General features: G+C 68.6%; 53 protein-coding genes and 2 tRNA genes (1 of these 55 running past the window's edge). 36 read left to right on the top strand and 19 right to left on the bottom strand.

The window, feature by feature from the left end:
* Both NM203_RS19365 and NM203_RS19360 read right to left on the bottom strand, forming a co-directional pair.
* A protein-coding gene (locus NM203_RS19365; protein ID WP_255061847.1) for a cytochrome c-type biogenesis protein crosses the window boundary here: on the bottom strand, positions 1-621 show its 5' portion. 459 nt of this gene lie to the left of the window's left edge; the window shows 621 of its 1,080 coding nt (coding positions 1-621); it begins with the start codon at positions 619-621; its stop codon lies beyond the left edge, outside the window.
* Positions 622-635: 14 nt separating this feature from the next.
* Positions 636-1,748, bottom strand: coding sequence for a PQQ-dependent sugar dehydrogenase (locus NM203_RS19360; RefSeq protein ID WP_255061846.1), 1,113 nt, complete (start codon positions 1,746-1,748; stop codon positions 636-638).
* Between the two features lie 195 nt (positions 1,749-1,943).
* Between NM203_RS19360 and NM203_RS19355 the strand changes: the two genes are divergently transcribed.
* On the top strand, positions 1,944-2,774 hold the full coding sequence (locus NM203_RS19355; RefSeq protein ID WP_255061845.1) for a DoxX family protein: 831 nt from the start codon (positions 1,944-1,946) through the stop codon (positions 2,772-2,774).
* On the opposite strand, the gene NM203_RS19350 is transcribed toward NM203_RS19355, so the two are convergent.
* Entirely contained in the window at positions 2,771-3,148 is a 378-nt protein-coding gene (locus NM203_RS19350) for a PH domain-containing protein (protein WP_255062268.1), read from the bottom strand. The genes NM203_RS19355 and NM203_RS19350 overlap by 4 nt on opposite strands.
* 297 nt (positions 3,149-3,445) lie before the next feature.
* On the opposite strand from NM203_RS19350, the gene NM203_RS19345 reads away from it, so the two are divergent.
* The 3 genes from NM203_RS19345 to ilvC are packed head-to-tail and all read left to right on the top strand — an operon-like array spanning position 3,446 to position 6,867.
* A complete protein-coding gene (locus tag NM203_RS19345) occupies positions 3,446-5,314 on the top strand; it encodes an acetolactate synthase large subunit (RefSeq protein WP_255061844.1) in 1,869 nt (622 codons plus the stop codon).
* Positions 5,311-5,817: an acetolactate synthase small subunit gene (ilvN, locus tag NM203_RS19340; protein WP_255061841.1), complete on the top strand. Its 507-nt coding sequence runs from the start codon at positions 5,311-5,313 to the stop codon at positions 5,815-5,817. The genes NM203_RS19345 and ilvN overlap by 4 nt, the downstream gene beginning before the upstream one ends.
* Positions 5,818-5,865: 48 nt before the next feature.
* Positions 5,866-6,867: a ketol-acid reductoisomerase gene (gene ilvC / locus NM203_RS19335; RefSeq protein WP_255062267.1), complete on the top strand. Its 1,002-nt coding sequence runs from the start codon at positions 5,866-5,868 to the stop codon at positions 6,865-6,867.
* Between the two features lie 58 nt (positions 6,868-6,925).
* Here ilvC and NM203_RS19330 read toward each other — a convergent pair whose 3' ends face one another.
* Positions 6,926-8,356: a phytoene desaturase family protein gene (locus tag NM203_RS19330; protein ID WP_255061836.1), complete on the bottom strand. Its 1,431-nt coding sequence runs from the start codon at positions 8,354-8,356 to the stop codon at positions 6,926-6,928.
* A 30-nt stretch (positions 8,357-8,386) separates the two neighbouring features.
* Here NM203_RS19330 and serA point away from each other — a divergent pair, with 30 nt between their 5' ends.
* From serA to NM203_RS19315, 3 genes are read left to right on the top strand one after another with little or no spacing between them, the layout of a single operon-like run.
* Positions 8,387-9,973 (top strand): phosphoglycerate dehydrogenase, encoded by a 1,587-nt coding sequence (serA, locus tag NM203_RS19325; RefSeq protein ID WP_255061834.1) that lies wholly within the window; start codon positions 8,387-8,389, stop codon positions 9,971-9,973.
* On the top strand, positions 9,970-10,980 hold the full coding sequence (locus NM203_RS19320; protein WP_255061833.1) for a 3-isopropylmalate dehydrogenase: 1,011 nt from the start codon (positions 9,970-9,972) through the stop codon (positions 10,978-10,980). Before serA ends, NM203_RS19320 begins: the two co-directional genes overlap by 4 nt.
* A gap of 17 nt (positions 10,981-10,997) precedes the next feature.
* Positions 10,998-11,591: a hypothetical protein gene (locus NM203_RS19315; protein WP_255061825.1), complete on the top strand. Its 594-nt coding sequence runs from the start codon at positions 10,998-11,000 to the stop codon at positions 11,589-11,591.
* Here NM203_RS19315 and NM203_RS19310 read toward each other — a convergent pair.
* The 4 genes from NM203_RS19310 to NM203_RS19295 form a co-directional block, all read right to left on the bottom strand.
* A complete protein-coding gene (locus NM203_RS19310; protein WP_255061824.1) occupies positions 11,566-12,321 on the bottom strand; it encodes a DUF4333 domain-containing protein in 756 nt (251 codons plus the stop codon). The genes NM203_RS19315 and NM203_RS19310 overlap by 26 nt on opposite strands.
* A gap of 8 nt (positions 12,322-12,329) precedes the next feature.
* Positions 12,330-12,644 (bottom strand): DUF4333 domain-containing protein, encoded by a 315-nt coding sequence (locus NM203_RS19305; protein WP_255061823.1) that lies wholly within the window; start codon positions 12,642-12,644, stop codon positions 12,330-12,332.
* A gap of 303 nt (positions 12,645-12,947) precedes the next feature.
* Positions 12,948-14,405, bottom strand: coding sequence for an HNH endonuclease signature motif containing protein (locus tag NM203_RS19300; protein ID WP_255061822.1), 1,458 nt, complete (start codon positions 14,403-14,405; stop codon positions 12,948-12,950).
* A gap of 153 nt (positions 14,406-14,558) precedes the next feature.
* Positions 14,559-15,752 carry an MFS transporter gene (locus tag NM203_RS19295; protein WP_255061821.1) on the bottom strand — a complete coding sequence of 398 codons (1,194 nt, stop codon included), beginning with the start codon at positions 15,750-15,752 and terminating at the stop codon, positions 14,559-14,561.
* A 113-nt stretch (positions 15,753-15,865) separates the two neighbouring features.
* Here NM203_RS19295 and NM203_RS19290 point away from each other — a divergent pair, with 113 nt between their 5' ends.
* The 4 genes from NM203_RS19290 to NM203_RS19275 all read left to right on the top strand — a co-directional run bounded on the left by NM203_RS19290 (position 15,866) and on the right by NM203_RS19275 (position 18,477).
* A complete protein-coding gene (locus NM203_RS19290; protein WP_255061819.1) occupies positions 15,866-16,642 on the top strand; it encodes a fumarylacetoacetate hydrolase family protein in 777 nt (258 codons plus the stop codon).
* On the top strand, positions 16,642-18,126 hold the full coding sequence (gene gltX / locus NM203_RS19285) for a glutamate--tRNA ligase (protein WP_255061818.1): 1,485 nt from the start codon (positions 16,642-16,644) through the stop codon (positions 18,124-18,126). Before NM203_RS19290 ends, gltX begins: the two co-directional genes overlap by 1 nt.
* A gap of 139 nt (positions 18,127-18,265) precedes the next feature.
* Positions 18,266-18,340, top strand: a tRNA-Gln gene (locus NM203_RS19280).
* 61 nt (positions 18,341-18,401) lie between these two features.
* Positions 18,402-18,477: transfer RNA gene (locus NM203_RS19275), tRNA-Glu, on the top strand.
* A gap of 18 nt (positions 18,478-18,495) precedes the next feature.
* Here NM203_RS19275 and NM203_RS19270 read toward each other — a convergent pair.
* The 3 genes from NM203_RS19270 to NM203_RS19260 form a co-directional block, all read right to left on the bottom strand.
* Positions 18,496-21,159, bottom strand: a complete 2,664-nt coding sequence (locus NM203_RS19270; protein ID WP_255061817.1) for a helix-turn-helix transcriptional regulator — start codon at positions 21,157-21,159, stop codon at positions 18,496-18,498.
* A 55-nt stretch (positions 21,160-21,214) separates the two neighbouring features.
* The gene (locus NM203_RS19265; protein WP_255061814.1) at positions 21,215-21,730 is read right to left on the bottom strand and encodes a DUF4333 domain-containing protein; all 516 of its coding nucleotides are present in this window, start codon (positions 21,728-21,730) and stop codon (positions 21,215-21,217) included.
* Between the two features lie 61 nt (positions 21,731-21,791).
* The gene (locus NM203_RS19260) at positions 21,792-22,493 is read right to left on the bottom strand and encodes an IclR family transcriptional regulator (protein ID WP_255061806.1); all 702 of its coding nucleotides are present in this window, start codon (positions 22,491-22,493) and stop codon (positions 21,792-21,794) included.
* Between the two features lie 87 nt (positions 22,494-22,580).
* On the opposite strand from NM203_RS19260, the gene leuC reads away from it, so the two are divergent.
* The 3 genes from leuC to NM203_RS19245 all read left to right on the top strand — a co-directional run bounded on the left by leuC (position 22,581) and on the right by NM203_RS19245 (position 25,475).
* Positions 22,581-24,020, top strand: a complete 1,440-nt coding sequence (gene leuC, locus NM203_RS19255; protein WP_255061805.1) for a 3-isopropylmalate dehydratase large subunit — start codon at positions 22,581-22,583, stop codon at positions 24,018-24,020.
* A gap of 8 nt (positions 24,021-24,028) precedes the next feature.
* Positions 24,029-24,622, top strand: coding sequence for a 3-isopropylmalate dehydratase small subunit (leuD, locus tag NM203_RS19250; RefSeq protein WP_255061804.1), 594 nt, complete (start codon positions 24,029-24,031; stop codon positions 24,620-24,622).
* 202 nt (positions 24,623-24,824) lie between these two features.
* Positions 24,825-25,475 carry an HU family DNA-binding protein gene (locus tag NM203_RS19245; RefSeq protein WP_255061803.1) on the top strand — a complete coding sequence of 217 codons (651 nt, stop codon included), beginning with the start codon at positions 24,825-24,827 and terminating at the stop codon, positions 25,473-25,475.
* Between the two features lie 79 nt (positions 25,476-25,554).
* Here NM203_RS19245 and mutT1 read toward each other — a convergent pair whose 3' ends face one another.
* From mutT1 to cofC, 3 genes are read right to left on the bottom strand one after another with little or no spacing between them, the layout of a single operon-like run.
* Entirely contained in the window at positions 25,555-26,478 is a 924-nt protein-coding gene (mutT1, locus tag NM203_RS19240) for an 8-oxo-(d)GTP phosphatase MutT1 (protein ID WP_255061801.1), read from the bottom strand.
* A gap of 47 nt (positions 26,479-26,525) precedes the next feature.
* Complete coding sequence (locus NM203_RS19235) at positions 26,526-28,688, bottom strand: RNA degradosome polyphosphate kinase (protein WP_408633378.1); 2,163 nt, start codon at positions 28,686-28,688, stop codon at positions 26,526-26,528.
* 48 nt (positions 28,689-28,736) lie between these two features.
* A complete protein-coding gene (cofC, locus tag NM203_RS19230) occupies positions 28,737-29,417 on the bottom strand; it encodes a 2-phospho-L-lactate guanylyltransferase (RefSeq protein WP_255061799.1) in 681 nt (226 codons plus the stop codon).
* 44 nt (positions 29,418-29,461) lie between these two features.
* Here cofC and NM203_RS19225 point away from each other — a divergent pair, with 44 nt between their 5' ends.
* From NM203_RS19225 to NM203_RS19215, 3 genes are read left to right on the top strand one after another with little or no spacing between them, the layout of a single operon-like run.
* Complete coding sequence (locus NM203_RS19225; RefSeq protein WP_255061795.1) at positions 29,462-30,460, top strand: NAD(P)H-dependent glycerol-3-phosphate dehydrogenase; 999 nt, start codon at positions 29,462-29,464, stop codon at positions 30,458-30,460.
* 4 nt (positions 30,461-30,464) lie between these two features.
* A complete protein-coding gene (locus NM203_RS19220) occupies positions 30,465-31,580 on the top strand; it encodes a cystathionine gamma-lyase (protein WP_255061793.1) in 1,116 nt (371 codons plus the stop codon).
* A gap of 12 nt (positions 31,581-31,592) precedes the next feature.
* Complete coding sequence (locus NM203_RS19215; RefSeq protein ID WP_255061792.1) at positions 31,593-32,696, top strand: D-alanine--D-alanine ligase family protein; 1,104 nt, start codon at positions 31,593-31,595, stop codon at positions 32,694-32,696.
* On the opposite strand, the gene NM203_RS19210 is transcribed toward NM203_RS19215, so the two are convergent.
* Complete coding sequence (locus NM203_RS19210; protein ID WP_255061790.1) at positions 32,693-33,235, bottom strand: DUF3515 domain-containing protein; 543 nt, start codon at positions 33,233-33,235, stop codon at positions 32,693-32,695. The genes NM203_RS19215 and NM203_RS19210 overlap by 4 nt on opposite strands.
* Positions 33,236-33,324: 89 nt before the next feature.
* Here NM203_RS19210 and NM203_RS19205 point away from each other — a divergent pair, with 89 nt between their 5' ends.
* The gene (locus tag NM203_RS19205) at positions 33,325-34,281 is read left to right on the top strand and encodes a thiamine-phosphate kinase (protein WP_255061788.1); all 957 of its coding nucleotides are present in this window, start codon (positions 33,325-33,327) and stop codon (positions 34,279-34,281) included.
* Between the two features lie 26 nt (positions 34,282-34,307).
* Positions 34,308-34,991 (top strand): uracil-DNA glycosylase, encoded by a 684-nt coding sequence (locus tag NM203_RS19200; protein ID WP_255061786.1) that lies wholly within the window; start codon positions 34,308-34,310, stop codon positions 34,989-34,991.
* A gap of 15 nt (positions 34,992-35,006) precedes the next feature.
* On the opposite strand, the gene rpmB is transcribed toward NM203_RS19200, so the two are convergent.
* Positions 35,007-35,201 carry a 50S ribosomal protein L28 gene (rpmB, locus tag NM203_RS19195; protein ID WP_255061784.1) on the bottom strand — a complete coding sequence of 65 codons (195 nt, stop codon included), beginning with the start codon at positions 35,199-35,201 and terminating at the stop codon, positions 35,007-35,009.
* Positions 35,202-35,439: 238 nt separating this feature from the next.
* Here rpmB and NM203_RS19190 point away from each other — a divergent pair, with 238 nt between their 5' ends.
* Genes NM203_RS19190 through NM203_RS19180 form a run of 3 tightly spaced genes read left to right on the top strand, consistent with a single transcriptional unit; the run spans position 35,440 to position 40,009 of the window.
* Positions 35,440-37,062: a fatty acid kinase ATP-binding subunit FakA gene (locus NM203_RS19190; RefSeq protein ID WP_255062266.1), complete on the top strand. Its 1,623-nt coding sequence runs from the start codon at positions 35,440-35,442 to the stop codon at positions 37,060-37,062.
* Between the two features lie 2 nt (positions 37,063-37,064).
* Positions 37,065-39,308, top strand: a complete 2,244-nt coding sequence (recG, locus tag NM203_RS19185; RefSeq protein ID WP_255061777.1) for an ATP-dependent DNA helicase RecG — start codon at positions 37,065-37,067, stop codon at positions 39,306-39,308.
* Positions 39,305-40,009, top strand: coding sequence for an HNH endonuclease family protein (locus NM203_RS19180; RefSeq protein WP_255061775.1), 705 nt, complete (start codon positions 39,305-39,307; stop codon positions 40,007-40,009). Before recG ends, NM203_RS19180 begins: the two co-directional genes overlap by 4 nt.
* A gap of 49 nt (positions 40,010-40,058) precedes the next feature.
* Here the strand turns inward: NM203_RS19180 and NM203_RS19175 are convergent, their stop codons facing one another.
* From NM203_RS19175 to NM203_RS19165, 3 genes are all read right to left on the bottom strand, one after another.
* Positions 40,059-40,388 (bottom strand): DUF202 domain-containing protein, encoded by a 330-nt coding sequence (locus tag NM203_RS19175; RefSeq protein ID WP_255061773.1) that lies wholly within the window; start codon positions 40,386-40,388, stop codon positions 40,059-40,061.
* Positions 40,385-40,759: a YidH family protein gene (locus NM203_RS19170; protein ID WP_255061767.1), complete on the bottom strand. Its 375-nt coding sequence runs from the start codon at positions 40,757-40,759 to the stop codon at positions 40,385-40,387. The genes NM203_RS19175 and NM203_RS19170 overlap by 4 nt, the downstream gene beginning before the upstream one ends.
* Positions 40,760-40,824: 65 nt before the next feature.
* Entirely contained in the window at positions 40,825-41,664 is an 840-nt protein-coding gene (locus NM203_RS19165) for an aldo/keto reductase (protein WP_255061765.1), read from the bottom strand.
* A 107-nt stretch (positions 41,665-41,771) separates the two neighbouring features.
* Between NM203_RS19165 and NM203_RS19160 the strand changes: the two genes are divergently transcribed.
* The 14 genes from NM203_RS19160 to ftsY all read left to right on the top strand — a co-directional run bounded on the left by NM203_RS19160 (position 41,772) and on the right by ftsY (position 57,547).
* Positions 41,772-42,884 (top strand): alpha/beta hydrolase, encoded by a 1,113-nt coding sequence (locus NM203_RS19160; RefSeq protein ID WP_255061763.1) that lies wholly within the window; start codon positions 41,772-41,774, stop codon positions 42,882-42,884.
* A gap of 43 nt (positions 42,885-42,927) precedes the next feature.
* Entirely contained in the window at positions 42,928-43,731 is an 804-nt protein-coding gene (locus tag NM203_RS19155; protein WP_255061761.1) for a DsbA family protein, read from the top strand.
* The gene (locus tag NM203_RS19150; protein ID WP_255061759.1) at positions 43,728-44,333 is read left to right on the top strand and encodes a vitamin K epoxide reductase family protein; all 606 of its coding nucleotides are present in this window, start codon (positions 43,728-43,730) and stop codon (positions 44,331-44,333) included. Before NM203_RS19155 ends, NM203_RS19150 begins: the two co-directional genes overlap by 4 nt.
* Before the next feature lie 20 nt (positions 44,334-44,353).
* Complete coding sequence (locus NM203_RS19145; RefSeq protein ID WP_255061758.1) at positions 44,354-47,782, top strand: pyruvate carboxylase; 3,429 nt, start codon at positions 44,354-44,356, stop codon at positions 47,780-47,782.
* Positions 47,779-48,336 (top strand): 16S rRNA (guanine(966)-N(2))-methyltransferase RsmD, encoded by a 558-nt coding sequence (rsmD, locus tag NM203_RS19140; protein ID WP_255062265.1) that lies wholly within the window; start codon positions 47,779-47,781, stop codon positions 48,334-48,336. The genes NM203_RS19145 and rsmD overlap by 4 nt, the downstream gene beginning before the upstream one ends.
* 11 nt (positions 48,337-48,347) lie before the next feature.
* The gene (coaD, locus tag NM203_RS19135; protein WP_255061756.1) at positions 48,348-48,821 is read left to right on the top strand and encodes a pantetheine-phosphate adenylyltransferase; all 474 of its coding nucleotides are present in this window, start codon (positions 48,348-48,350) and stop codon (positions 48,819-48,821) included.
* Positions 48,822-48,902: 81 nt separating this feature from the next.
* A complete protein-coding gene (gene sepIVA, locus NM203_RS19130; protein ID WP_255061754.1) occupies positions 48,903-49,640 on the top strand; it encodes a cell division protein SepIVA in 738 nt (245 codons plus the stop codon).
* 92 nt (positions 49,641-49,732) lie between these two features.
* On the top strand, positions 49,733-50,299 hold the full coding sequence (locus tag NM203_RS19125) for a YceD family protein (protein ID WP_255061753.1): 567 nt from the start codon (positions 49,733-49,735) through the stop codon (positions 50,297-50,299).
* On the top strand, positions 50,296-51,003 hold the full coding sequence (rnc, locus tag NM203_RS19120; RefSeq protein ID WP_255061752.1) for a ribonuclease III: 708 nt from the start codon (positions 50,296-50,298) through the stop codon (positions 51,001-51,003). The genes NM203_RS19125 and rnc overlap by 4 nt, the downstream gene beginning before the upstream one ends.
* Before the next feature lie 6 nt (positions 51,004-51,009).
* Positions 51,010-51,876, top strand: coding sequence for a bifunctional DNA-formamidopyrimidine glycosylase/DNA-(apurinic or apyrimidinic site) lyase (mutM, locus tag NM203_RS19115; RefSeq protein WP_255061749.1), 867 nt, complete (start codon positions 51,010-51,012; stop codon positions 51,874-51,876).
* 16 nt (positions 51,877-51,892) lie between these two features.
* On the top strand, positions 51,893-52,303 hold the full coding sequence (locus NM203_RS19110; RefSeq protein ID WP_255061748.1) for an OsmC family protein: 411 nt from the start codon (positions 51,893-51,895) through the stop codon (positions 52,301-52,303).
* A complete protein-coding gene (locus NM203_RS19105; protein WP_255061747.1) occupies positions 52,296-52,571 on the top strand; it encodes an acylphosphatase in 276 nt (91 codons plus the stop codon). Before NM203_RS19110 ends, NM203_RS19105 begins: the two co-directional genes overlap by 8 nt.
* Before the next feature lie 38 nt (positions 52,572-52,609).
* On the top strand, positions 52,610-56,218 hold the full coding sequence (gene smc / locus NM203_RS19100; RefSeq protein ID WP_255061746.1) for a chromosome segregation protein SMC: 3,609 nt from the start codon (positions 52,610-52,612) through the stop codon (positions 56,216-56,218).
* 30 nt (positions 56,219-56,248) lie between these two features.
* Positions 56,249-57,547, top strand: a complete 1,299-nt coding sequence (ftsY, locus tag NM203_RS19095; RefSeq protein WP_255061743.1) for a signal recognition particle-docking protein FtsY — start codon at positions 56,249-56,251, stop codon at positions 57,545-57,547.
* Positions 57,548-57,671 lie beyond the last annotated feature (124 nt).

The following is a 57,671-nucleotide window of genomic DNA, read 5'->3' as shown; positions in this document are numbered from 1 at the left end:
CGCCGGTCCACCGACGAGTACGTAGCCGACGAACGCCAGCGCCGCGGGGCCCAGCATCGCGAAGAGCACGGTGCTGGTCAGCGGCACCGAGTTCATCATCGGGTGGTTGAGTTCGCTGTCGGTGTTCCACGCCCACCACTGTTGTTGCGGCCCAAGGTGATCGAACACCTCGTAGAAGCACGCGTTGACGAATCCCACGCACACCGCGCCGACGAGCGCGCCACGGCGTTCGAACACGCCCACGGATCGCACGATGTCGAATGCGAGCGTGATCGTCGCGGGGTACACCGCGACGATGTACAGCGGCAACCGGTCGTACGCGAGGTCGATCGTGAACACGTTGTGCGCGAACACGGTTCCCAGTTGCGGCGCCTCGATGATCAGCAGGTAGACGATCGATGCGATCCACAGCGTGAGCGTCGTCGGGTCACCGTCGCGGCGCAGTCGGCGAATCGCGAGCCACAGCGCCAGCACCGCACCGAGCACCATCAACGCTTCCACGACGGGCAGCGTCCAGTTGGCGAGCGCGAGGGGATTGCGCACGGTCACGAACGACCGGGCACCGTCGCAGGCGAAACCGAGTTCGCCGGACAGTCGGGCGAAGTCGGGCTGACAGGACACGACGGGTGCGTCGCCTACATCTTGTCGTCGTTGGCCCGCGGGAACCCACCGCTCGGGAACAGCGGGAACACGACGTCGTCGAGTTGGGCGGCGTCGCCGACGGTCTTGTTCACCGTCGCGCCCCACACGTTGCCGTCGGGGGAGAACTGCAGCGCCCACACGTGGCCGTGCTCGTCCTGCCGGAGCACCTCGGGATCGCCGGTGACCGCGCCGGTGTCCGGCGCCAGACGCACGGCCACGGTCTGCTTGGTGTTGACGAGGTTCACCAGGACGGTGCCCTCCTGCGCGGCGCAGCCCGCGATACCGGGTTTGTCGGGCCACGACCACACCGTCGACACCGTCGAGTCCTTGGTGATGCGCTGCAGGCGGTCACCCGTCGGGGTCCGATCGGTGACGTACAGCGATCCGTCGGCACCGTCGACGCACAGCCCGCCCGCCGAACCGATGCCGGACAGCGCCGTGGTCGGGGGTGCCTGGTTGACCGTCGTCGGCTGCTCGATCCGCAGCAGCTTGCCCGCCAGCGAGCCCGGGTCACCGGCCTGGGCGGGGTTGCCCGCGTCGCCGGTGAGCACCATGAGCGTCGTCGGGCTGGTGAACACCAGGGCGCCCATGTTCCCGGTCGGCCCCTTCGGAATGCCGGTCAGGATCGGCTTGGGCACGTCGCCGTCGGCGATGCGGATGACGCGGTTGTCGGTCGGCGTGCTGACGTAGGCGAACATCAGCCGGTCCTGGCTGTAGGTGGGCGACAGCACGATGTCCATCAGCCCGCCGTCACCGGCCGCGTCGACCGGGATGACGACCTTGACCTTGGGTTCCGCGCTCAGCGAGATCTCCTTCACCGCGCCGGTCTGGCGTTCGGCGACCAGGGCGGTCTTGCTGTCGGAGCCCATGATCAACCCGCTGGTGCTGTCGAGGCAGCCCTGCATGACGTTCGGCGCGGGGCACTCCTTCGGGAAGGGGCGGCCGGGCAGGGGTGGCGGCGGCTTGGGCTTGGAGCTGGGCTCCATCGCGATCTCGGGCGCTGTCGTGAACGGCTCGGACTGCGCTTCGTCGAAGCGCGCGCAGCCCGATCCGAGGAGTGCAACGCACAGCACCGCGGCTCCGAGCGTCGAGGGGCGCAGTCTCATGCAGGCCAGGTTACGGATCGATGGGTGGGGTCCGCCACGTACCGGGGAGTGTCACGGTGGGAAGGAGCGCAGCGACCGGGGAGTGTCACGGTGGGCAGGAGCATGGCGACCGGGGAGTGTCACGGTACGGATACGGGTCGAATGGGGCCGCGCCAATCCGCGATTCGCAGGTGAATAGCACTTACGCTGGCTTTCATGACCAGTACCTCTCACGACCCGCGCGCGTGGAAACGTCCTGAGGACGAGCTCGCCGCGCGGTCCTCGTCGGCGCACCTGGTCGACCCCGAGGACGACCTACCCTCGTCGACGTACGCGGGCGACTTCGAAACGACGGCGATCCCGCGCTACGACTCGACGTCCGGTGAGCACTCCGGTGGCTTCCCCCTGCTCGGCGATCCGGAGCCGCTGCCCTACGTGCAACCGGCCGGCCGGCATTCCGCATCCGCCGCCGAACCGACCGAGATCGAACCCGACGAGCTGGACGCGCGGTCGGGCGACGCGCGCCGCGGCACGCAGGACTTGGGGCTGATGCTGTTGCGCGTCGGGCTCGGCGCCCTGCTGATCGCCCACGGCCTGCACACCGCGTTCGGCTGGTGGGGCGGTTCGGGGCTCAGCGGCTTCCGGGAGTCGCTGGTCGACCTCGGCTTCCAGCACGCGACGATCCTGAGCTACGCCGGGATCGGAGTGCAGATCGGCGCGGGCGTGCTGCTGGTGCTCGGGCTGTTCACCCCGGTGGCCGCGGCAGCCGCCGTCGGATACCTGATCAACGCGCTGCTGGCCGCTGTCGCCGCGCAGCCGGATGCGGGCTACTTTCCGTTCTTCCTGCCCGACGGGCACGAGTACGAGGTCGTGCTGCTCGTGGTGGCGGTCGCGCTGGTTCTCAGCGGGCCCGGCCGCTACGGCTTCGACGCGGGCCGCGGGTGGGCGCGCCGGCCGTTCATCGGATCGATCGCCGCCCTGGTTCTCGGCATCGCCGCCGGTGTGGCCGTGTGGGTGTTCCTCAACGGCGCCAACCCGCTCGCCTAATCGCCGTCCGGTTGCGTTTCGGTGTCCGGCTTGACGGCATAGGGATTGGGCACGACGCCGGCCGTCACCGCCGTCAGCGTGGGCAGCGTCGCGAACGTCACGGCGGGCAACCGCACCTCGGCGCCGTCCTTGAGGACTGCCAGCGCCCACGAGCTGCGGTCGAACTTCAGGCCGTCGACGTCCTCCCAGGCGGCCGATGTACTGCCGATGAGCGTGCGCGCGGTGAAGCCGTCGCGGTCGGCGGTCGTGCGGTAACGGACGATCGCCACCGATGCCAGCACGGGCAGGACCAGCAGCGGAGCGAACCAGCCGGGGGCGGCGAACACCACCGCGAGCAGGCCGAGGAACAGGAACCCGGCTGCGAAATGCGCCATTGGGGAGATCTTGATGACGACGGGTCTCAGGGGCTCAGTCGCGGGCGTGCTCACTCGGCCATCTTCGCATCGCCTAACGGAATTTGACCTTTGACCTGTGCTGAGGCTACCGTCGACAGCTATGCAGACCGCTCGAATTCTCGTAGTACTCGGTTGGCGCGTTGGTGCGTAACCAGGCCTGAGCCTACGAGCATCGACGCGCAACCCTCGTGCAGCAGACGCTGACGGGGGTTTTTTGTTGCCTTGGATCACCACTACATCGAGACCGACCGAACGAACACAGACAGGACAGAGATCGTGAGCGCACCCACCACGCGACCACCCCAGCCGGCGCAGCGTGCCAACGGAACGTCCGCAGGCGCCGCTAGCGCGAAGGCGCCGAGCGTGCAGCCCAGAACCGTTGCGCCGCATCAGCTCACCGGCGCACAGGCGGTCATCCGCGCGCTCGAGGAACTCGACGTCGACGTGATCTTCGGCATCCCCGGCGGTGCCGTGCTGCCCGTCTACGATCCGCTGTTCGATTCGGTGAAGCTGCGCCACGTGCTCGTCAGGCACGAGCAGGGCGCCGGGCACGCCGCCAGTGGGTACGCCCACGCGACCGGCAAGGTCGGCGTGATGATGGCGACGTCGGGCCCCGGCGCCACCAACCTGGTGACGCCGCTCGCCGACGCCCAGATGGACTCCATCCCCGTCGTCGCCATCACCGGCCAGGTCGGTCGCGCCCTCATCGGCACCGATGCCTTCCAGGAGGCCGACATCTCCGGCATCACGATGCCGATCACCAAGCACAACTTCCTGGTTCGCAACGGTGACGAGATCGCCCAGGTGATGGCCGAGGCGTTCCACATCGCGCGCAGCGGGCGACCGGGTGCCGTGCTCGTCGACATCCCGAAGGACGTCCTGCAGGCCCAGTGCACCTTCAGCTGGCCGCCGCAGATCGACCTGCCCGGCTACAAGCCGAACACCAAGCCGCACAGCAGGCAGGTGCGGGAGGCGGCCAAACTCATTGCCGCGGCGCGCAAGCCGGTGCTCTACGTCGGCGGCGGCATCATCCGCGGTGAGGCCAGCGCCGAGTTGCTCGACCTCGCCGAGCTGACGGGCATCCCCGTCGTCACCACGCTGATGGCCCGCGGCGCCTTCCCGGACAGCCACCCGCAGAACCTCGGCATGCCCGGCATGCACGGCACCGTCGCCGCGGTGGCCGCACTGCAGAAGAGCGACCTGCTGATCGCACTCGGCACCCGCTTCGACGACCGCGTGACGGGCCAGCTGTCGTCGTTCGCCCCCGAGGCCAAGGTGATTCACGCCGACATCGACCCCGCGGAGATCGGCAAGAACCGCAACGCCGACGTGCCGATCGTGGGTGACGTGAAGAACGTCATCACCGATCTGCTGGAGGCGCTGCGCAAGGACGGCACCACCGCCGCGAACCTGGATCTGGACGAGTGGTGGAAGTACCTCAGCAACGTGAGGGAGACCTACCCGCTGAGTTACGGCCCGCAGAGCGACGGCAGCCTGAGCCCGGAGTTCGTCATCGAGAAGCTGGGCCAGATCGCCGGTCCGGACGCGGTGTACGTGGCCGGCGTCGGGCAGCACCAGATGTGGGCGGCGCAGTTCATCAAGTACGAGAACCCCAAGACGTGGCTGAACTCCGGCGGCCTGGGCACCATGGGATACGCGGTCCCCGCCGCGATGGGGGCGAAGTTCGGCAGGCCCGAGGCCGAGGTGTGGGCGATCGACGGTGACGGCTGCTTCCAGATGACCAACCAGGAACTCGCCACCTGTGCGGTCGAGGGTGCGCCGATCAAGGTCGCGCTGATCAACAACGGCAACCTGGGGATGGTTCGGCAGTGGCAGACGCTCTTCTACGGGGAGCGCTACAGCCAGACGGACCTGTCCACCCACAGTCACCGCATCCCCGATTTCCTGAAGTTGGCCGAGGCGCTCGGCTGCGTCGGATTGCGTTGTGAGCGTGCAGAAGACGTCGAGGACGTCATCAATCAGGCGCGCGCGATCAACGACCGTCCGGTGGTGATCGACTTCATCGTGGGCGCGGACGCGCAGGTGTGGCCGATGGTGGCGGCAGGCATGAGCAACGACGAGATCCAGGCGGCCCGCGGAATCCGGCCGCTGTTCGACGACCAGGGCAACGAGGGACACGCATGACCACCACGACTCACACCCTGTCGGTGCTCGTCGAGGACAAGCCCGGTGTCCTGGCCCGCGTGGCGTCCCTGTTCTCGCGGCGCGGCTTCAACATCCAGTCGCTGGCCGTCGGCGCCACCGAGCAGAAGCACCTCTCCCGCATGACGATCGTCGTCGCCGTCGAGGACTTCCCGCTCGAGCAGATCACCAAGCAGCTCAACAAGCTGATCAACGTCATCAAGATCGTCGAGCAGGACGAGGACAACTCGGTCTCCCGTGAGCTCGCGCTGATCAAGGTGCGGGCCGACGCGGCGACGCGCGGCCAGATCATCGAAGCCGTCAACCTGTTCCGCGCCAAGGTCGTTGACGTGTCGGCGGAGTCGCTGGTCGTGGAGGCCACCGGTACGCCCGGCAAGCTGACGGCACTGTTGAATCTGTTGGAGCCGTACGGCATTCGCGAGATCGCCCAGTCCGGCATGGTGACGCTGGCCCGCGGTCCCCGCGGCATCGTCAGCTCGAAGTGACCCTGCAGACCCAGAAGAGAGAGAAGGAAGAAGCAAGTGGCAGTTGAGATGTACTACGACGACGATGCAGACCTGTCGATCATCCAGGGCCGCAAGGTCGGCGTCATCGGGTACGGCAGCCAGGGACACGCGCACTCGCTGAGCCTGCGCGACTCCGGCGTCGAGGTGAAGGTCGGTCTGCGCGAGGGCTCGAAGAGCCGCGACAAGGTCGAGGAGCAGGGCCTGGGCGTCGACACCCCGGCCGAGGTCGCCAAGTGGGCCGACGTCATCATGCTGCTGGCGCCCGACACCGCGCAGGCGGAGATCTTCAAGAACGAGATCGAGCCCCACCTGGAGGACGGCAACGCGCTGTTCTTCGGCCACGGCCTGAACATCCACTTCGGCCTGATCAAGCCGCCCGCCAACGTCACCATCGGCATGGTCGCTCCGAAGGGCCCCGGCCACCTGGTGCGTCGTCAGTTCGTCGACGGCAAGGGCGTGCCGTGCCTGATCGCGGTCGACCAGGACCCCAAGGGTGAGGGCGAGGCGCTCGCGCTGTCGTACGCCAAGGGCATCGGCGGCACCCGCGCGGGCGTCATCAAGACCGACTTCAAGGAGGAGACCGAGACCGATCTCTTCGGTGAGCAGGCCGTGCTGTGCGGCGGCACCGAGGAACTGGTCAAGGCCGGCTTCGACATCATGGTCGAGGCGGGATACGCCCCCGAGATGGCCTACTTCGAGGTGTTGCACGAGCTCAAGCTGATCGTCGACCTGATGTACGAGGGTGGCATCGCCCGGATGAACTACTCGGTGTCCGACACCGCTGAGTTCGGCGGCTACATCTCCGGTCCCCGCGTCATCGACGAGGGCACCAAGGAGCGGATGCGCGGCATCCTCAAGGACATTCAGGACGGCACCTTCGTCAAGCGTCTCGTCGCCAACGTCGAGGGCGGCAACAAGGAGCTCGAGGGCCTGCGCAAGCAGAACGCCGAGCACCCCATCGAGGTCACCGGCAAGAAGCTGCGCGACCTGATGAGCTGGGTCGACCGCCCGATCACCGAGACCGCGTAGCACTAGAGTTCGGCGTGCTCGGTTGCGATCAGCGCAACCGAGCACGCCGAATTCGCGTCTAGGGGGCGAGGTTCGGCAACGTCTTGATGCCGAACTCCCGTTTGAGCACCGTGCGCGCGGCGTAGAAGCCGGCCATGCCGTGCACGCCGCCACCGGGCGGGGTGGCCGACGAGCACAGGTACGCCTTGGGGATCGGCGTGGTCCACGGGTTGAGGCGCAGTGCGGGCCCCGTGAGAGCGCTGAACATGTTGTTGCCGCCCACGCCGATGTCGCCGCCGACCAGGTTGGCGTTGTGGTCGGCGAGTCGCGAGGCGGGCACGCTGCGCACCGCCACCACGACGTCGCGGAAACCGGGGGCGAAACGCTCGAACACCTCGGTGACGGCCTCGGCCATGTCGACGGTCGATCCGGAGGGGACGTGCGCGTAGGTCCACAGCGGGCGACGGCCGGCGTCGTCGATGCGGCCGGGATCGGCGATGTGGGGGAGCGCGGCCAGCACCATCGGCCACTGGGCGTGCCTGCCCGCCGCGATCTCGGCCTCCGCCAGAGCCATCTGCGCGCGCGTGCCACCGAGGTGCAGAGTCGGGGCCTGCGCGAGACGTGAGTCACGCCAGGGGATCTCGCCTGACAGCACGAAATCGACCTTGGCGACGCCGGGGCCGAACCGGTAGTCGCGCAGCGTCTTCGCGTACCTCGCCGGCACCGCGTCGCCGTAGATGCGCAGCAGCGCGGGCGGCGCGACGTCGTAGAGCACGACGCCCTCGGGTGGGCGGGTGACCTCCTCGCCGACGACGAGTTCGCCGCCGTGGGCTCGCAGATCGGCGATCAGGGCGTCGGGGATCGCCTGCGAGCCGCCGACCGGGATCGGCCATCCCACCGCATGGCCGAGCGTCGCCAGCATCAGTCCGGCGCCCGATGCGACCAGCGACGGCATGCGTGAGATCGTATGTGCGGCAACGCCGGTGAACAGTGCGCGGGCGTCGTCTCCGGAGAGCGAACGCCACAGCGGCGTGCCCTGCTCCAGCAGGCGGGGCGCGACCCGCAGCGCCGCGGGGATCGACGGCGGTATCGAGCGCTTGTCGCCGAGCAGCAGCCCGACGACGCCGTCGACGTCTGCGGCCAGCGGCCCCAGCAGGCGACGCCACGAGGCGCCGTCGTCGAGTTCGGCGCAGGTGCGCTCGATGTCGACGTAACCGATCGCGGCCGGTCGGTCCTCGAGGGGATTGCCGTACGCGATCTCCGGTACGGCCAGCTGCACCCCGCGGGCCCGCAGGTCGAACGCGGCGAAGAACGGCGACGCCAGGGCCAGTGGGTGCACCGCCGAGCAGATGTCGTGGCCGACGCCGGGAAACTCGGGGTCGGGCAGGGTGCGCGCACCGCCGCCCGGCGTCGACTGGGCCTCCACAACCCGCACGGACAACCCTGCCCTGGCCAGGATCACAGCGGCGCTCAGGCCGTTGGGTCCGCTACCGACGACGGTGACGTTCACGTCGCTATTACAGCCCATTAGGCTGACCGCGTGAGCCTGCCCGTTGTTTTGATCGCCGACAAACTCGCCGAATCGACCGTCGCCGCCCTGGGAGACCAGGTCGACGTCCGATGGGTGGACGGCCCTGATCGTGAGAAGCTGCTGGCCGCGGTGCCGGAAGCGGACGCCCTGCTGGTGCGATCGGCGACGACCGTCGACGCCGAGGTGCTCGCCGCGGCGACCAAGCTGAAGATCGTCGCCCGCGCCGGCGTGGGCCTGGACAACGTCGACGTCGACGCCGCCACCGCCAGGGGCGTCCTGGTGGTCAACGCCCCGACGTCGAACATCCACAGCGCCGCCGAGCACGCCATCGCCCTCCTGCTGGCCGCGGCGCGGCAGATTCCGGCCGCCGACGCCACGCTGCGCGAGCACACTTGGAAGCGGTCGTCGTTCAACGGCACCGAGATCTTCGGCAAGATCGTCGGCGTCGTGGGCCTGGGCCGGATCGGCCAGCTGGTGGCACAGCGGCTGGCCGCGTTCGGCACCCACATCGTGGCGTACGACCCCTACGTGTCGCAGGCGCGCGCCGCGCAGTTGGGTATCGAGCTGCTGACGCTCGACGAGCTGCTGACCGTCGCCGACTTCATCTCGGTCCACCTGCCAAAGACGAAGGAGACGGCGGGCCTGATCGGCACCGAAGCGCTCGCGAAGACGAAGCCGGGCGTCATCATCGTCAACGCCGCGCGCGGCGGCCTGATCGACGAGCACGCGTTGGCCGACGCGATCCGCAGCGGGCACGTGGGCGGCGCGGGCCTCGACGTCTTCTCCACCGAACCGTGCACCGACAGCCCGCTGTTCGAACTGCCCCAGGTCGTGGTGACGCCGCACCTCGGAGCGTCGACCGCCGAGGCGCAGGACCGGGCGGGCACCGATGTCGCCGCCAGCGTGCGGCTGGCGCTGGCGGGCGAGTTCGTCCCCGACGCCGTCAACGTCGGCGGCGGCGTCGTGGGCGAGGAGGTCGCGCCGTGGCTCGACCTGGTGCGCAAGCTCGGCCTGCTGGTCGGGGCGCTCTCGACTGAGCTGCCGACCAATCTGTGCGTCCAGGTGCGCGGCGAGCTGGCCTCCGAAGAGGTTGACATACTGCGGCTTTCGGCTCTTCGCGGACTGTTCTCCGCGGTCATCGAAGACCAGGTGACGTTCGTCAACGCTCCCTCGCTCGCCGCTGAACGCGGTGTCGAGGCCAGCATCGCCACCGAAACGGAGAGCCCCAACCACCGCAGCGTGGTCGACGTGCGCGCCGTCGCCGCCGACGGCTCGACCGTGAACGTCGCGGGCACGCTGTCCGGCCCGCAGCAGGTGCAGAAGGTCGTGCAGGTCAACGGCCGCAACCTCGACCTGCGCGCCGAGGGCGTCAACCTGATCATCAACTACGGCGACCAGCCGGGCGCGCTCGGCAAGATCGGCACGCTGCTGGGCACGGCGGGCGTCAACATCCTGGCGGCGCAGCTCTCGCAGGACGCCGATGGCGAGGGCGCCACGATCATGCTGCGACTGGACCAACCGGTGGGCGCCGACGTCCTGGACACCATCGGCACCGATGTGGGCGCTGTGACACTGGAATTGGTGGATCTGGCATGAGACTGGCTGTCATCGCCGGCGACGGCATCGGGCCCGAGGTCATCGATCAGGCGCTGAAGATCCTCGACGTCGTGCTGCCGGGGGTCGAGCGCACCGAGTACGACCTGGGCGCCCGCCGCTACCACGCGACGGGGGAGACCCTGCCCGACGGCATCGTCGACGAACTGCGGGGCTACGACGCGATCCTGTTGGGCGCCATCGGCGATCCATCGGTGCCCAGCGGTGTGCTCGAGCGCGGCCTGCTGCTGAATCTGCGGTTCGCGCTCGACCACCACGTGAACCTGCGGCCGTCGAAGTTGTACCCCGGCGTCGACAGTCCGCTGGCCGGTAACCCGGCGATCGACTTCGTCGTCGTGCGCGAGGGCACCGAGGGGCCGTACACCGGCACCGGCGGCGCCATTCGCGCGGGCACGCCGCACGAGGTCGCCACCGAGGTGAGCCTCAACACTGCATTCGGGGTGGAGCGCGTGGTCCGCGACGCGTTCACCCGTGCCTCGCAGCGGCGCAACCACCTGACCCTGGTGCACAAGACGAACGTGCTGAGTTTCGCCGGGAAGCTGTGGGCCCGCGTGGTCGAGGCCGTCGGCGCGGAGTTCCCGGACGTCGAGGTGGCCTACCAGCACATCGACGCCGCGACCATCCACATGGTCACCGACCCCGGACGTTTCGACGTGATCGTCACCGACAACCTGTTCGGCGACATCATCACCGATCTCGCGGCAGCGGTGTCGGGTGGAATCGGGTTGGCGGCCAGCGGCAACATCGACGCCACGCGTACGAATCCCTCGATGTTCGAACCCGTGCACGGCAGCGCACCCGACATCGCGGGCCGGGGGATCGCCGATCCGACGGCCGCCGTCATGTCGGTGGCACTGCTGCTGGCGCACGTCGGTGAGCACGACGCCGCCGCGCGCGTCGACAGGGCGGTCGCCGAGCATCTGGCCACCCGCGGCGACGCGACGCTGTCCACCGCCGAGGTCGGTGATCGGATCTCGGCCCTGCTGTAGTGGCCGGGCCGTGGCGGATGCGCCTTCGCGATGCCGTCACCGTCACCCATCAGTGTTGGCTTTTCGCCATCGGTTCGACGTTCTTCGCAGTCGCGACGGCGCCGGGAGCCGTCGAGAGTGCCGGCACGGCGAATCTGCTGTGCTTCATCGGTTCCTGGTTCTTCACCAGCGCCGCGTGGATTCAGCTGGTGCGCTCCGGCCCGGAGGGCACCGTTCAATGGTTCTCGGCGGCGACGCAATTCGCGGGTACGGTGCTGTTCAACGTCAGCACCGGTGCCGCCGTTACGGCACATGCAGTGCTGACCGAGCGGCGCCTGGTCTGGACACCCGACGCGGTCGGCTCACTGGCGTTCCTGGTCAGCGGCGTCCTCGCCATCGCCGCGGTCAAGCGCTGGCCGCCGAACTCCGTTGACTGGTGGGCGAATTGGGTCAACATGATCGGCTGCGTGGCGTTCGGCGTCAGCGCGTTGGCCGCCTTCGTGCGTATGTCAGGTGCAGTCGTCGACGAATCCGTCGCCGACGTCGGCACATTCGTCGGTGCGCTGTGCTTCCTGGTGGCGGCGGTGCTGGCGCTGCCGCGGAGGCCTAGGACGGCTCGTCGTCGACCTTGATGTCGAAGTTGACGTTGGTGCCGTTGACCTTGGTGACGGTCACCGTCACGCCGTAGGTGTCACCGCTGTCGATGAGTGCACACCGCATCTCGGTGCCGACCACACCCTCGAGCGGTCCAGGACACGTGACGGTTTCGGGAGCGACACCGATCCGCTGCGCGAGCTGGTCGGAGACCTGTTGCGCTACAGCTTCGGCGGGAACGACCGGGATCCCATCGACACCGACCTCGAAGTCGATGCCGTCGATCTCGGTGATGGTCACGTTCACGGGATAGGACACACCGGCATCGACGTACTCACATCGAGTGGTCACGCCCTTCTTGCGGTCGACGTCTTCGACGCAGCTGACGGACTCCGGCGTGAACTCGGCGTCCTCCTCTATCCGGGCCGAGACCTTCTCGGCGATCTGCTGTTCGTCGATCGTCTTCGGAAGCTCCGGTTCGATGTCGAACAGAACCTGGCTGCCGTCGACCTCTGTCACCGTCGCGGTGACCGAGTAGGTCTCGCCGTCCTCGGTGAACTCGCAGGTGGCCTTCTGGCCGACTTCGCCCTTCAGATCCCCTGGGCACGTTACCGACTCGGGCGCGCGATCCCACTGACCGGCGAGCTGCTTCGAGATCTCGTCGGACAGGCTCTGTTTGTCGACGGTGGTGCCACCGATCGAGAACGAACACCCCGCCGCCACGACTGCCGCGAAGCTGATCAGCGCCAGGCTGATTCGTCGATTCATTCGTCCCCCTAGGACGGCTCGTCGTCGACCTTGATGTCGAACTTGACGTTTGTGCCGTCGACCTTGGTGACCGTCGCGGTGACCCCGTAGGTGTCGCCGCCGTCCTGAAGGTCGCAGCGCAGCGTCGCGCCGACTTCACCCTTGAGGTCCGACGGGCAGGTGACGGATTCGGGCGCGCGGCCGACCTCCTGCTTCAACTGGTTGGAGATCTCCGTGGCGACGTCGTCTTTGGCGACAGTGACGCCGCCGGTGGAGAACGAGCACCCCGCTGCGGTGGCGACCGCCGCGAAGCCCAGCAACATCGACCCGATGAGTCGCCGCATAGTCCTTACCTCCGTGTGCTCGGGCGTGCGAGAGAACTCTAAGGTGTCGCCGCCCGCGGAGCGACCACATCGGGGCGGAATTCATCGAGAGTGTCGGCTGGAGGGATGTGGTGCTCGAGCGACGGACTGGGCGAACGTAGCGTGGTGGCGTAGCCGGTCACCGCTTGTTCGAATTGCCCGACGGTACGGATGCCGGCGCGAACCCCGCAGCCCACCGGTTGGGCGCCCGTCGAAACCTTCCGGCCTTAACTGTGATCTTCTCGGATTGAGCGAAACGCGGGTGTGAGTAGACGCCAGCACGGTCTACGGAGGGTCGTCGTCTTCTTCGGGTGTCAGGAGGCGTTCGGGGTGGTGCAGTTCGTTGAGGTGCGCTCTGCCGGTGACCGGGTCGATCCACTCGAAACGTCCATCGGGCCTTTTGCGCGTGACCCAGCCGGTGTCCTCGATCATCTGATTGCCCAGCGTGCAGGCCAGGGTCAGGTCGTCGATGTTGGTCTGGCCGTCGTTTTTCCAGTCCGCGACACCGTGGTGGGCCTGGGCTCGATAGAAGTCGACGGTGCAGCCAGGGCAGGTGCAGCCGCGCTCGCGGCCGAACAGCATCAACTTCTGCGCTCCGGTCGCACAGCGTTGCGTGCGGCCGAGGTAAAGCGCTTGGCCGGTGTGATCGTCGAACACCGCGAGGTAGTGGTAGGCGTTGGCCGCCTGGGCGATCAGGTCCCGCATGGGCAGGCGTGATCCGCCGCCGGTGACGGCGTAGCCGGCGCCGCGCAGCAGTTCCTGCAACGTGGTGGTCACCACGACGGTGGTCGGCAATCCGTTGAGCCGGCCGAGGGTGCCCGAGCGCAGCAGCAGATCGAACGCGGCTCCGACGGCGTCGTGGAGATGTTGCGATTTGGTGCGCCACTGGTGGTCGAGGACGGGTTCGGGTCGTGGCAGCGGGGGATCGTCGGGATGCGCTGAGAACGGATTGTCCTCGGCGGCAACTTCATCGGTGGACGCGGTCGCCGGCGCGGACTCCTGGTCGACGAGTGTTCGGTCCTCGACGGTCTCGTCGTCGGGCGTGCTGTGGCGGTTGCGTTCGGCGAACTTGGCGGCGACCGGTTCGATCAGCGCCCGAAGCTTCGGCGAAATCCACCCCGACAGGTAGCTGGTGCCGTCGGGTTGCTGGTTACCGAGAGTGAGCCCGACCTTGCGGGCCACCTCTTCAACGGGCGCCTCCCCGTCCGGGTGCAATAGCGCCAGCAGGTGTATCGCAGCGGTCGTCAACCCGCTCGGATCCAGCCGGGTTGCGACTTCGGCCAGTGTCTGTTCGGCCTGGGCACGGGTGAGCGGATCGACCCGCGACGGCAGGGCGGTGAAGAACTTGCGGATCACCTCGACGTGTTCGTCGCCGATCGTCCCACGGGACAGTGCAGCGGCGGTGTGCTCCCATTCGGGTGCCAACACCTCACCCTGCATCGTGCGCGATCCGATCAGGGCGCGGGCACGAGCGATCCGTGTGACCGCCTGTCCCTTGCTCATCCGGGTTCGCAGTTTCAGTAACTGCCACAGCGAGGTGGCCCCCAGCGCGCGGGCGTCGGCCTCGCGATCCAGTCGGGCCACGATCGCGTACCCGGCCATCGGAACCCGACGCGATCCGGTCTCGATCGCGGCGAACGCGGCGACGAGATCGTGGTGCGACGGCGTGTCGACGTCGGCGGCCAGCAGCGCGTCCACACCCGTGTTGTAGGCGGCGACCGCGTCGGCCAACGGCAATCCCATGACTCGAACATACGTGCTACCACCGACAGGAAATCACGCAATGTGAATACTGAAACTCAAGTGGCAGAAGAGTTTTAACGAATCCGCGAGTGTGCACTTCTTGCACGCGACACGCCGACAAACACGTACAAAGACGCACGCTCGCAGATGCCGCTACGCGTTCTCCATCGGATCGGCGTGCACCGGCACCAGGGGAAGCGCGATCAGCGGCATGATCGCGCAGATCGCGAACGCCACCGGGTAGCCGGCGGTCGCGATCAGCGCACCGAACATCGGCGGCACGATTCCGGCGGTGAACAACTGGCTGGTGTTCTGGGTGCCCAGGGCGCGCCCGCTCCAGAACGGGCCCGCGATCTCGGCGATCGCGGTGAACGCCAATCCGTTATCCGTCACGGTGACAACGGAAGCCACCACGATCAATGCGATGCTCAGCGGCGAGCCGAACGCGTCGGTGATCGCGAGCAGAGCCATCGACAGCGCTGCCGCTACCGCGATCGTGCGGACCGGACGCAGCCGCGAGCCGACCCGGTCGGACCACCGGCCCGCCGCGATCCGGCCTGCGGCACCCAGCACCTGCGCACCGGTGACCAGGGCACCGGCCGACGCCGCCGACCACCCACGGTCGGTCATCAGCCAGACCAGCGTGAACGTCCAGACCACGCACTGCGGAACGACCAGCAGTACCGACACCGCGTGGATTCGCCACAGGGTCGAGTCGCCGCGGTAGGGGTTGGCCAGGTCCTCGGCCGGCGCTTCCGTCCGCGGCGGCCTCGGCGGGTCCTGCACCCCGAGAACGCTGAGCACCGCGGCGACCGCGCACACCACGGCGGGGAACAGCAGTGCCGCGGACACCCCGCCGTGCTCGGCCAAGCGCGGAATCACCAACGCCCCCAGGCCGACTCCCAGCGGTTGCGCGGTCTGCCTGATCCCCATCGTCAGGCCCCGCTGATGCGGTGGGAACCACCCGACGACCAGTCGACCGCTGGCCGAGTTACTGCTCGCGGCGGCCATCCCGCCCAGGAACAGGAACACGCCGACGCTGAACAGCGAGTCGACCGAGGCGGCGGCGAACGCCGCCGCGGCGGTGAGCGCCGACCCGATCGTCAGCACGAAGCGCTCGCCGAAGCGATCGACCACCCATCCCCACGCGATGAGTGTGACCACCATGCCGAAGCTGGGAAGCGACGACATCAGGCCGGCCTCGGCCAGATCGAGACCGAGGTCGGAGTGCAGAGTCGGGATCAGGAATGCGACTCCGTTGATGAAGACGTTGGCGCACAAGGTCGACGTCAGGGCGATCACCAACATCGACCAGCGCCGCGCGGTGCCGATGGACTGCGTGCTCATGCCGCCATCGTCCCACGCGCATCCCATGATGTTGAACCAGAATCTCAATATATAGGAAACGATTCCATCGGACCCGGTGCGTTCGCCCGCGGCGCGCCAACTAGGGTGATGGCATGCGTTTAGGTCGTATCGCCAGCCCAGATGGTGTCGCGTTCGTGTCCGTGGAAGGCGAGGGGGACGCGGCCATCGTCCGCGAGATCTCCGAGCACCCCTTCGGGACGCCGGAGTTCACCGGCCGATCGTGGCCGCTCGCCGATGTGCGGCTGCTGGCCCCCATCCTCGCCAGCAAGGTCATCTGCATGGGCAAGAACTACGCCGCCCACGCCGAGGAGATGGGCGGAGTCGCACCCGAGGATCCGGTGATCTTCCTCAAGCCCAACACCGCGATCATCGGACCCAACGTCGCGATCCAACTGCCCGCCGACGCGCACCCGGTGCACCACGAGGGCGAGCTGGCCATCGTGATCGGCAGGCCGTGCAAGGACGTGCCCGCCTCGCGCGCGGCCGAGAACATCCTGGGCTACACGATCGCCAACGACGTCTCGGCCCGCGATCAGCAGAAGAAGGACGGGCAGTGGATGCGCGCCAAGGGGCACGACACCTTCTGTCCGGTCGGCCCGTGGATCGACACGACGGTGGACCCCTCCGATCTCGAGTTGCGCACCGAGGTGAACGGGCAGGTGCGCCAACTGAGCCGAACCTCGTTGATGATCCACGACATCGGTGCCATCGTGGAGTGGGCCTCGGCGGTCATGACGCTGCTGCCGGGTGACCTCATCCTGACGGGGACGCCGGAGGGCGTCGGTCCGATCGAGGACGGCGATACGGTCAGCATCACCGTCGAGGGTATTGGCACGTTGACCAATCCCGTTGTGCGCAAGGGGAAGTGATGACCACAGAGACGTTCGGCGAGGATCCCGTCCGAGTCAGGTTCTGCCCGTCGCCCACCGGCACGCCGCACGTCGGACTGGTTCGCACCGCGCTGTTCAACTGGGCGTACGCCCGACACACCGGCGGTACGTTCGTCTTCCGTATCGAGGACACCGACGCCGCACGCGACAGTGCGGAGAGCTACGCGGCCATTCTCGACGCGCTGCGCTGGCTCGGCCTGGACTGGGACGAGGGCCCCGAGGTAGGAGGTCCGCACGCTCCCTACCGGCAGTCCGAGCGCGGTGAGATCTACCGCGACGTCATCGCGCGCCTCCTCGACGCCGGCGAGGTGTACGCGGCCTACTCCACTCCGGAGGAGGTCGAAGCGCGCCATGTCGCGGCGGGCCGCAACCCGAAACTCGGCTACGACAACTACGACCGCGACCTCACGGACGAGCAGCGCAACCTCTTCGTCGCCGAGGGGCGCAGGCCGGTGTTGCGGCTGCGGATGCCCGACGAGGACCTCAGCTGGAACGACCTGGTGCGCGGGCCGGTCAGCTTTCCGGCGGGCAGCGTGCCCGACTTCGCGATCACGCGAGCGAGCGGAGATCCGTTGTACACGTTGGTCAATCCCGTCGACGACGCCATGATGCGGATCACCCATGTGCTACGCGGTGAGGACATCATGCCCTCGACGCCGCGCCAGATCGCGCTGTACCGGGCGCTCATGCGCATCGGGGTGGCGCAGCGCGTACCGGAATTCGCCCACCTGCCCAGCGTTCTCGGCGACGGGAACAAGAAGCTGTCCAAGCGCGACCCGCAGTCCAACCTGTTCCTGCACCGGGATCGCGGGTTCATCCCCGAGGGGCTGCTGAACTACCTGGCGCTACTCGGGTGGGGGATCGCCGACGACCACGACGTGTTCAGCCTCACGGAGATGGTGGCGGCCTTCGACGTCCGCAACGTGAACTCCAATCCCGCGCGGTTCGACCAGAAGAAGGCCGACGCGATCAACGCCGAGCACATCCGGCTGCTCTCGGAGCGGGAGTTCACGGCCCGACTCCGCGGTTATCTCGACGCGCACGGGCACGACACCGGCTTGGACGACGCCGGCTTCGCGGAGGCGGCGAGGCTGGTGCAGACCCGCATCGTCGTTCTCGGCGACGCCTGGGATCTACTCAAGTTCCTTAACGACGACGCCTTCGTGCTCGACGAGAAGTCCGCGGCCAAGGAGTTGCGCGCCGAGGCGGTGCCGGTGCTCGACGCGACGGTGGCTGCGCTCGAGGCCGTGCAGAACTGGACCACCGCGGACATCGAGGCGGCGTTGAAGACGTCGCTCATCGAGGGGCTGGAGCTCAAGCCGCGCAAGGCGTTCGGCCCCATCCGGGTGGCGGCCACGGGCGCGTCGATCAGCCCGCCGCTGTTCGAGTCGCTGCAACTGCTCGGCCGGGAACGCAGTCTGGCCCGGTTGCGGGCCGGGCGCAGCCACGCGGCCCAGCGGTGACCCCTCTGACCGGATGGGTGAGAATCGGCGCCCGAAATCTTTGGTAGTCTGCTCGTCGGCCCGAGAACAGCGCGCAGCAGTGGCAACCGCAACGACTGAGCTCGGGAACAGCCTGTGACCAGCGGTGATGGGCGAACTTTGGGGTATGGTGTAATTGGCAACACAGCGGTTTCTGGTACCGCCATTCTAGGTTCGAGTCCTGGTACCCCAGCCAACTGACACTGTTTTGGTCAGCATTCCGCTCTGAGCTATGCTGGCCGACGCAGAAAGTTCTAGCCCCCGTCGTCTAGCGGCCTAGGACGCCGCCCTCTCACGGCGGTAGCGTGGGTTCGAATCCCATCGGGGGTACCAGTGTTGTTGAGCGAACGGCTACCGGGAGTGCCGGTGGTCGTCGAGAAGAACCCGGCGTGCGGCCTCGGTCCGTGAAGCCACTCCGAGCTTCCGGTAGACGTTGTAAAGGTGGTTGGCCACCGTCTTGCCGCTGACGTTCAGGCTTTTCGCGATCTGCTTATTGGTCAAACCCTCTGCGACCCGGTTGAGGACGCGGCGTTCCGATTCGGTCAGGCCACTGAGGCCCACCGGATCTCGGGTGGACAACCTGGCGGCCCACGGCGTGGCCCCAAGTCTCCGAAAGGTATGCAGCGCTTCCCGTCGCGCTTCCTCGCGGCCGTTGTGAGTCGGATCCAACGTTGATATCGACATGAACACCCTGGCTCGGTCAAAGCGGTCGAACTCCGGGTGGAAGATCATCGCCGCTTCTTTCAGCTGAGCCAGGGCGGCAGCCGGATCACTGTCCGCCATGATGCACGCGCGCGCCCGGCACGCCGTCGCCTTGGTCCATCGAGTCGATCCCGGACGCGTGGCGACGTGGACGAGGTGGCCGACGAGCGGTTCGGCCTCGGCGTGCCTGCCCGCCTCCACGTACGCGTCGACCAGATCGGCGTGCCAGCGGGCGAGTTGTGGCGCGAGCAATGCCGTGGCCTGCTCGAAAGCCCAGCATTCGGCAAGGTAACCCACGGCGTCGTCGATCCGCTTCGCGCTCAGCGCCACCAACCCCGCGTTCGCTAGCAGGAAATAGCGTGCGCCGAAAGTGGACTGGCTGTCGGAGATGTCGAATCCCAGGCTGAGGTCCGCTTCCGATTCGACGTCGTCACCACGGATCGCGTGAACGCGTGCGCGTAACGCCAACCAGAACGGCGCGAACGCCCGCTGACCGGTTGCCAGGCTGAGCGCGATAGCCTCATCGAGGCACGCCATCGCCTCATCGAAACGTGAAGCGCGTACGTGTGTTTCGCCCAACGCCCCGAATGTCATGGCAAGCGAGGTCCGGGCGCCTTCGCCTCGCGACATCGCTATCAGCTCGAGCAACGCGGCAGCCGCACCCTCGTAGTCCTCGGCGATCGACAGCACTCGTCCGATGTGCAGGCCGAGCATGGGATCCTGCTGCACGGCGGCCGCCATGTCCAGATCCGCTAGCAGGCCGTTGGATCGATCCCGTACGCCATCCTCATTCAGCGCGCTCCTGGCGTGGGCGAGGACCACCTTCGCGATCGCGGACTCGGTTGAGTCGGGCTTGCTGTTCTCGACGGCGAGTTCCGCGCTGTCGGCGATTTGGGTGACCAGTCCCAGCATGCCGAGAGGGACCGCCATCCGTGCGTGTACGACTCCCGACTCGGAGGGACCGGCGGTTGCCGCGCACTGCACAAGGCGCTGCCACGCTCTGGCCGGTGCGCCGTCGAGCGCTTCCAGCGTGGCGAGGGTGACGGTGGCGGCGATGTGCAGATCCCTCGCCGAGGGGTCGCCGAGGACCGCCTCGAGTCGGTGCCGTGCTGCCGGGGCCACGCCCGCTGCGGCAAGCAACTCGGCCGCCTCCATGCGAAGTCGAGCTCTGCGGGAGTCGTTGCCAGTGAGCTCGACCGCACGATCGAGCATGCGCGCAGCCGCATCCGTGCCTCCCCGCAAGCGGAGCAGCCGTGCGGCGTCGACGATCTCGTCCACCAGGCGGTCGTCGGGTCCGACCGCAGCATGCGCGCGATGAGCGAGCCGGACCTCGGCGGTGAGTGAGGGCGCTGCTGCGAGCTCCAGATTGAGCTGGCGCAGCCGTTGGAGGGGCATCGGGTGGAGGACGGCCGCACGCAGCAGCGGGTGGCGAAGCGTCAGTCGCCCGGCGCTCACGTTCGCCAGTCCGGATTCCTCGAGAACCGCGAGCGCACCGTCGGCAGTGGTCGGGCGCAGTGCCTTCAGGATCGCCCAGGACCCGTCGGCCGACACCGCCGCAAGCTCCAACAGGTCCCTGGCCGAGGTCCCCGGTTGAGGCAGCTCCCTGGTGAACACCGTGCGAAGATCACCGACTATCGGAATGTCGTCGGGGAGCAGGTGTGCACCTGAGAGTTGTTCTGAAGAAAGCGATTTCGGCAAGTACGTCAACGCGAGCGGATTTCCATCGGCCAGAGTAAGTAGTCGTTCGACGACGGGCTCGGCGATGGGGGCTGTGGTAGCACCGTTGAGTACTTCTCGCGCTGCCGCAGGTTCCAGGCGGTCCAGCTCGCAGAGGTCGAAGCCTTCTGAGAATGCGAGCGCCGCTGACACCCGGCGGCCGGTCACCACCACCAGGACGCCACCCAAGAGGGCCTGCCTCAGCGCCAGGTTCAGCGCCGTTCGGCTCGACGGATCCGCATCGTGGATATCGTCGATCAACAGGGCCATCGCATCCGAATGCTCCAGCCGGTGTCGAAGGATCGCGGCAGCCTTCAGGGGATCAACCTCGAGGCCGATGTCGTCCTCGGTATCGCCAACCGACAGGGCGGCGACGAGTTCGGCCGCCGTCGCCATGGGTGTCCCGAGATCACCGCCGTGGCAGGAAATGATGCGCGCGGCGCCACCCACGTGATCAGCCAGCCAGGACAACGTAGTCGTCTTTCCGACCCCCGGATCTCCGAGCAACACGATGACCCGGCCGCGACCATGTCGGGCTTGCAGCCACCAGTTCGCGAGCCGGTGGCCCAACTCCGTTCGACCCGCAAGTTGCACCATTCATCGGAAGGCTATCGCAGGCGGGCCTTCCGATGGCGGCGTGATTCGCCCGTCGCTAGTCGACGATCTCCCACTCGTCCTCGCTGTCGGGCCCGCCCGCGGTCAACCTGACGGTCCGGGTGTCGCCGCGTCGATCGGCCGCAGAGCACTCGAAAGACTCGCCATCGGGAACCACCTTGAGCCCTTCGCCGCAGTCAACGGTGACGTCGAAGCCGTACTCCGCGGACACGTCACGCGTCAAGGAGCGTCCGGTGGTTTCGAGGTCGAACAGGGTGTCGATGGTTTGGAACGACACGTTGTCTCCGTCCTCGACCGTGACCTCCACGCGGACCTTCTGGTTCTCCACGCCGGCTTCACAGAGAAACACGTCGCCGGTCTTCGGACGGTCCTGCTGGCGCGGGCATTCGACTCCGGAGACCTCTTGGGTGATCGCCGAGTACTGGGAGTTGAGTTCGTCGGCGATGCCGTTCTCGAGTTTCTCGTAGTCCGGCCCGCCGGCGGAGAACGAGAAGGAACAGCTTGCCAGCACGGGTGCCAGTACCAATGCGGGAGATGATCTGAAAGCAGCCACGCGTCAACGCTATGGCCTACCGTCTTTCGTTTCCATGGGAAGAATTACTCATTCTCGCTCCTCAGAGCCTGCGCGCGAGGGCGTCCGCGGCTGCCAGCAGATCAGCCGCCCAGCGCGCGCCGGGACGCCGGCCCATCCGGTCGATCGGACCCGAGACGGACACCGCAGCGATCACGGCGCCGCGTCCGTCGCGCACGGGCGCGGAGATGCTCGCCACACCCGGTTCACGTTCGGCGGCGCTCTGCGCCCAGCCGCGCTTGCGCACCTCGGCGAGCGTGCGATCGGTGAACTTGGCGCCTGGCAGCACGGCCTGCTGGGTGGCGGCGTCGCTGTAGGCCAGCAGCACCTTGGCGCCGGAGCCCGCGGTCATCGGCAGGCGGGTTCCCACGGGCACGGTGTCGCGCAGTCCCGCCGGCGGTTCCAGCGAGGCGACGCACACGCGCGAGGTGCCCTCCCGTCGATACAGTTGCACGCTCTCACCGGTGATCTCGCGCAGCCGGGGCAGCACCGTGGCGCCCGCGATCAGCAGGGGATCGTTGACGTGCCCGGCCAGTTCGGTGAGGGCGGGCCCGAGGCGCCAGCGGCCGTCCGCTTCCCGCGCCAGCAGGCGGTGCACCTCGAGGCCCGCGGCCAGGCGATGGGCCGTCGCTCGTGGAAGTCCGGTGCGCTCGCACAGTTCGGCCAGGCCGCACGGGGACTCCGCCACCGTGTGAAGCACACCCACCGCTTTGTCGAGGACGCCGATGCCGCTATCCTGTCTCACAGGGAGATACTAGCGTCCCGAATAGTGGGATGGCTAGCCCGAACGTCCGCGACAGCCCCGCGGAGCGCCCGAAGGAATGAACAACTCATGACGAACAAGCCACTCACGATGGCCGAGAAGGTCTGGGCCGACCACGTCGTCTCGCACGGCGCCGGTGAAGGCGAGGCCCGTGAACCGGATCTCATCTACATCGATCTGCACCTCGTCCACGAGGTCACCAGCCCGCAGGCCTTCGACGGCCTGCGGCTTGCGGGCCGCCCCGTGCGCCGGCCCGATCTCACGATCGCCACCGAGGACCACAACGTGCCGACGGTCGACATCGACAAACCGATCGCCGATCCCGTGTCACGCACTCAGGTGGAGACGCTGCGTCGCAACTGCGAGGAGTTCGGCATCCGGTTGCATCCCATGGGCGATGTCGAGCAGGGCATCGTGCACATCATCGGACCGCAACTCGGCCTCACCCAGCCGGGGACCACGGTGGTGTGCGGAGACAGCCACACGTCGACCCACGGCGCATTCGGCGCCATCGCGATGGGCATCGGCACGTCGGAGGTCGAACACGTCCTCGCGACGCAGACGCTGCCGCTGCGGCCGTTCAAGACCATGGCCGTGAACGTCGACGGCGTGCTGCCGGACGGAGTCAGCGCCAAGGACGTCATCCTCGCCGTCATCGCCAAGATCGGGACGGGCGGCGGGCAGGGGTACGTCATCGAATACCGCGGCAGTGCCATCGAATCCCTGTCGATGGAGGGTCGCATGACGATCTGCAACATGAGCATCGAAGCCGGGGCGCGGGCCGGCATGGTCGCGCCGGACGAGACCACCTTCGAGTTCCTGAAGGGACGCCCGCACGCCCCGCAGGGCGCCGACTGGGACGCCGCGGTCGACGCGTGGAGCCGGTTGCGCACCGATGACGGAGCCGAATTCGACACCGAGGTCCACCTCGACGCGGCCACGTTGAGCCCCTTCGTCACCTGGGGCACGAATCCAGGGCAGGGTGTCCCGCTCGGCGGTTCGGTTCCCGACCCCGAGTTGATGTTCGACGAGGGCGAGCGACAGGCCGCCGAGAAGGCGTTGGCCTACATGGACTTATCAGCGGGCCAGCCGATGCGCGAGGTGAGGGTCGACACGGTGTTCGTCGGATCGTGCACGAACGGGCGGATCGAGGATCTGCGCGTGGTCGCCGACATCCTGCGCGGCCGTAGGGTCGCCGAGGGCATGCGGATGCTGGTGGTGCCCGGCTCGATGCGGGTGCGCGCGCAGGCTGAAGCGGAAGGGCTCGGCGACGTCTTCACCGCCGCCGGCGCCGAGTGGCGGCAGGCGGGCTGCTCGATGTGTCTGGGCATGAATCCGGATCAGCTCGCCCCCGGCGAGCGCTGCGCGTCGACGTCGAACCGGAATTTCGAAGGCCGCCAGGGCAAGGGCGGACGCACGCACCTGGTCTCGCCCGCCGTCGCCGCCGCCACCGCGGTGCGCGGCACCCTGTCCAGCCCGGCCGATCTGGCCCCGGCAGCGAATCACTAGGAGTACTCATGGAAGCCTTCGACACCCACACGGGAATCGGTGTCCCGCTGCGCCGGTCGAATGTCGACACCGACCAGATCATTCCGGCCGTCTATCTGAAGCGGGTCACCCGAACGGGTTTCGAGGACGGCCTCTTCGCCGCCTGGCGCAACGATCCGTCCTTCGTCCTGAACCTGCCGCCGTTCGACAGGGGCTCGGTTCTGGTCGCCGGCCCCGATTTCGGCACCGGCTCGTCACGCGAGCACGCGGTCTGGGCGCTCATGGATTTCGGATTCCGGGTCGTCATCTCGTCCCGCTTCGCCGACATCTTCCGGGGCAACGCGGGCAAGGCCGGCCTCCTGGCGGCCCAAGTTCGACAAGATGACGTCGAATTGTTGTGGAAGCTCATCGAGCAGTCCCCTGGACTGGAAATCACTGTGAATCTGAAGGATCGGAACCTCACCGCCGGAACGGTGGTGCTGCCGTTCACGATTGACGACTACACCGCGTGGCGACTGCTCGAGGGTCTCGACGATATAGGCCTTACGCTGCGGAAACAGGATGACATCACCGCCTTCGAGAAGCGTCGGCCGAGCTGGAAACCGCGGACTCTGCCCGCCTGAGCGGACCCGTCCGAGACCGAAAAACCGCCCCAGCAACGCGGTTCTAGGACTCCCGTACCACACCCTGTGTGGGGCAACCTGATTGCCGATTTCACCCCTAGCTACGCCTGAATTCCGGCGTGGCTCTTGGAAATCAGCAGCGTAAAGGTTTACCGTGTCCACTAGTCGGTCCAAAGAGGACCACTGGTTTCGGAGGTTTTGCATGAATAAGGCAGAGCTCATTGACGTCCTCACGGACAAATTGGGCACTGATCGTCGCCAGGCGACGGCGGCTGTTGAGAACGTCGTCGACACCATCGTGCGTGCGGTCCACAAGGGTGACAGCGTCACCATCACCGGCTTCGGCGTCTTCGAGCAGCGCAAGCGCGCTGCCCGTGTCGCCCGCAACCCGCGCACCGGTGAGACGGTCAAGGTGAAGCCCACGTCCGTCCCGGCGTTCCGTCCGGGCGCTCAGTTCAAGGCGGTTGTGTCTGGCGCACAGCGTCTCCCGGCGGAAGGACCTGCAGTGAAGCGTGGAGCAACGGCGGCGCCTGCTCGTAAGGCTGCCGCGAAGAAGGCCCCGGCCAAGAAGGCCGCGGTCAAGAAGGCCGCGCCCGCTAAGAAGGCCGCGCCCGCGAAGAAGGCTCCGGCCAAGAAGGCCGCAGTCAAGAAGGCCGCGCCCGCTAAGAAGGCCGCGCCTGCCAAGAAGGCTCCGGCGAAGAAGGCTCCGGTCAAGAAGGCCGCAGTGAAGAAGGCCGCGCCCGCTAAGAAGGCCGCGCCTGCCAAGAAGGCTCCGGTCAAGAAGGCGGCCACCAAGGCGCCCGCCAAGAAGGCTCCGGCCAAGAAGGCTCCGGCCAAGAAGGGCCGTCGCTAACGACAGCACCGGAATCAGTTCCGGTACGCAGACGCGCCGTGGATCCCAGTGGATCCACGGCGCGTTCGTCTGTGAGGCCTCAGCCGTCGGCGGCCAGGGGGCTGCCGATGTGGTCGGCGGCCACCAGCTTTCCGCCGCTCAGCGACAGCACCCACGTACTGCCCTTGCGGTTGCGCGATTTGTCCGGCCGCACCCCGTCCCGGTCACACCACCAGGCGATGAGTTCGGGGATGACCTTGCCCTGCGTGCAGATCACCGGCGTGGCATGACTGTTCGCACTGAGCTTCGCGATATCGAGCACCCGGTGCCGCGCCGACCGCTTGTCATCGGCGAACGCCTCCTCGGTCAGCGTCGGCTCATCGGTGATCTCGACCCCGAGTTCCTCGGCGAGCGGTCCGACGGTCTGATGACAGCGCACCCGCGGGGCGGCGTACACCGTGGTCGCACCGAAAGCCAGCAGCTGGCCCACGAGCGATTCGGCCTGCGCGCGTCCGTGCTTGTCCAGCGGTCGTTTCCGGTCGTCGCCCTTGTACCGTGACTTCCTGCCCGCCGTCCCGTGCCGCACGATCAACACGGTGCTGGTGTCGGCGGGAACCTTCGCGAAGCGCCGGATGATCTTCCGGTCATCCGGGTACTGAAGGCGTTTGATCGCCTGCTTGACCGTGAGCCACTCCAGCTCGTCGACTTCGGAGTTGGCGGTGAACTCCCCGCCGAGCGTGCGCGCCGCCCAGTAGACCACCCGCTTCGTGTGATCGCCGACCGGATAGCTCACCGCCGCGAGCCGGCGGCCGAGCTCGCACGCGTAGCCGGTCTCCTCTTCGACTTCACGTACGGCCGTGACGGGTTGGGTCTCGCCGGGATCCACCTTGCCCTTGGGCAGCGACCAGTCGTCGTAGCGCGGCCGATGCACCACCGCCACCAGCGAGTCGGCTGACCCCGGCTCCACGGGGCGCCACAGGACCGTCCCGGCAGCGAATATCGCATCGGGAGCTTGCTTCGGCACCTCAACTCCTGCAGGTCATTCGGGCAGGATTCCCATCAAACGCCCGATCACGGATGCCGATGACTCTCCATCAACGACACCTGGTGGTCGCGCACCTTGTGGCCTTCCTGGGGTGACGCCGTCCAGTAACCGTCGGGACCGAGTTCCCAGCAGCGGGTCGCGGGATCGAGGGCGGACTCGAACACGTCGTTGAGCTGTTCGGTCAGCCTGCGATCCTTGACCTGCGCCATGACCTCGACCCGGCGATCGAGATTACGATGCATCATGTCGGCACTGCCGATCCAGAACTCGTTGGTTGCGCGAAAGTGAATTATTCGCGAGTGCTCGAGGAAGCGGCCGAGGATGGACCGCACGGTGATGTTCTCGGAGACGCCGGGCACACCGGGCCGCAGCGCGCAGATCCCGCGCACCACCACGTCGACGGGGACCCCGGCCTGCGATGCCCGGTACAGCGCGTCGATCACCTGCTCGTCCACCAGTGCGTTGGCCTTCATGCGGATTCCGGCTTCGGCGCCGTCGCGCTTGGCCGCGATCTCGCGATCGATCCGCTCGATGATGCCCTTGCGCACGCCGTGCGGAGCGACGAGCAGGTTGCGGTAGGACACCTTGCGGGAGTAGCCCGTTAGCGAGTTGAACAGGTCGGTGAGGTCGGCACCGATGTCGGGCGACGCCGTCAGCAGCCCCACGTCCTCGTACAGCCGGGAGGTTTTGGGGTTGTAGTTGCCGGTCCCGATGTGGCAGTAGCGGCGGATCGTCGAACCCTCACGCCGGACGACCAGACACGTCTTGCAGTGGGTCTTCAGCCCGATGAGCCCGTAGACGACGTGGACTCCCGCCTGCTCCAGTGCGCGGGCCCACTTGATGTTGGCCTGTTCGTCGAAGCGGGCCTTGATCTCGACCAGGGCCACCACCTGCTTGCCGGCCTCGGCGGCGTCGATCAGGGCGCTGACGATCGGCGAGTCACCGGAGGTCCGGTAGAGCGTCTGCTTGATGGCCAACACGTTCGGATCGGCGGCGGCCTGCTCGATGAAGCGCTGCACCGTCGTGGAGAACGAGTCGTACGGATGGTGCACCAGCACGTCGCCATCGCGCAGATGCGCGAAAATGCTCTTCGGCGTTTCCCGTTCGCCGAACGCGGGCGGCGTCGCGGGTACGAACGTCGGGTCCTTCAGGGCCGGCCGGTCGACGCCGTAGATCTGCCAGAGCGACGACAGGTCGAGCAGGCCCGGCACTTCGATGACGTCGCCGGGATCGACGTCCAGTTCGTTCTGCAGCAACTCGAGCGTGTTCTCGGTCATGTCGTCGGCGACTTCGAGGCGGACCGGGGAACCGAAGCGCCGCCGGGCCAATTCGCGTTCGAGTGCCTTCAGGAGGTCCTCGTCGCGATCCTCCTCGACCTCCATGTCCGCGTTGCGGGTGATGCGGAACGCGTGGTGTTCGACGATCTCGAGGCCGGGGAACAGCACGCCGAGGAACGCGGCGATGAGTTCCTCCATCGGTAGGAATCGCACCCTGGTGTCGTCGTCGCGGGGCTTCAACTCGACGAACCTGTCGACGTTGTCCGGCACCTTGATACGGGCGAAGTGCTGTGTGCCGTCGTCGGGTTGGCGGACGGTGATGGCGAGGTTGAGGCTCAGCCCGCTCACGAACGGGAACGGGTGCGCCGGATCCACGGCGAGCGGTGTCAGCACCGGGAAGACCTGCTCGTGGAACAACGTCGACAGGCGACCCCGTTCGTCCTCGTCCAGTTCGCCCCAGGTGACGATGACTATGCCCTGCTCGGCGAGAGCCGGCCGGACGAGTTCGCCGAACACCGTCGCGTGGCGCGTCGCGATCTGCTGCGTGCGCTCACCGATGCGGCGCAACTGCTCGCGCGGCGAGAGGCCGTCGGCGGACCGCACCGACAGGCCCATCTCGTCGCGCCGTTTCAGACCCGCGACGCGGACCATGTAGAACTCATCGAGATTCGACGCGAAGATCGCGAGGAACTTGGCGCGCTCCAGCAGCGGCAGTGACGGGTCCGCGGCCAGGGCGAGGACGCGGGCGTTGAAGTCCAGCCAGCTCAGCTCGCGATTGAGATAGCGGTCCTCGGGCAGGGCTTCGGGCAGCGCCGGGTCGACCGCATCCGCCGTCGCGGCGGGCGGCGCCTCGGGTGCGGAGTCGGACGCCACCCATTCGGAATCGGTCGGTCGGGTGTCGGCTTCAGTCACGGTTCCGATCATCCCCCATCGACGGTGCCGTGGGCTAGGCAACCGCCATCACGCGTGGAAGTCCGGGATCTCCATGTCCGCGACGGTGCGCTTGGTGGTGGTCCCGACGCCCAGGCGCAGTGCCGCCGCGAGGTCATCGGGGGTGTCGATGTCGCAGCGCAGCCCCGGCCAGCTGCCGGTCAGGGCCACCGCTCCCGAATCGGCATGCCGCACAGCCGAATCGGTGCCGAAGCTCGCGTCCAACGCGGTGCCGAACGCGAACAGCGCCGCGGTACCGGTGCCGTGCCGATCGCCGACGAAGCTGCGCGGATGGGCCCGCGCCGCCGATACCGCCTGAGCGAGTTCGCGTGCCTGCAGCGCAGGCAGATCGCCCTGCAGCACCGCGACGTTCGGGCCCGAGGCGCGCACGCTCGACTCGGCTCGGCGCAACGCCTCGTTCAGCGGATCGGGATGCCCGGCGGGGGTCTGGTCGACGAGCACCGCCGCCCCGTGTGCGCGGGCGGCGTCGGCCGCTCGGGGATCCGGCGTCACGACGGTGATGCTGCTAACCGCGGGCACGGCCTGGGCCGCGATGACGGTGTCGACGAGCATCGCGAGCACCAGGTCCTCCCTGGCGCCGGGTTCCGTCGAGGTGAAGAGCGGAGCGAGTCGGGTCTTCGCCGCACCGAGGCGTTTGACCGCGATGATCAGGCCGACGGTCGGGCGTCCGCCGGCGGAGGTGCCGCTCATGACTGCCATCCTGCCAGTTGCGGCTGCCAGGCTAGATTTGAACGGTGGTAGAGGCGGCGGTCATGGGTGCGGGCGCGTGGGGCACCGCGTTGGCGAAGGTGCTCGCGGACGCGGGCAACACCGTCACGCTGTGGACCCGACGGGCGGAGTTGGCGGACGAGATCAACGAGACGCACCGCAATTGCAACTACCTCGGCGACGTGGAACTTCCCGAATCGATCCGCGCGACGTCCGACGCCGCCGCCGCACTGGACGGCGCCTGCACCGTGCTTCTCGCCGTGCCGTCGCAGAAACTGCGCGGCAACCTCGAGCAGTGGCGGCCGGATATCGGTCCGGACGCCACTCTGGTGAGCGTCGCCAAGGGCATCGAACTGAACACGCTGATGCGGATGAGCCAGGTCATCATCCAGGTCACGGGGGCCGATCCGGCCCGCGTCGCGGTGGTCACCGGTCCGAATCTCGCCAGCGAGGTCGCCGTCCGGCAACCCGCGGCGACCGTCGTCGCGTGTTCCGACTCGGGTCGGGCGGTGGCGCTGCAGCGGGCGTTCTCGACACCGTACTTCCGGCCCTACACGAACGCCGACGTGATCGGCGCCGAGGTGGGCGGAGCGTGCAAGAACGTCATCGCGCTCGCCTGCGGGATGGCCGTCGGCATGGGGTTGGGGGAGAACACCAGGGCGGCGATCATCACCCGCGGACTCGCGGAGATCATGCGACTCGGTATCGCGCTGGGGGCCAAGGGCGCGACGCTGGCCGGCCTGGCGGGGGTCGGCGACCTCGTTGCCACGTGCACGTCGGCGCATTCCCGCAACCGGTCGTTCGGAGAGCGTCTCGGACTGGGCGGCACCATGGACTCCGCGATGGCCGCTGCCAGTGGGCACGTCGCCGAGGGCGTCACGTCGTGTCAGTCGGTGCTCGCGCTCGCGAACTCCTATGACGTCGAGATGCCGTTGACCGAGGCGGTTTACCGGGTGTGCCACAAGGGCTCGTCGGCTATCGAGGCGATGGCGTCGCTGCTGGGACGCAGCACCAAACCGGAGTGATGTGATGGACGGCCAGTACGGCGATTCGACCCGCAGTGTGACGGCATCTGCGACGCTCGGTATCGCGGGGGCGCCGGTGTCGACGCCACCGGTGCCCGCATCGGCGTACCACCTCTCCGCCGACGAATCCGCACCGCAGGACGTCTACGGCCGCAGTTCGAATCCGACGTGGCGGCACCTGGAGTCGGCGCTCGCCACGCTCGAGGGTGCGACGGCGGCGCTGTCCTTCTCGTCGGGCATGGCCGCGATCACCTCGGTACTGCGGGTGCTCGCCACGCCGGGTAAGCGGCTGGTGGTGCCCGCGGACGGCTACTACCAGGTCCGCGCCTACGCGTTGGAAAGCCTTGTGCCGCAAGGAGTCGAGGTCGTCACCGCATCCGCGTCGGAGATGTGCGATGCCGCCGAGCACGCCGACGTGGTGTTGGCGGAGACGCCCGTCAACCCGACACTGGACGTGGTCGACCTGCATCGGCTGGCGCTCACCTGCAGGTCGCGCGGCGCCACGCTCGTCGTCGACAACACCACCCCCACTCCCTTTGGGCAGCAACCTCTTTCGCTCGGTGCCGATCTCGTCGTCGCAAGCGCCACCAAGGCACTCGCCGGTCACGGCGACGTCCTCGCGGGCTACGCGGCGGGTTGCCACGCCGATCTGATGGCGGCCGTCGAACGCGAACGGCTGCTGTCCGGCGCGATTCTGGGACCGTTCGAAGCCTGGCTGGTGTTGCGCAGCCTCGGCAGCGCCGGGCTCCGGTTCGAGCGGCAGTGTCACAACGCGCTCGCGGTCGCGGTGATGCTCCGCGCGCACCCCGCCGTGCGGTCGGTGCGGTATCCGGGGCTGCCCGAGGACCCGTCGCACGAAGTCGCCAGCCGTCAGATGCGGCGCTTCGGCGGGCTGGTGTCGATCGAACTCGCCGACGCGGCCGCCGTCCACGACCTCGCGTCGCGCAGTGCGTTGCTGGTGGCCGCGACCAGCTTCGGCGGCATCCACTCGTCGGTGGACCGGCGGGCGCGCTGGGGCGATCCGGTGAGTGATGGATTCGCCCGGCTCTCGCTCGGCATCGAGGACACCGACGACCTGGTCGCGGATATCGACCACGCCCTGCAGAGGGCATCAAGGTAGCCTCTTAAGACTGTGACCGCCCGCAAGCGCGTCGCCGTCGTCTACGGTGGCCGCAGCTCCGAACACGCTATTTCGTGCGTTTCCGCTGGCAGCATCCTGCGCAATCTCGACCCCGAGCAGTTCGAGGTCGTCGCGGTGGGGATCACGCCCGAGGGGTCGTGGGTGCTCACCGACGGCCGTCCTGAGGCGTTGGCCATCACCGACGGCAAGCTGCCCGGCGTCACCGGCGCCTCGGGGTCCGCGCTCACCCTCACTGCCGACCCGGCCCACCGCGGCGAACTCCTGTCGATCGGTGAGGGCGCGGGCCGGATCCTCGGTTCGGTGGACGTGGTTTTCCCGGTGCTGCACGGGCCCTACGGCGAGGACGGCACCATCCAGGGCCTTCTCGAACTCGCGGGCGTGCCGTACGTCGGGGCGGGGGTACTGGCCAGCGCGGCGGGGATGGACAAGGAGTTCACCAAGAAGCTGCTCGTCTCGGACGGACTGCCCGTCGGCCCGTACGTCGTGCTCCGGCCGAACGACGACACGCTGTCGCTCGAGAACAGGGAGCGACTGGGGCTGCCCGTCTTCGTGAAGCCCGCGCGCGGCGGCTCGTCGATCGGCGTGAGCCGGGTGGCCGCGTGGGATGAACTCGACGCCGCGATCGAGTACGCCCGCAGGCACGACCCCAAGGTGATCGTCGAAGCGGCCGTGCCCGGACGCGAAATCGAGTGCGGCGTACTGGAATTCCCCGATGGCAGGGTTGAGGCCAGCACGCTGGGCGAGATCCGGGTGGCGGGGGTGCGGGGTCGCGAGGACGGTTTCTACGACTTCGCGACCAAGTACCTCGAAGACGCCGCCGAACTCGACGTCCCCGCCAAGGTCGACGACGAGATCGCAGTGGCGGTGCGGCAACTGGCCATCCGAGCGTTTCGCGCCATCGACTGCCAGGGCCTGGCGCGTGTCGACTTCTTCCTCAACGACGACGGTGCGACAGTGAACGAGATCAACACCATGCCGGGTTTCACCACCATCTCGATGTATCCGCGGATGTGGGCGGCCAGCGGCGTCGACTACCCGACGCTGCTCGCGACGATGGTCGAAACGGCGCTCGCGCGGGGCACCGGCCTGCGCTAGCGCGGCGGCCCGGTCTCGACCGGCCGTGCGGGCATGGTGTCCGAAATCGCCTTGGTGACCGACTGAATCGGGATCGACCCGGATCCATCGGGCAGGGTGAGCGCGACGTAGACCGGCCGGTCGACCGCGATCCACGTGGTGCGCCCGGTGTCGGCGATGCGGAACCACGCCACGTCGTTGACCATCTGCACCGGAGTGCCCGCGACGAAGTCGACCGGGCGATCGAGGCCGCAGCGCAGAATCACCGCGTCACCGCCGTCAGCCGGCCGCCACGCCGCCGCGCCGGCGGGTGCCGGATTCGCGAGGTCGGCCCGCTGGTAGTCGCCCAACTCGGCGGGGAGCGCGGCCAGCAGCGCCCTGCACTCGTCGCTCTCCGCCTGCGGGGCCGGGATCGCGACGACCGCGACGGGACTCGGGGGCGGTGCGTCACGACTGAGCGCCGCCACGACCAGGACGCCGATGACGGCCAGGCCGGCGACGGCGATCGCTGCGAGCACGACTGCGCGGGGCGGGCCGTCACGTTCCTCCGGGATGGTCACCCTGGCGACTTTAAGACCCGTCGGCGATCGGGCACACAAGGGTCCGGGTGATCCCGGCCTGCCTAGACTCCGCAGGGGAAGGAGGTGCCATGTCGGAGCGGGAATCGACCGAGAGTCTGGCCGATCTCGGCGAGTTCGCCGTCATCGACAGGCTGGTGGCCGACCGCGAGCAACCCCCGGCAGTGGAACTCGGACCCGGCGACGACGCGGCCGTGCTGCGGGCACCCGACGGGCGCACCGTGGTGACGACCGACATGCTCGTCGAAGGGCGGCACTTCCGGTTGGACTGGTCGTCACCTGGTGACGTGGGGCGAAAGGCGATCGCGGCGAACGCCGCCGACATCGAGGCGATGGGGGCCGTGCCGACGGCGTTCGTCGTCGCCTTCGGTGCGCCCGAGGACACGGCGGCCGCCGATGCCGTCGCACTGTCCGACGGGATGTGGGCGGAGGCGCGCACCGTCGCCGCGGGCGTTGCGGGTGGCGATCTCGTCAGCGCACCGCAGTGGGTGATCTCGGTGACCGCGCTCGGGGATCTGCAGGGGCGCGAACCGGTGACGCTCGACGGCGCGCAGCCGGGTGACACCGTTGCGGTCGCCGGTGAGCTCGGCCGGTCGGCAGCGGGATACGCGGTGCTGCTCAGCGGCGTCGACGGCTTCGACGACCTGCGTCGCAGGCACCTGGTGCCCCGGCCGCCCTACGGCCAGGGACGTGCCGCCGCAACCGCGGGCGCGACGTCGATGACCGACGTCTCCGACGGACTGATCGCCGATCTCGGTCACATCGCCACGGCGTCCGGCGTCGGTATCGACCTGTCGTGGCAGGCGCTGCGCCCCGATCGCGACGCGCTGGCGGCGGTAGCCGACGCGCTGCGAACGGATCCGTGGGCGTGGGTCCTCGCCGGCGGCGAGGATCATCCGCTCGTCGCGACGTTCCCCGGCCCGCTGCCCGACGGCTGGCGGGCGATCGGCCGCGTGCTCGACGGGCCGCCGAGGGTGCTGCTCGAAGGGGAGCAGTGGCACGGGGACACGGGGTGGCGGTCGTACTGAGCGTCGGCACGATAGGTTGACCGATCGTGACCGCACGCCCGCTGAACGAACTCGTCGACGAAGGTTGGGCGCGTGCTCTCGCGCCGGTGGAGGACCAGGTGGCCCGGATGGGCGAGTTCCTGCGCGCCGAGTTGGCGTCGGGTGGAAGCTACCTGCCAGCCGGTCGGAATGTGCTGCGCGCCTTCACGTTTCCCTTCGACGACGTACGCGTGCTGATCGTCGGCCAGGATCCGTATCCGACGCCGGGGCACGCGGTCGGCCTGAGCTTCTCCGTCGCACCCGATGTGCGCCCGCTACCGCGCAGCCTCGACAACATCTTCAAGGAGTACGCCAGCGATCTCGGCCATCCGGCGCCGAGCACCGGTGATCTGACTCCGTGGTCGCAGCAGGGCGTGATGCTCCTCAACCGAGTGCTCACGGTGCGGCCGGGAACTCCCGCCTCACATCGCGGAAAGGGCTGGGAGGCGATCACCGAATGCGCCATCCGCGCGCTGGCCGCGCGGAACACGCCGCTGGTGGCCGTGCTGTGGGGACGCGACGCGGGCACGCTGAAGCCCATGCTCACCGGGGAGCACTGCACGACGATCGAATCGGTCCACCCGTCGCCGCTGTCGGCGTCGCGCGGATTCTTCGGGTCGCGGCCGTTCAGCCGCGCCAACGAACTGCTGGCCGGGCTCGGAGCCGAGCCCATCGACTGGCGGCTGCCCTAGGGGGCCGCGGGCCGATCAGCCGCGCGAGACCTTGCCCGCCTTGATGCAGGACGTGCAGGCGTTGACGCGCTTCTTGTTGCCGCCGGGGCGGTCGGTGGCGCGCACCGTCTGGATGTTCGGATCCCAGCGACGGCTGGTCCGGCGATGGGAGTGGGAGACCTGCTTGCCGAAGCCAGGTCCCTTTCCGCAGATATCGCAGACGGCAGCCATGTGGAACTCCTCGATCGGTAACTTTGGGGGTCCGGATCGCGCACCGTGACGCGCACGGCTCGACCCGACAACCCGATCAGACTACCGGGAGTGTCCAGCTATCGCCAAAACGGCGTCCACCACTGTGTATGCCTCAACGCCTGTCAGCCTGGCTCGCTAGGCTTGCGTGGCACGTCGGGACCAGAGGGCGAGCGCAGCGACGGGGGACAATCCGGTTGGAGGTGGGGTGGACGTCGAGATGGTGCCGCGTCGCCTCGACGCGATCGCGCTGCGTGACTGGGTGCACCGGTCCGTCGACGAGCTCATCGCGCACACCGACGAGATCAACCGCCTCAACGTCTTCCCGGTGGCCGACGCCGATACCGGCACCAACATGCTCTTCACCATGCGTTCGGGGTGCGCGAGCACCGACTCCGCCGCCGGATCGGACGTCGTCACCGTCGCCGCGGCACTCGCCGAGGGTGCGCTGACCGGCGCACGCGGCAACTCGGGGATCATCCTGTCGCAGATCCTGCGCGGTCTCGCCGACGTCATCGCCGGCGCCGCGGCCGAACGCGAGCAGCTCACCGAGATCGACGGCGCGGTCTTCGCCTCGGCGCTGCGGCACGCGGTGGCCCTGGTCGTGACCTCGATCGGGGAGAACGTGGAAGGCACCATCACCTCGGTGCTGCAGGCCGCGGCCACCGCCGCCGAGGACGCCGCCGACGCCGGGCACGACCTGGCGGGCGTGGTGGCCTGCGGCGCCGACGCGGCGGCCGCCGCGCTGGAGGACACCACGCGCCAACTCGACGTGCTCGCCGAAGCGGGCGTCGTCGACGCCGGTGGCCGCGGCCTGCTCGTCCTCCTCGACGCGATGACGACCACCGTCACCGGCCGGGTCACCGAACGACGGACCTACCTGCCGGCCGAGCGCACGTCGGGCCCGGCCGCGACGGCATCCGCAGCCCCGCAGTTCGAGGTGATGTACCTGCTCCGCGGATGCGACCACGCCGGGGTCGAGGCACTGCGCGAACGGCTGGCGACGCTCGGCGACTCGATCGTCATCGCCGCGTCCGGCGGTGGCGACCACTACTCCGTGCACGTGCACACCGATGACGCGGGCGCCGCCGTGGAGGCGGCCCTGGATCTCGGCGCGCCCAGCCGGATCCAGATCACCTCGCTCGCCGGTGGGGCGGCTCGGCCGGCCGCCGGCTGGAGCCGGGACCGCGCGGTGCTCGCGATCGTCGACGGGGACGGGGCCGAGGAACTGTTCGCCGGTGAGGGCGCCCGCGTGCTCAGGCGACACGGCGACACGGCGATCAGCGCGAAGCACCTGCTGCGCGCGTTCGTCGACACCGGCGCCGCCCGGGTGATGGTGCTGCCGAACGGATTCGTCGCCGCGGAGGAACTGGTGGCCGGATGCACCGCCGCGACGGGCTGGGGCATCGACGTCGTGCCCGTGCCCACCGGATCGATGGTGCAGGGGTTGGCGGCCCTCGCCGTACACGACGCGGGCAGGCAGGCCGTCGACGACGGCTACACCATGGCGCGGGCGGCCGCGTCGGCCCGGCACGGGTCGGTCCGGGTGGCCACCGAGGAGGCGCTGACGTGGGCGGGCATGTGCAAGCCCGGCGACGGCCTCGGCATCGCGGGTGACGAGGTGCTGCTCGTCGGTGACGACGTCGCCGCCGCGGGTGCCGGCCTCATCGATCTGCTCCTGACGTCCGGGGGCGAGCTGATCACCGTGCTCACCGGGGCGGGCGTCGACGACTCCGTCGGCGAGGCGCTGCAGGACCACGTGCACCGCGAGCACCTCGGCGCTGAGTTGGTGACCTATCACACCGGACACCTCGGCGACGCGCTGCTGATCGGGGTGGAGTAGCCGTGGTTGCGCTGTCCGACAAGCTCGTTCACGTGCTTGGCGCCAAGACTGCCAAGAAGCTCGACGAGCACTTCGGCATGGTCACCGTCGACGACCTGTTGCGGCACTACCCGCGCAAGTACAGCGACGGGATGGCCGTCCGTGAAGAGGGTGCTGAACTCGACATGGAGGAGGGCCAGCACGTCACCTTCGTCGACACCATCACCGACGTCGACGTGAGGCAGATGAGGCCGCAACCGGGTAAGCGGCCCCGCAAGTACCTCGTCGTCACGCTCGGCCGTCACAATCCGAAGGTGACGGCGACGTTCTTCAACGCCGACTGGATGATCAGGGAACTCGAAGAGGGCACCAGGGTCATGCTCTCCGGCGAGGTGTCGTTCTTCCGCAGAACCATGCAGTTGACCCACCCGGCCTTCCTGGTGCTGGAATCGGCTAGCGGCCGGAACATCGGCACCAAGGCGATGAAGGCCATCGCGGGGGATGCGGTGGATCCCGCCGAGATGCTGTCCCTCTTCCAGCGCGACTTCTTCCCGATCTATCCCGCGAACGCGAAGGTGCAGAGCTGGGATCTCTACGCCTGCATTCGGCAGGCGCTCGACGTGCTGGATCCCATCGACGACCCACTGCCGGAAAGCATTCGGCGGCAATGGGATCTGTGCTCGGAAGACGAGGCACTTCGCGGTATCCACCTCGCCGAACGGGTCGAGGACCGCGAGCGTGCCACCGCCAGGCTCACCGTCGACGAGGCGGTCGGTCTGCAGTGGGCGCTGGTGGCGCGCCGGTACGGGGCGCAGAGCGAGACCGGCCCACCCGCGCCGCAGCGCGCCGACGGACTACGCGCCGCGCTCGAGACGCGGTTGCCGTTCGCGCTGACCGCCGGTCAGGTCGCCGTGCTCGACACGATCTCCGGTGAGCTCGCCGAGAAGCGGCCGATGCACCGCATGCTGCAGGGTGAGGTGGGCTCGGGCAAGACCATCGTCTCGGTGCTCGCGATGACGCAGCTGGTCGACGCCGGCTACCAGTGTGCGCTGCTGGCGCCGACGGAGGTGCTCGCCACCCAGCACGCCCGCTCGATCCGCGACGTGCTCGGACCGCTGGGGCAGGCGGGTGAGCTCGGCGGCGTCGAGGGCGCCACCAGGGTCGCGTTGCTCACCGGATCGATGACGGCACCGCAGAAGCGCGAGGTGCGCGACGAGATCGCCTCCGGCGCAGCGGGAATCGTGGTGGGAACGCACGCGCTGATTCAGGACACGGTGGACTTCCACAACCTCGGCCTCGTCGTCGTCGACGAACAGCACCGGTTCGGCGTCGAACAGCGAGACCGGTTGCGCGCGAAGGCCTCCGACGGTGTCACCCCGCACCTGCTGGTGATGACCGCAACCCCGATTCCGCGAACGGTGGCACTGACCGTGTACGGCGATCTCGAGACCTCGGTGCTGCGCGAGCTGCCACGGGGCAGGCAGCCCATCACCTCCAACGTGATCTTCCTGCGCGAAGACCGGAATCGTACGAAGCCGTGGATCGACCGGGCCTGGCAGCGCATCCGCGAGGAGGTCGAGGCGGGCCGCCAGGCGTACGTCGTCGCCTCGCGAATCGACGAGTCGGACAAGGAATCCGGGGAGCAGGCCGGACCGCCCGCGAAGACCGTCATCGAGATGCTCGAGTACCTGCGAAGCGGGCCGCTGACGGGGCTGCGGATCGGCCTGATGCACGGCAGGCTGTCGGGCGACGAGAAGGACGCCGTCATGACGTCGTTCCGCGGCGGTGAGATCGACGTGCTGGTGTGCACGACTGTCATCGAGGTCGGCGTCGACGTCCCCAACGCCACGGTGATGTTCGTGATGGACGCCGATCGGTTCGGCATCAGCCAGCTGCACCAGCTGCGCGGCCGGATCGGTCGCGGCCAGCACCCGAGCCTCTGCCTGCTCGCCACCAACATGTCGGAGGATTCGCGGGCGGGGGAGCGGCTGAAGGCGGTGGCCGGCACCCTGGACGGTTTCGAGCTCGCCGATCTGGACCTGCAGGAGCGCCGTGAGGGCGATGTGCTGGGGCTGAGTCAGAGCGGTCGCCCCATCACGCTGCGGCTGCTGTCGCTCGCCGAGCACCGCGAGATCATCGAAGCGGCGCGCGAATTCGCGGATGCGCTGTACGCCGAGGATCCGACGCTGGTCCGCAATCCGGGCATCGCGACGCTGGCCGCGCCGTTCAGCGACACCGACCGCGTCGAGTACCTGGACAAGGCGTGACGCGAGATCGGGGGTGGCTGTTCGCAGGTGTCGTGTTGGCGGTCGTCATCGCGATCCAGGTCGCCGTCGTCAGCCAGCGCACGCCGCAGTACATCGCACGCGCGGACGTGCCGACGATCGCGCCGGGGGCCGACGTACTCGCGGGCGTCCCGGAGATTCCGGAGCGCATCCGCGGAAACGACTATCGCAGAGCCGCTTTCGGAGAGTCCTGGACCGACGACACCAGCGCACCCGGCGGCCGCAACGGCTGCGACACCCGCAACGACATCCTGGACCGCGATCTGGTCGACAAGGTCTACGTCGCGATCACCCGCTGCCCGACGGCGGTGCAGACCGGCGTGCTCTACGACCCGTACACCAATGTCGTGGTCAACTTCACCAGGGGCAACCAGGTGGGCGCCGCGGTGCAGATCGACCACATCGTGCCGCTGGCTCTGGCGTGGGATCTGGGTGCCCGACTCTGGCCCGACGACCTCCGGGCGCGGTTCGCCAACGACCCGGCGAACCTGATCGCGGTGTCGGGGCCGGCCAACCAAAACAAGGGTGATTCGCCACCGGGAGACTGGATGCCGCCCAACCGCGCGTTCTGGTGTCAGTACGCCGTGCAGTTCGTCGCGGTGCTGCGAGGCTACGGGCTGCCGATCGACCAGCGGTCGGGCATCGTCCTTCGCGACGCCGCCGCGACCTGCCCGGTGGGATGACGTCGGTTGTTCGCCGCGCGGCCATCCCAGCTCCCGGCGTGCATTCGATTCACGCGGACAGCGCGCACACCTGGGTGACGACAAGCGCGATCACCGCGGTGAATCCGACGACCACCGCCGGCATGGCGAACCGCGCGATCGGGTTCCGTCCGGATCGAACCGCGCCCACGATGCGGCGGTAGCGCGCCGGCACCACGGCGAGAAGCGCCAGGCCCGCACCCGCCGTCAACACGACGGCGGGCCAAACGGGCAGGTGCTCGACCAGACTCCAGCGGCACAGAAGGGCGCCATTGGCCAGGAGCCCGATCGCGGTGCGCTGCCACGCGAGAGCCGTCCGCTCGGCCTGCGCCCCGACGTCGAACAGCCCGGCCTCGGTCACAGCCCGCTCTCCGCCAGGAACACCAGTACGGCGGCTGCGATGACGACAATGGCCGCCCCCGCAACGATCAGCTTCGGGAGTGGGTCGCGGGGCAGTGAGCGGTTCTCCCGAAGAGCGCGCTCGGTGCGATCCCAGCGGACGTAGGCGCCCACCACCACGGTCAAGGACAACACCAACAGGATGACGATGATCGTCATGCGCATCGGCCGCGGACCGAAGTCGTGTACCAGACTGGCTAAGGCGATGGCACCGGCGAGCAGCGCGAGTCCGGTTCTGAACCACGCCAGGAACGTTCGCTCGTTGGCCAGCGTGAAGCGGTAATCGGGGTCGGTGCCGACCTCGTGGGTCGGCCGTCGGTCACGCCACGACATCGATCTCCTCATTCGCCGACCGAATCGCCCCAGCACCGCGCCGACGGTGCGAGCCCGAATCGTGGCTAGGTGCCCGTGTAGGTAGCCGGATCCGGACGGAACCGGGTGCCGTCGTCGAGGGCGTTGAGCGCGTCCATGTGCTCGGCCGCCAGCTCGAACTCGAAGACGTCGGCGTTCTGCGCGATCCGCTCCGGCGACGACGACCGCGGGATCACGACGTTGCCCAGCTGCAGGCTCCAGCGGATCAGCACCTGCGCGGGGGTCTTGCCGTACTCGCCTGCCACGGAGGTGACGGTCGGGTTCTCCAACAGCGCGCCGACGCCCAGCGGCCCGTAGGCCTCGGTGACGATCCCGTGCTCGGCGTTAACCGCCCGCAGCTCAGCCTGATTCAGCAACGGGTGCAGTTCGATCTGGTTCACCGCGGGCACGAAGTAGGCCAGATCGATGATGTTCGACAGATCCTCGGCCTGGAAGTTGCACACGCCGATCGACTTGACGGTTCCGACGTCCTTCTGCCGCATCATGCCGCCGAAGCTGTCGATGTACTTGTCGGGATTGCCCGCCGGCCAGTGGATCAGGTACAGGTCGACGTAGTCGAGGCCGAGCCGCTCGAGGCTCGCGCCGATCGCGTCCTGGGTGGCCTTGAAGCCCTGATCCTCGGTGGCCAGCTTCGTCGTCACGAAGATCTCGGCGCGGGGGACACCCGACTCGCGGATCGCCTTACCGACGATCGCCTCGTTGCCGTAGGCGGCGGCGGTGTCGATCAGCCGGATGCCGATCTCGAGTGCCGCGGCGACCGCGCGCTCGGTGTCGGCGTCCGAGAGCTCACCGACGCCGATGCCGAGCGCAGGGATGGAATTCTCATCGTTGAGCGCGACATTGGGAATAGCAGCCGGGGAGGTCATGTCCACCTACTTGTTGAAGTTGACGTGCGGGACCTGACGATATTACCGACGCTTACGAGCTACCTAATCTTCCGCATCTCCCGCTGCGCGCGCTAGCGTCACTGATCATGAGCCAAGCTGCCGTCCGTGAGATTCCGCACGCCGTGGCGGGCCGGCCGAGCCGTGCCAGGCTCGCCGCGCTCAACGCGGTCAGCGGCGTCGCACTGCGGGCCCTCCCGCGCATCCCCGATCCCGTCAAGCGCGTGCTCCTCGGTCGCCGCAGAGTCAGCGTCGACGGCAACACGCTCGACACCACGCTGCAGCTGATGCTCACCATGCAGAAGGCGTCCGGACTGAGCGGGCTGGTCGCCAGCGATGACATCGCCGTCGCGCGCAACCAACTCCGTTCGCTCGCCGGCGCGATCGACGCCCCGATCATCGTGGCCAGCAACGACATCACGGTGACCGGCGCGGCCGGCCCCCTGCGCGCCAGGCACTACGCCCCCGCGGCCCCGGACGGCGCGCCGCTGCTGGTCTTCTATCACGGCGGCGGTTTCACGGTGGGCGACATCACCACTCACGACGCGCTGTGTCGTCTCCTGTGCCGCGACGGTGCCGCACACGTCATCTCGGTGGACTACCGGCTGGCGCCCGAGCACGAGGCGCCCGCCGCGGTGGACGACGCGTACGCCGCCTACCGCTGGGCCCTCGACCACGCCGCCGACCTGGGTGCCGACCCGCTCCGGGTGGCGGTCGGCGGCGACAGTGCCGGTGGCAACCTCGCCGCCGTCGTCTCGATGCTGGCTCGCGACGACCGCGCGCAGCTACCCGCGCTGCAACTGCTGTTCTATCCGGTCGTCTACTCGTTCCACGGCGACACCCGCTCCAAGGGGCTGTTCTCCGACGGGTTCTTCCTCACCAGATCCGATATGGACTGGTTCGAGCGCCTCTATCTCGACGGTGCGTCGATCGACACCGCCGACCCGCGGATCTCGCCGCTGCTCGCCGACGACCTCTCCGGCCTGCCACCCGCGCTCGTCGTCACCGCGGGTTTCGACCCGCTGCGCGACGAGGGGGACAGCTACGCGGAGGCACTGGTCGCGGCCGGTGTCGCGGTCGACCACCGGCGCTACGGCACCCTCGTCCACGGGTTCGCGAACTTCTTCCCCCTGGGCGGTGACAGTGAGACCGCGACCCTCGAGGTGGTTTCCGCTGTTCGCGCACATCTGACCCGAGCCTGAGAGCGGCTCCGAAGCGGGTCGGGGACGCCGGTACATTAGTGCCGTGGCTCAAAAACCCAAGAAGACCGCGGCCTACGACCTCAAGGCCGCCGACCGCAAGCGGAGCATGCTGATTCGGATCGCGCTCACCGCGACGGTCATCGTCATCGCGGCGGCGCTGTTCGGGTACATCGTGCTGTACGGCAAGAAGCCCGCCGACGGTGAGGCGAAGGCGATCCGGGTGGCGACGAGCAACGTCATCACCAAGGACGGCACCAGCGAGCCCAAGGCCGTCATCTCGATGTACGAGGACTTCCTGTGCCCGGTGTGCCGTCGATTCGAGGGCGAGTACGGCCCCACGATCACGCAGCTCATCAACAGCGGAGCCGTCGCCGTCGACTACTACATGGTGGCGATTCTCGACTCCCCGGCCACGCAGAACTACTCGTCGCGGGCGGGCGCAGCAGCGTACTGCGTGGCGGACGAGGACAAGACCCCGAACAAAGAGGTCTTCAGCCGCTTCCACGCCGCGCTGTACGCCCAGCAGCCCAGCGAGACCGGCACGGTGTTCCCCGACGACGCGGCGCTCGTCGAGACGGCCCGCCAGGCCGGTGCGGTGGGCGACGTGCCCAACTGCATCAACAGCGGTCGCTACACCGACATGGTGAGCGACCTGGCGGGCAACACCGGAACCAGGGCCACGCCGACCGTGAAGATCAACGGCGAGGACTACCAGTACTCGACGCCGGACGCCCTGGTCGCCAAGATCAAGGAGATCGTCGGCGACGTGCCCGGTCTGACGGCCGCGCCGTCGCAGCCGGTGCCCCCGCCGCCGCCGTCCATGCCCGCTCCCGCGCCGGCGCCGTGACCGTCACCGCGCCGGAGGAGACCCGCACCGGGGTGCGGGTCCCGCACGCGAGTGCGGTCTGGGTGCTCGTCGCGGGTGCCATCGGGCTGGCCGCGGCGACCGCCCTGACGATCGAGAAGGTCGAACTTCTCATCGATCCGGCGTACGTGCCGTCGTGCAGCATCAACCCGGTGCTGTCCTGCGGTTCGGTGATGGTCACCCCGCAGGCGTCGGCGTTCGGTTTCCCCAACTCGCTGGTCGGCATCGTCGCGTTCACCGTGGTGCTCGTGACCGGTGTGCTCGCCGTGTCGAAGGTGCAACTGCCGCAGTGGTATTGGCAGGGTCTCGCGGTCGGCACGCTGCTCGGCACGGTGTTCGTGCACTGGCTGATCTTCCAGAGTCTGTATCGCATCGACGCGCTCTGCCCGTACTGCATGGTGGTGTGGACGGTGACGATCCCCTTGCTGGCGGTCGTGACGTCGATCGCCCTGCAACCGCTCGCGGGCAATCCGATCGCCAGGTTCCTCTACCAGTGGCGCTGGTCGCTGGTCGCCCTGTGGTTCACCGCGGTGGTGCTGATGATCCTCGCCCAGTTCTGGGATTACTGGTCCACCCTCATCTAGGGTTTACGGCGTGATCTGCCGTGATTTCTAAGCTGCTCGTCGCCAACCGTGGAGAGATCGCGATCCGCGCTTTTCGCGCCGCGTACGAGATGGATATCGCCACGGTGGCGGTGTACGCATTCGAGGACCGCAATTCGCCGCACCGGTTGAAGGCCGACGAGTCGTATCAGATCGGCGACGAGGGTCACCCGGTCCGGGCGTACCTGTCCGTGGACGAGATCATCCGGGTGGCGCGCCATTCCGGGGCCGACGCGGTGTATCCGGGTTACGGGTTCCTCTCGGAGAACCCGGAGTTGGCGAGCGCGTGCGCGGAGGCCGGGATCACGTTCGTCGGTCCCGGTGCCCACGTGCTGGAGTTGACGGGTAACAAGGCGCGCGCGATCGCCGCGGCGCGTGATGCGGGACTGCCGGTGCTGGCGTCCGCGGCGCCGTCGGCGTCGGTGGACGAATTGGTCGCGGCTGCCGAGGGCATGACGTTTCCCCTCTTCGTCAAGGCGGTCTCGGGCGGTGGGGGGCGCGGGATGCGCCACGTCGCCGAGCGTTCGGCGCTGCCCGAGGCGATCGAGGCCGCGAGCCGGGAGGCGGAGTCGGCGTTCGGTGATCCGACGGTGTACCTCGAGCAGGCGGTGATCAACCCGCGCCACATCGAGGTGCAGATCCTGGCCGACGCCCGCGGCGAGGTGATCCATCTCTTCGAGCGGGACTGCAGTGTCCAGCGCCGCCATCAGAAGGTGATCGAGCTCGCTCCCGCGCCGAATCTGCCTGCGGAGTTGCGGGACCGGATGTGCGCCGACGCGGTGGCGTTCGCCCGGCAGATCGGGTACTTCTGCGCGGGCACGGTCGAGTTCCTGCTCGATGAGCGGGGCAATCACGTGTTCATCGAGTGCAATCCACGGATTCAGGTGGAGCACACGGTGACCGAGGAGATCACCGATGTGGACCTGGTGTCCTCGCAGTTGCGGATCGCCGCGGGGGAGACCCTGGACGATCTCGGTCTGAGTCAGGACAGCCTGCAGATCCGTGGTGCGGCGATGCAGTGCCGGATCACCACCGAGGATCCGGCGAAGGGTTTCCGTCCCGACACCGGCCGGATCACCGGCTACCGGTCACCGGGCGGAGCGGGGATCCGCCTCGACGGCGGCACCAATCTGGGGGCCGAGATCTCCGCGCACTTCGATTCGATGCTGGTGAAGCTGACGTGCCGCGGCCGGGATTTCTCGATCGCGGCGGCGCGGGCGAAGCGGGCGCTGGCGGAGTTCCGCATTCGCGGCGTCAGCACCAACATCCCGTTCCTGCAGGCCGTGCTCGACGACCCGGATTTCCGGGCGGGCCGGGTGACGACGTCGTTCATCGACGATCGGCCGCAGTTGCTGACCGCGCACATCCCCGCCGACCGCGGCACCAAGATGCTCACCTACCTGGCCGAGGTCACGGTCAACTCGCCGTATCGCGACCGGGAGCGCGTCTACCCCCAGGACAAGCTGCCCGAGATCGACGTGGACGCGCCACCGCCCGCCGGTTCCAAGCAGCGCCTCGTCGAACTCGGGCCCGAGGGTTTCGCCCGGTGGCTCAGGGACTCTCCCGCGGTCGGTGTCACCGACACCACGTTCCGCGATGCCCATCAGTCGCTGCTGGCGACGCGGGTGCGCTCGTCGGGGCTGCTGGCGGTGGCGCCGTACGTGGCCAGGATGACCCCGCAACTGCTGTCGATCGAGTGTTGGGGTGGGGCGACTTACGATGTGGCGCTGCGGTTCCTGAAGGAGGACCCGTGGGAACGGCTCGCGTCGTTGCGCGAGGCGATCCCGAACATCTGCCTGCAGATGCTGCTGCGCGGCCGTAACACCGTCGGCTACACCCCCTACCCCGAACTGGTCACGCACGCGTTCGTCGACGAGGCCACCCGCACCGGAGTCGACATCTTCCGGATCTTCGACGCGCTGAACAACGTCGACTCGATGCGCCCGGCGATCGACGCGGTGCGCGAGACCGGCACCGCGGTCGCGGAAGTGGCGATGTCCTACACCGGCGACCTGTCCAACCCGAACGAGACGCTCTACACGCTGGACTACTGGCTGCGTCTCGCCGAACGGATCGTCGACGCCGGCGCTCACGTGCTGGCCATCAAGGACATGGCGGGGCTGCTGCGGCCACCGGCGGCCACCACCCTGGTCACCGCGCTACGCAGCCGTTTTGATCTGCCCGTGCACGTGCACACCCATGACACCCCCGGCGGTCAGTTGGCCACCTATCTCGCGGCGTGGCAGGCCGGCGCGTCCGCGGTCGACGGCGCCGCCGCCCCGCTGGCGGGCACCACCAGCCAGCCCGCACTGTCCTCGATCGTGGCCGCCGCGGCGCACAGCGACCGTGACACCGGCATCGATCTCGACGCCGTCTGCGCGTTGGAGCCGTACTGGGAGGCGCTGCGCCGGGTCTACGAACCGTTCGAATCCGGGTTGCCTGCCCCCACCGGGCGGGTCTACACCCACGAGATCCCTGGCGGGCAGTTGAGCAACCTGCGCCAGCAGGCCATCGCGCTGGGACTGGGCGGACGCTTCGAGCAGATCGAGGAGGCCTACGCCGGTGCCGACCGGATCCTCGGCCGACTGGTCAAGGTCACGCCGTCGAGCAAGGTCGTCGGCGACCTCGCGCTGGCCCTGGTGGGCGCGGGCACCACGGCCGACGAGTTCGCGGCCGACCCCGCGCACTACGACATCCCCGACTCCGTCATCGGATTCCTGCGCGGCGAACTCGGCGACCCGCCCGGCGGCTGGCCCGAACCCCTGCGCACCAAGGCCCTCGAGGGTCGTGCCGAACCGAAACCGTTGCAGGAGTTGGCCGCCGACGACGAGAAGCTGCTCGCCGAGCCCGGCCCGCAGCGTCAGGCGACGTTGAACCGACTCCTGTTCCCCGGTCCCACCAAGGAATTCGAGTCGCATCGCGAGATCTACGGCGACACCTCGAGGTTGAGCGCCAACCAGTTCTTCTTCGGTCTGCGCCACGGTGACGAGCACCGCATCCAGATCGACAAGGGCGTCGACCTCATCGTCGGCCTGGAGGCCATCTCCGAACCCGACGAGCGCGGCATGCGCACCGTCATGTGCATCATCAACGGCCAGTTGCGGCCGGTTCTGGTGCGTGACGAGTCCGTGGCCAGCGAAGTGCCCGCTGCGGAGAAGGCCGACAAGACCAACCCCGACCACGTCGCCGCGCCGTTCGCGGGCGTCGTCACCGTCACCGCCAGGGCCGGCGACGCCGTCGAGGCGGGTCAGACGATCGCGACCATCGAGGCCATGAAGATGGAGGCGGCGATCACCGCGCCCAAGGCGGGCACCGTCGCTCGGGTGGCGGTGGCGGAGACCGCGCAGGTCGAGGGTGGGGACCTGCTGGTGGTCGTCGGTCCGGCGGGCAGGAGCGAAGCGACCGGGGAATCGACCGGGGGTTCAACCTGACCCGGATCATCGGTGGGAGGTTCGGCGGGCGTCGACTCACGGTGCCCCCCGGATCCGGCACCAGGCCCACCACCGATCGGGTCAGGGAGTCGCTGTTCAACGTGCTCGCCGCACACCTCGACTTCGACGGCCTCGCCGTACTGGACCTCTACGCCGGCTCCGGCGCCCTTGGACTGGAGGCGCTTTCGCGCGGTGCCGCGTCCGCGACATTCGTCGAGTCCGACCGACGGGCGGCGACGGTCATCGCCGACAACGTGAGGAGTCTCGGAGCGACGGGCGCGGTGGTGCGCGACGTTCCGGTGGTCACGCTGCTGACCGGCCGACCGCCACAGCCCGCCGATCTGGTGTTCGCCGATCCGCCCTACGAGGTGTCGGCGACGGACGTCCAGGCCGTGCTCAGTGCGCTGGTCACGGCTGAGTGGGTGGCCGACGGCACGGTCGCCGTGGTCGAGCGCGCCGCCGCGGGTCCCGAGTTGGCCTGGCCTGGCCGGTGGACGGCGTGGCAGACACGGCGCTACGGCGACACCCGGCTCGAGTTCGGCGAGTTCGCGTAGCCTGCTTCACCATGAGCGGAGCGGTGTGCCCAGGATCCTTCGACCCGATCACGCTCGGGCACGTCGACGTCTTCGAGCGTGCTGCCGCCCAGTTCGACGAGATCGTCGTCGCCGTCCTGGTGAACCCGAACAAGACCGGCATGTTCACCGCGGAGGAGCGCATCGAGTTGATCCGCCAGTCCACCGCCCACCTGCCGAATCTGCGCGTCGAGTCGGGCTCCGGGCTCGTCGTGGACTTCGCGAAGTCGCGCGGTCTGACTGCGATCGTCAAGGGCCTGCGCACCGGCACGGACTTCGAGTACGAACTGCAGATGGCGCAGATGAACAAACACGTCGCGGGCGTCGACACGTTCTTCGTCGCGACCACCCCGCGCTACTCGTTCGTGTCGTCATCGCTCGCCAAGGAGGTCGCGACCCTGGGCGGCGACGTGTCGGAACTGCTGCCCGAGCCGGTCAACGTGGCCCTGCGAGCGAAGCTGCGTTAGCGACACACCGGCGTGGCACATCAGTCACACGAGTAACACCAGGCACACTGGTACCAACGACCAGACCTGGAGGGTGTTGCCGTGTACCGAGTATTTGAGGCGCTCGACGAGCTCGGCGCGATCGTGGAAGAGGCCCGCGGTGTGCCGATGACCGCGGGCTGCATGGTGCCGCGCGGCGACGTGCTCGAACTGATCGACGACATCAAGGACGCCATCCCCGGCGAACTCGACGACGCCCAGGACGTGCTCGACGCGCGCGACGGCATGCTGCGCGACGCCAAGGAGCACGCCGACACCATGGTGGGTAACGCCACTGCGGAGGCGGATTCGCTGCTCAACCACTCCCGGACGGAAGCCGACCGCATCCTGTCCGAGGCCAAGGGGCAGGCGGACCGGATGGTCGCCGAGGCGCGCCAGCACAGCGAACGCATGGTCGGCGAGGCGCGTGACGAGGCCAGCCGCATCGCCGCCACCGCGAAGCGCGAGTACGAATCCAGCACCGGGCGGGCCAAGGCGGAGGCGGATCGGCTCATCGAGAGCGGAAACCTCGCCTACGAGAAGGCCGTTCAGGAGGGCATCAAGGAGCAGCAGCGCCTGGTGTCCCAGACCGAGATCGTGCAGACGGCGACGAACGAGGCGACCCGACTCATCGACGCCGCCCACGCCGAGGCGGATCGCCTTCGCGGGGAATGCGACATCTACGTCGACAGCAAGCTCGCCGAATTCGAGGATTACCTCAACGGCACGCTGCGCTCGGTCGGCCGCGGTCGGCATCAGCTGCGTACGGCGGCGGGCACACACGACTACGCCCAGCGTTAGCGCCTGATGGGTTAGCGCCTGACGGGTTCGTCAGTCGCCGGTCGTCGGTACGGCGGGCAGGAGCGAAGCGACTCGGGGATATTCTTGGCGCCATGGCGAAACCCGGTGCACAGCGCGGCCCTCGATCGCCCCTCGTGATCGACATCGCCCGCTTGGGGCGGCGGCCGGGTTCGATGAACACGCTGCAGGAAACGGTGCCCGCGCCCCGGCGGATGGGCGTCGAGGTCATCGGCATCGCCGAGGGGGCACCGCTCGAGCTGGACCTCACCCTCCAGTCGGTGTCGGAGGGTGTGCTGGTCACCGGCACGGTGTCGGCGCCCACGGAGGGGGAGTGCTCGCGGTGCCTCACGCCCATCGAGTCCGACCTCGAGATCGACATCACCGAACTGTTCGCGTACCCCGGCAGTGAGACCGCGGCCACCACGGAGGACGACGAGGTCGGCCACGTCGTCGACGACACCATCGACCTCGAGCAGACGATCGTCGACGCCGTCGGCCTCCTGCTGCCGTTCTCGCCGCTGTGCACTGAGGACTGTCCGGGGCTGTGCCCGGACTGCGGGACGCCGCTGGCGACCGCCGGCGCGGACCACCACCACGACAAGATCGATCCGCGCTGGGCCAAGCTCGCGTCGATGCGGCCGCCGGAGGACGCCGAATGACACAGGATCGGGGCCCGCTGCTCGCGGCGCTGGGCGTGGTGCTGCCCGACGAACTGCTGACGGTCGCGCTCACGCACCGCAGCTACGCCTACGAGAACGGCGGGCTACCCACTAACGAGCGGCTCGAGTTCCTCGGCGACGCCGTGCTCGGCCTGGTGATCACCGCAGAGATCTACGACAAGTACCCGGACCGCAGCGAGGGCGAACTGGCCAAGTTGAAATCGGCCGTCGTCAACACGCAGGCCCTCGCGCAGATCGCACGCGGCATGGCCGGCGACGGGCTGGGCGCGTACCTGCTGCTCGGTCGCGGCGAAGTCGCCAGCGGAGGATCGCAGAAGGCCAACCTGCTCGCCGACGGGCTCGAATCGCTGCTCGGCGCGACGTACGTCCAGCACGGCCACGAGGTCGCACGCGAGGTCATCATCACGCTGTTCAGCGACCTCCTGCACACCGCCGCGGCGCTGGGAGCGGGCCTGGACTGGAAGACCAGCCTGCAGGAACTCGCCGCCGCGAGGCGACTCGGCGTGCCGTCGTACGCCGTCAGTTCCACTGGGCCCGAACACGATAAGGAGTTCACGGCCCGCGCGGTGGTCAACGGCGTCGACTACGGCGAAGGCACCGGCCGCACCAAGAAAGAGGCCGAACAGGGGGCTGCCGCCGCCGCGTACGCCGCTCTGGACGCCATGCCCGACGTGGAGTCCTGACGCCCGATGCCCGAACTTCCCGAGGTCGAGGTCGTGCGCCGGGGATTGGACCGCCACGTCGTCGGCCGCACCATCAGCGCGGTGCGGGTGCACCATCCGCGGGCGGTGCGCAGGCACGAGGCGGGTGCGGCCGATCTCACCGCGCGCCTACTCGACAGCCGGATCACCGGGACCGGCCGCCGCGGGAAGTACCTGTGGCTCACCGTCGACGACGGCGAGGCGCTCGTCGTGCATCTCGGGATGAGCGGGCAGATGCTGCTCGGTCCGATCCAGAAGTCCGAACATCTGCGCATCGCAACGCTTCTCGATGACGGCACCGCCATGAGCTTCGTGGACCAGCGCACGTTCGGCGGCTGGATGCTGACCGATCTGGTCACGGTCGACGGCACCGAGGTGCCCGCCCCGGTCGCCCACATCGCCCGCGACCCCCTCGACCCCCGCTTCGACCGTGCCGCCGTGGTGAAGGTGTTGCGCGGCAAGCACTCCGAGATCAAGCGGCAACTGCTGGATCAGACCGTGGTGTCCGGCATCGGCAACATCTACGCCGACGAATCGCTGTGGCGGGCGAAGGTCAACGGAGCACGAATCGCCGAAACGCTCACCAAGCCGACGCTCACGTCCATCCTCGACCACGCGACCGACGTGATGACCGACGCTCTCGGCCAGGGCGGCACCTCGTTCGACTCCCTGTACGTCAACGTCAACGGCGAGTCCGGATACTTCGACCGCTCACTCGACGCGTACGGCCGTGAGGGGGAACCGTGCAGGCGCTGCGGTGCGGTCATGCGGCGCGACAAGTTCATGAACCGCTCGTCGTTCTTTTGTCCACGGTGTCAACCGAAGCCGCGTCAACCACGCCCGCGCGCTGTCTAACGAATGGAATGCACACATGACCGAACTCTGGGTGGAGCGCACGGGTGTGCGCCGCTACACCGGCCGCAGCACCAGGGGCGCCGAAGTGCTCGTCGGGTCCGAGGACGTCGACGGTGTCTTCACACCCGGTGAGCTGATGAAGATCGCGCTCGCGGCCTGCAGCGGGATGTCCAGCGATCACTCGCTGCGCAGCCGTCTCGGCGACGACTACTCGGCCACGATCAAGGTGTCCGGCGCAGCGGACCGGGAGCGCGAGGTCTACCCGCACCTCGACGAACGCCTCGAGGTCGACCTCAGCGCGCTCAGTGACGAGGACAAGGTGAAGCTGCTGACGATCGTCCGCCGCTCCATCGACAAGGTCTGCACCGTCGGGCGGACGCTCAAGGAGGGCACCGAGGTGAACCTCACGGTGACCGACGTTGGCTGAGGTCCGGCTGTCGGCGTGGGTGCACGGTCACGTGCAGGGCGTCGGGTTCCGCTGGTGGACGCGCGCGCGTGCGCTCGAGCTCGGCCTGACCGGGTTCGCCGCCAACAAACCCGACGGCCGGGTGCACGTCCTGGCACAGGGCCCACGGGAGGCGTGTGAACAGCTGCTCGACCTGCTGCGCAGCGACGCCACGCCCGGCCGGGTCGAGAAGGTCATCGAGGACTGGAGCGACGCCGGCGAACCGATGACCGGATTCGCCGAAAGGTAGAGCCTGGCAGCAGGTGGCGAAAGGTAAGGTGGCACGCCATGCACCTCAAGAGTCTGACGCTGAAGGGCTTCAAATCCTTCGCCTCGCCGACGACTCTGCGCTTCGAACCGGGCATCACCTGTGTGGTCGGGCCCAACGGCTCGGGCAAGTCCAACGTCGTCGACGCCCTGACCTGGGTGATGGGTGAGCAGGGTGCCAAGACCCTGCGCGGCGGCAAGATGGAGGACGTCATCTTCGCGGGCACGTCGTCGCGTGCGCCGCTCGGCCGCGCCGAGGTGACGCTGACGATCGACAACTCCGACAACGCGCTGCCGATCGAGTACTCCGAGGTCTCGATCACGCGGCGGATGTTCCGCGACGGCGCAGGCGAATACGAGATCAACGGCAGCAGTTGCCGTTTGATGGACGTGCAGGAACTGCTCAGTGACTCCGGCATCGGCCGGGAGATGCACGTCATCGTCGGCCAGGGCAAGCTCTCGGAGATCCTGGAGTCCCGCCCCGAGGACCGACGGGCGTTCATCGAAGAGGCCGCGGGCGTGCTCAAGCACCGCAAGCGCAAGGAGAAGGCGGTCCGCAAGCTCGACTCGATGTCGGCGAACCTGAACCGTCTGACCGACCTCACCACCGAACTGCGGCGCCAGCTCAAACCGCTTGGCAGGCAGGCAGAGATGGCGCGCCGCGCCGCGACCATCCAGGCGGACCTGCGCGACGCCCGCCTCCGGCTGGCGGCCGACGACCTGGTGACCAGGCAGTCGGAGTACAACAACACCAATCAGACCGAGTTCACGCTGCGCCGCGAGCACGACGAACTCGCCGCCCGGATGGACGAGGCGGCCATCGAGCTCACCGCGCACGAGTCGGCGGTCACGGGGCTGTCCGGGCGCGCCGAAGCCGCGCAGCAGACGTGGTTCCGGCTGTCGGCGCTCGCCGAGCGAGTCGGCGCGACCGTGCGCATCGCCTCCGAGCGCACCCAGCTGCTCGACGTCGAGGTCGAAACCTCGCCCGGTGCCGATCCCGACGCGATGGAACGCGAGGCCGACGAGATGGCCGCGCGGGAGCAGGAACTGCACACCGAACTCGAGTTCGCACGGGCCACCCAGGAGGCCACGCGCGCCGAACTCGCCGAGCGCGAACAGCAGGCGGCGGAGGCCGAGCAGGCCCACCTCGCGGCGGTGCGCGCCGAGGCCGACCGCCGTGAGGGACTCGCCCGGTTGGCGGGCCAGGTGGACACCATGCGAACCCGCGTCGAGTCGATCGACGAGGGCGTCGCGCGTCTGACGGCGGCCATCGAGGAGGCCGCCGCCCGAGCGCAGCAGGCGCACGCCGAATTCGAGACCGTGCAGGGCAGGGTGGGTGAGCTCGACGCCGGCGAGGCCGGACTCGACGAGCATCACGATCGGACCGTTGCCGCGCTTCGTCTCGCCGACGAGCGAGTCGCCGAGCTCCAGGCGGGGGAGCGTAATGCCGAGCGGCAGGTGGCGTCCATGCGCGCCCGCATCGATGCGCTGGCAGTCGGCCTGGACCGCCGCGACGGCGCGGCCTGGCTGCAGAAGAACCACACCGGCACAGGACTTTTCGGCACCGTCGCGAAGCTGGTGCGGGTCCGGCCGGGCTACGAGGTGGCGATCGCGGCGGCGCTGGGGTCGGCGGCGGACGCGGTGGCCGCCGAGGACTTCGGCGTCGCGCGAGCCGCGGTGGCGGCGCTGAAGGCGGCCGATGGCGGCCGGGCTGCGATCGTGCTCGGGGACTGGCCGCAGAAGGCTGCGGCACAACGCGATTCGCTGCCCGACGGCGCCGAGTGGGCGCTCGATCTCGTCGAGATGCCCGACCGGCTGCACGGTGCGATGGACGCGTTGCTGCACGACGTGGTGGTGGTCCGGGATCTGGCCGCCGCACTGGACCTGGTGTCGGCCCGCAGACAGTGCCGGGCCGTCACCGTCGACGGCGACCTCGTCGGATCCGGCTGGATCAACGGCGGCTCCGATCGCAAACCGAGCACGCTCGAGATCACCTCCGAGATCGAGAAGGCCCGCTCGGCGCTGCTCACCGCGGAACGCCAGGTGAGTGAGATGGGTGCTGCCCTCTCGGGGGCGCTCAGCGAGCAGACCGCTCGGCACGACGCGGCGGAGCAGGCGCTCGCCGCGCTGAACGAGTCGGACGCCGCGATCTCGTCGATCTACGAACAGCTGGGCCGCCTCGGCCAGGACGCCCGCGCCGCCGATGAGGAGTACGACCGGCTCGTCCGGCAGCGCGTCGAACTCGAAGCCAATCGGACGGGCACCGTCGAGGAGCTCACCGCGCTTGAGACCCGGCTGCACAACGCGCAGCAGGAACCACTGTTCGACGCCGAGCCGGAGGATCGCCAGGAGATCGTGTCGGCCGCCGAAACCGCTCGCGCTGCCGAAATCGAGGCTCGCCTCGCCGTGCGTACAGCCGAGGAGCGCGCGAATGCCGTTCGCGGACGGGCTGATTCGCTGCGCCGGGCCGCCGCCGCCGAGCGTGAGGCGCGAGTGCGCGCCCAACGCGCGAGGGAGGCCCGCGAGCATGCGGCCGCGGTGGCCGCTGCGGTCACCGAGGGGGGCCGGCTCGTCGCGGAACGGCTGGCCGGAGCCGTTGCCGTGGCCTCGCGCAACCGGGACGAGCTGTCCGCCGAGCGCACGGCGCGCACCGAGGCGCTCGCCAAGGTCCGTGAAGAGGTCAACGAACTGTCGACGCGGATCACCGCGCTCACCGACGCCCTGCACCGTGACGAGGTCGCCAAGGCGCAGGCGGCGCTGCGGATCGAGCAGCTCGAGCAGCAGGCGCTCGAACAGTTCGGCATGGCGGCCGCCGACCTGATCGCCGAGTACGGCCCCGACGTCGAGTTGCCGCCGACTGAGCTCGAGATGGCCGAGTACGAGCAGGCCAGGGAGCGCGGTGAACAGGTCACCGCACCCGCGCCGCTGCGTTTCGACCGGCCGACGCAGGAGCGGCGCGCGAAGAAGGCCGAACGCGAGCTCAACGAGCTGGGCAGGGTGAACCCGTTGGCGCTGGAGGAGTTCGCCGCGCTCGAGGAGCGGTACAACTTCCTCTCGACACAGCTCGAGGACGTCAAGGCCGCCCGCAAGGACCTGCTCGACGTCATCGCCGATGTCGACGACCGCATCCTGCAGGTGTTCGCCGAGGCGTACGCCGATGTGGAGCGCGAGTTCACTCAGGTGTTCTCCAAGCTGTTCCCCGGCGGGGAGGGCAGGCTGCTGCTCACCAACCCCGACGACATGCTCACCACCGGCATCGAGGTGGAGGCGCGGCCGCCGGGTAAGAAGATCAAGCGGCTGTCGCTGCTGTCCGGTGGCGAGAAGTCGCTGACGGCGGTCGCCATGCTGGTGGCGATCTTCCGGGCCCGCCCCTCGCCGTTCTACGTGATGGACGAGGTGGAGGCCGCGCTCGACGACGTGAACCTGCGTCGCCTCATCGGTCTGTTCGAGCAGCTTCGAGAGCGCTCCCAGCTGATCGTCATCACCCATCAGAAGCCGACGATGGAGGTCGCCGACGCGCTGTACGGCGTCACGATGCGCGACGACGGCATCACGACGGTCATCTCGCAGCGCATGCGGGGCCAGGAGGTTCCGGCGGGGCAGGAGCCGGTGGCGTCGGCCGCCAACTAGCCGAGTCGTTCCTCCTGAGACAATGACCGCGTGCTCGAACTTCCCGCAGGTGTGTGGATCGCCGTAGCGGTCATCGCCGTCCTCGTTGTCGCCGCGCTCGTCGTCGGGCTGGTGCGATATCGGAAACGGCAGATCAGCCTGTCCAAGCCGGACACCGCGACGCCGATCGACAAGTCGGGTGGTTACACCGCGTCGTCGACCATCAGCTTCACGCAGTCCACCACGCTGCCCACCGTCGGGGACGACGCCGAGGTGCCGCGCGACGCACCGAAACGGACGATCTCCAACGTCGCACTGCCCGAACCGACGGTCGAACCCGAACCGGTGCCGGAACCGGTAGCCGAACCGCTGCCGGAACCGGTAGTCGAACCGGAACTCGAACCATCGACGCCCGCGATCGACGAGATCGCCCCGACGTCGGGACGGCTGGAACGTCTGCGCGGTCGGCTGTCCAAGTCGCAGAACACCCTCGGTCGCAGCGTGCTCGGCCTGCTGGGCGGCGGCGATCTCGACGAGGCGTCGTGGGAGGAGATCGAGGACACGCTCCTGATCGCCGACCTCGGTCCGGTGGTGACGGAGTCCGTGCTCAGCGCGCTGAGGGCGGGCATGGCCAGCAGCACCGTGCGCACCGAGGCCGACGCCCGAACGGTGCTGCGCGACGTCCTCATCGCCGAACTGAAACCGGGGCTGGAGCGTTCGATCAAGGCGCTGCCGCACGACGACAAGCCGTCGGTGCTGCTCGTGGTCGGGGTGAACGGCACCGGCAAGACCACCACCGTGGGCAAGCTGGCGCGCGTGCTGGTCGCCGACGGCCGCCGCGTCGTCCTCGGTGCGGCCGACACGTTCCGCGCCGCCGCCGCCGATCAGCTGCAGAGCTGGGCCTCGCGAGTGGGTGCCGACGTCGTCCGCGGACCAGAGGGCGCCGACCCGGCATCCGTCGCGTTCGACGCCGTGGACAAGGGCATCGCCTCCGGCGCCGACGTCGTCGTCATCGACACCGCGGGTCGGCTGCACACCAAAACCGGCCTGATGGACGAGCTGGGCAAGGTGAAGCGCGTCGTCAGCAAGCGCGCGGACGTGGATGAGGTGTTGCTGGTGCTCGACGCCACGATCGGTCAGAACAGCCTGCCGCAGGCGCGGGTTTTCGCGGAGGTCGTGGAGATCACCGGCGTGGTGCTCACGAAGCTCGATGGAACGGCCAAGGGCGGGATCGTCTTTCGCGTGCAACAGGAACTCGGTGTGCCGGTGAAGCTCGTCGGACTGGGTGAGGGGCCGGATGACCTGGCGCCGTTCGAGCCCGCTGCGTTCGTCGATGCGCTGCTTGGCTAGGTGTACTGACCACGGACGTTGGTGACGGCGTGGTGAGGTGACAAGACGAAGACCTCCGGGTGAAGTGCGAGCTGTCTAGGAACGCACCAACTCACCTCGGAGGTCTTCGTGGTTCACCGTAATG

The organism is Mycolicibacterium arenosum (genome assembly GCF_024320865.1).
Taxonomy (GTDB): Bacteria; Actinomycetota; Actinomycetes; order Mycobacteriales; family Mycobacteriaceae; genus Mycobacterium; species Mycobacterium arenosum.
The sequence above is the reverse complement of the archived record's forward strand: the minus strand, read 5'-3'. Positions and strand labels throughout refer to the sequence as shown.

Bases quoted from the DNA above. Each gene is read 5' to 3' on its own strand.
- NM203_RS19270 (WP_255061817.1), bottom strand. From the start codon at position 21,159: ATGGTGCAACTTGCGGGTCGAACGGAGTTGGGCCACCGGCTCGCGAAC.
- NM203_RS19220 (WP_255061793.1), top strand. From the start codon at position 30,465: ATGGACGGCCAGTACGGCGATTCGACCCGCAGTGTGACGGCATCTGCG.
- NM203_RS19290 (WP_255061819.1), top strand. From the start codon at position 15,866: ATGCGTTTAGGTCGTATCGCCAGCCCAGATGGTGTCGCGTTCGTGTCC.
- gltX (WP_255061818.1), top strand. From the start codon at position 16,642: ATGACCACAGAGACGTTCGGCGAGGATCCCGTCCGAGTCAGGTTCTGC.
- smc (WP_255061746.1), top strand. From the start codon at position 52,610: ATGCACCTCAAGAGTCTGACGCTGAAGGGCTTCAAATCCTTCGCCTCG.
- NM203_RS19350 (WP_255062268.1), bottom strand. From the start codon at position 3,148: ATGGCGCATTTCGCAGCCGGGTTCCTGTTCCTCGGCCTGCTCGCGGTG.
- leuD (WP_255061804.1), top strand. From the start codon at position 24,029: ATGGAAGCCTTCGACACCCACACGGGAATCGGTGTCCCGCTGCGCCGG.
- NM203_RS19300 (WP_255061822.1), bottom strand. From the start codon at position 14,405: ATGGGATTGCCGTTGGCCGACGCGGTCGCCGCCTACAACACGGGTGTG.
- NM203_RS19110 (WP_255061748.1), top strand. From the start codon at position 51,893: ATGACCGAACTCTGGGTGGAGCGCACGGGTGTGCGCCGCTACACCGGC.
- NM203_RS19125 (WP_255061753.1), top strand. From the start codon at position 49,733: ATGGCGAAACCCGGTGCACAGCGCGGCCCTCGATCGCCCCTCGTGATC.
- cofC (WP_255061799.1), bottom strand. From the start codon at position 29,417: ATGAGCGGCACCTCCGCCGGCGGACGCCCGACCGTCGGCCTGATCATC.
- NM203_RS19190 (WP_255062266.1), top strand. From the start codon at position 35,440: ATGGTGCCGCGTCGCCTCGACGCGATCGCGCTGCGTGACTGGGTGCAC.
- rpmB (WP_255061784.1), bottom strand. From the start codon at position 35,201: ATGGCTGCCGTCTGCGATATCTGCGGAAAGGGACCTGGCTTCGGCAAG.
- NM203_RS19320 (WP_255061833.1), top strand. From the start codon at position 9,970: ATGAGACTGGCTGTCATCGCCGGCGACGGCATCGGGCCCGAGGTCATC.
- NM203_RS19305 (WP_255061823.1), bottom strand. From the start codon at position 12,644: ATGCGGCGACTCATCGGGTCGATGTTGCTGGGCTTCGCGGCGGTCGCC.
- NM203_RS19355 (WP_255061845.1), top strand. From the start codon at position 1,944: ATGACCAGTACCTCTCACGACCCGCGCGCGTGGAAACGTCCTGAGGAC.
- NM203_RS19310 (WP_255061824.1), bottom strand. From the start codon at position 12,321: ATGAATCGACGAATCAGCCTGGCGCTGATCAGCTTCGCGGCAGTCGTG.
- coaD (WP_255061756.1), top strand. From the start codon at position 48,348: ATGAGCGGAGCGGTGTGCCCAGGATCCTTCGACCCGATCACGCTCGGG.
- NM203_RS19205 (WP_255061788.1), top strand. From the start codon at position 33,325: ATGTCGGAGCGGGAATCGACCGAGAGTCTGGCCGATCTCGGCGAGTTC.
- NM203_RS19360 (WP_255061846.1), bottom strand. From the start codon at position 1,748: ATGAGACTGCGCCCCTCGACGCTCGGAGCCGCGGTGCTGTGCGTTGCA.
- NM203_RS19170 (WP_255061767.1), bottom strand. From the start codon at position 40,759: ATGTCGTGGCGTGACCGACGGCCGACCCACGAGGTCGGCACCGACCCC.
- NM203_RS19315 (WP_255061825.1), top strand. From the start codon at position 10,998: ATGCGCCTTCGCGATGCCGTCACCGTCACCCATCAGTGTTGGCTTTTC.
- ilvC (WP_255062267.1), top strand. From the start codon at position 5,866: ATGTACTACGACGACGATGCAGACCTGTCGATCATCCAGGGCCGCAAG.
- rnc (WP_255061752.1), top strand. From the start codon at position 50,296: ATGACACAGGATCGGGGCCCGCTGCTCGCGGCGCTGGGCGTGGTGCTG.
- leuC (WP_255061805.1), top strand. From the start codon at position 22,581: ATGACGAACAAGCCACTCACGATGGCCGAGAAGGTCTGGGCCGACCAC.
- ilvN (WP_255061841.1), top strand. From the start codon at position 5,311: ATGACCACCACGACTCACACCCTGTCGGTGCTCGTCGAGGACAAGCCC.
- NM203_RS19165 (WP_255061765.1), bottom strand. From the start codon at position 41,664: ATGACCTCCCCGGCTGCTATTCCCAATGTCGCGCTCAACGATGAGAAT.
- mutM (WP_255061749.1), top strand. From the start codon at position 51,010: ATGCCCGAACTTCCCGAGGTCGAGGTCGTGCGCCGGGGATTGGACCGC.
- NM203_RS19295 (WP_255061821.1), bottom strand. From the start codon at position 15,752: ATGAGCACGCAGTCCATCGGCACCGCGCGGCGCTGGTCGATGTTGGTG.
- NM203_RS19160 (WP_255061763.1), top strand. From the start codon at position 41,772: ATGAGCCAAGCTGCCGTCCGTGAGATTCCGCACGCCGTGGCGGGCCGG.
- NM203_RS19245 (WP_255061803.1), top strand. From the start codon at position 24,825: ATGAATAAGGCAGAGCTCATTGACGTCCTCACGGACAAATTGGGCACT.